The 45,588-nt window shown below is 33.7% G+C and carries 40 protein-coding genes; 1 reads left to right on the top strand and 39 read right to left on the bottom strand.

The window, feature by feature from the left end; all coding sequences use genetic code 11:
• Positions 1-108: 108 nt before the first annotated feature.
• From arcC to K8M07_RS07885, 12 genes are all read right to left on the bottom strand, one after another.
• Positions 109-1,047: a carbamate kinase gene (arcC, locus tag K8M07_RS07940; protein ID WP_223377525.1), complete on the bottom strand. Its 939-nt coding sequence runs from the start codon at positions 1,045-1,047 to the stop codon at positions 109-111.
• Positions 1,048-1,093: 46 nt separating this feature from the next.
• Positions 1,094-2,281, bottom strand: a complete 1,188-nt coding sequence (locus K8M07_RS07935) for a CaiB/BaiF CoA transferase family protein (RefSeq protein WP_223377523.1) — start codon at positions 2,279-2,281, stop codon at positions 1,094-1,096.
• 149 nt (positions 2,282-2,430) lie between these two features.
• Positions 2,431-3,231, bottom strand: coding sequence for a cyclase family protein (locus K8M07_RS07930; RefSeq protein WP_223377521.1), 801 nt, complete (start codon positions 3,229-3,231; stop codon positions 2,431-2,433).
• 320 nt (positions 3,232-3,551) lie between these two features.
• A complete protein-coding gene (locus K8M07_RS07925) occupies positions 3,552-4,814 on the bottom strand; it encodes a DUF1116 domain-containing protein (RefSeq protein ID WP_223377519.1) in 1,263 nt (420 codons plus the stop codon).
• A 26-nt stretch (positions 4,815-4,840) separates the two neighbouring features.
• A complete protein-coding gene (locus K8M07_RS07920) occupies positions 4,841-5,017 on the bottom strand; it encodes a hypothetical protein (RefSeq protein ID WP_223377517.1) in 177 nt (58 codons plus the stop codon).
• Positions 5,018-5,034: 17 nt separating this feature from the next.
• Positions 5,035-6,594, bottom strand: a complete 1,560-nt coding sequence (gene fdrA, locus K8M07_RS07915) for an acyl-CoA synthetase FdrA (RefSeq protein WP_223377515.1) — start codon at positions 6,592-6,594, stop codon at positions 5,035-5,037.
• A gap of 13 nt (positions 6,595-6,607) precedes the next feature.
• On the bottom strand, positions 6,608-7,618 hold the full coding sequence (locus tag K8M07_RS07910; RefSeq protein WP_223377513.1) for a DUF2877 domain-containing protein: 1,011 nt from the start codon (positions 7,616-7,618) through the stop codon (positions 6,608-6,610).
• An 81-nt stretch (positions 7,619-7,699) separates the two neighbouring features.
• Positions 7,700-9,388 (bottom strand): PucR family transcriptional regulator, encoded by a 1,689-nt coding sequence (locus K8M07_RS07905; RefSeq protein ID WP_223377503.1) that lies wholly within the window; start codon positions 9,386-9,388, stop codon positions 7,700-7,702.
• A gap of 590 nt (positions 9,389-9,978) precedes the next feature.
• Positions 9,979-11,181, bottom strand: coding sequence for a uracil-xanthine permease family protein (locus K8M07_RS07900; protein ID WP_223377501.1), 1,203 nt, complete (start codon positions 11,179-11,181; stop codon positions 9,979-9,981).
• 221 nt (positions 11,182-11,402) lie between these two features.
• A complete protein-coding gene (locus K8M07_RS07895; protein WP_223377498.1) occupies positions 11,403-13,766 on the bottom strand; it encodes a xanthine dehydrogenase family protein molybdopterin-binding subunit in 2,364 nt (787 codons plus the stop codon).
• Complete coding sequence (locus K8M07_RS07890) at positions 13,763-14,296, bottom strand: (2Fe-2S)-binding protein (RefSeq protein WP_223377496.1); 534 nt, start codon at positions 14,294-14,296, stop codon at positions 13,763-13,765. The genes K8M07_RS07895 and K8M07_RS07890 overlap by 4 nt, the downstream gene beginning before the upstream one ends.
• Position 14,297: 1 nt before the next feature.
• Complete coding sequence (locus K8M07_RS07885; protein WP_223377495.1) at positions 14,298-15,155, bottom strand: FAD binding domain-containing protein; 858 nt, start codon at positions 15,153-15,155, stop codon at positions 14,298-14,300.
• 639 nt (positions 15,156-15,794) lie between these two features.
• On the opposite strand from K8M07_RS07885, the gene K8M07_RS07880 reads away from it, so the two are divergent.
• Positions 15,795-17,270: an amidase family protein gene (locus K8M07_RS07880; RefSeq protein WP_223377493.1), complete on the top strand. Its 1,476-nt coding sequence runs from the start codon at positions 15,795-15,797 to the stop codon at positions 17,268-17,270.
• 202 nt (positions 17,271-17,472) lie between these two features.
• Here the strand turns inward: K8M07_RS07880 and K8M07_RS07875 are convergent, their stop codons facing one another.
• From K8M07_RS07875 to K8M07_RS07750, 27 genes are all read right to left on the bottom strand, one after another.
• On the bottom strand, positions 17,473-17,817 hold the full coding sequence (locus K8M07_RS07875; RefSeq protein WP_223377492.1) for a winged helix-turn-helix domain-containing protein: 345 nt from the start codon (positions 17,815-17,817) through the stop codon (positions 17,473-17,475).
• Positions 17,818-17,828: 11 nt separating this feature from the next.
• Positions 17,829-18,659 carry an XdhC family protein gene (locus K8M07_RS07870; RefSeq protein ID WP_223377490.1) on the bottom strand — a complete coding sequence of 277 codons (831 nt, stop codon included), beginning with the start codon at positions 18,657-18,659 and terminating at the stop codon, positions 17,829-17,831.
• 379 nt (positions 18,660-19,038) lie between these two features.
• The gene (locus K8M07_RS07865) at positions 19,039-19,596 is read right to left on the bottom strand and encodes an NTP transferase domain-containing protein (RefSeq protein ID WP_223377488.1); all 558 of its coding nucleotides are present in this window, start codon (positions 19,594-19,596) and stop codon (positions 19,039-19,041) included.
• 150 nt (positions 19,597-19,746) lie between these two features.
• On the bottom strand, positions 19,747-21,288 hold the full coding sequence (gene hutH / locus K8M07_RS07860) for a histidine ammonia-lyase (RefSeq protein ID WP_223377487.1): 1,542 nt from the start codon (positions 21,286-21,288) through the stop codon (positions 19,747-19,749).
• Between the two features lie 122 nt (positions 21,289-21,410).
• On the bottom strand, positions 21,411-22,967 hold the full coding sequence (locus tag K8M07_RS07855) for a BCCT family transporter (RefSeq protein WP_223377485.1): 1,557 nt from the start codon (positions 22,965-22,967) through the stop codon (positions 21,411-21,413).
• A 40-nt stretch (positions 22,968-23,007) separates the two neighbouring features.
• Complete coding sequence (gene hutH, locus K8M07_RS07850) at positions 23,008-24,543, bottom strand: histidine ammonia-lyase (protein WP_223377483.1); 1,536 nt, start codon at positions 24,541-24,543, stop codon at positions 23,008-23,010.
• 79 nt (positions 24,544-24,622) lie between these two features.
• Positions 24,623-26,032 (bottom strand): YfcC family protein, encoded by a 1,410-nt coding sequence (locus tag K8M07_RS07845; protein ID WP_223377481.1) that lies wholly within the window; start codon positions 26,030-26,032, stop codon positions 24,623-24,625.
• A gap of 105 nt (positions 26,033-26,137) precedes the next feature.
• Positions 26,138-28,393: a xanthine dehydrogenase family protein molybdopterin-binding subunit gene (locus K8M07_RS07840; RefSeq protein ID WP_223377479.1), complete on the bottom strand. Its 2,256-nt coding sequence runs from the start codon at positions 28,391-28,393 to the stop codon at positions 26,138-26,140.
• A complete protein-coding gene (locus K8M07_RS07835) occupies positions 28,390-29,250 on the bottom strand; it encodes an FAD binding domain-containing protein (RefSeq protein ID WP_223377478.1) in 861 nt (286 codons plus the stop codon). Before K8M07_RS07835 ends, K8M07_RS07840 begins: the two co-directional genes overlap by 4 nt.
• The gene (locus tag K8M07_RS07830) at positions 29,243-29,752 is read right to left on the bottom strand and encodes a (2Fe-2S)-binding protein (RefSeq protein WP_317845484.1); all 510 of its coding nucleotides are present in this window, start codon (positions 29,750-29,752) and stop codon (positions 29,243-29,245) included. The genes K8M07_RS07835 and K8M07_RS07830 overlap by 8 nt, the downstream gene beginning before the upstream one ends.
• Before the next feature lie 497 nt (positions 29,753-30,249).
• On the bottom strand, positions 30,250-31,971 hold the full coding sequence (gene ade / locus K8M07_RS07825; RefSeq protein WP_223377476.1) for an adenine deaminase: 1,722 nt from the start codon (positions 31,969-31,971) through the stop codon (positions 30,250-30,252).
• Entirely contained in the window at positions 31,964-32,971 is a 1,008-nt protein-coding gene (locus K8M07_RS12690) for a xanthine dehydrogenase family protein molybdopterin-binding subunit (protein WP_263282495.1), read from the bottom strand. Before K8M07_RS12690 ends, ade (K8M07_RS07825) begins: the two co-directional genes overlap by 8 nt.
• Positions 32,971-34,236, bottom strand: a complete 1,266-nt coding sequence (locus K8M07_RS12685; protein WP_263282494.1) for a xanthine dehydrogenase family protein molybdopterin-binding subunit — start codon at positions 34,234-34,236, stop codon at positions 32,971-32,973. The genes K8M07_RS12690 and K8M07_RS12685 overlap by 1 nt, the downstream gene beginning before the upstream one ends.
• Entirely contained in the window at positions 34,226-34,696 is a 471-nt protein-coding gene (locus tag K8M07_RS07815; protein WP_223377474.1) for a (2Fe-2S)-binding protein, read from the bottom strand. The genes K8M07_RS12685 and K8M07_RS07815 overlap by 11 nt, the downstream gene beginning before the upstream one ends.
• The gene (locus tag K8M07_RS07810; protein ID WP_223377472.1) at positions 34,693-35,544 is read right to left on the bottom strand and encodes an FAD binding domain-containing protein; all 852 of its coding nucleotides are present in this window, start codon (positions 35,542-35,544) and stop codon (positions 34,693-34,695) included. The genes K8M07_RS07815 and K8M07_RS07810 overlap by 4 nt, the downstream gene beginning before the upstream one ends.
• 66 nt (positions 35,545-35,610) lie before the next feature.
• A complete protein-coding gene (locus K8M07_RS07805; protein WP_223377470.1) occupies positions 35,611-36,939 on the bottom strand; it encodes an NCS2 family permease in 1,329 nt (442 codons plus the stop codon).
• A 125-nt stretch (positions 36,940-37,064) separates the two neighbouring features.
• The gene (gene ade / locus K8M07_RS07800) at positions 37,065-38,876 is read right to left on the bottom strand and encodes an adenine deaminase (RefSeq protein ID WP_223377468.1); all 1,812 of its coding nucleotides are present in this window, start codon (positions 38,874-38,876) and stop codon (positions 37,065-37,067) included.
• Positions 38,877-38,971: 95 nt separating this feature from the next.
• Complete coding sequence (locus tag K8M07_RS07795; protein ID WP_223377466.1) at positions 38,972-39,238, bottom strand: EutN/CcmL family microcompartment protein; 267 nt, start codon at positions 39,236-39,238, stop codon at positions 38,972-38,974.
• A 12-nt stretch (positions 39,239-39,250) separates the two neighbouring features.
• Entirely contained in the window at positions 39,251-40,003 is a 753-nt protein-coding gene (locus K8M07_RS07790; protein ID WP_223377465.1) for a hypothetical protein, read from the bottom strand.
• A gap of 23 nt (positions 40,004-40,026) precedes the next feature.
• A complete protein-coding gene (locus K8M07_RS07785; RefSeq protein ID WP_317845485.1) occupies positions 40,027-40,308 on the bottom strand; it encodes a BMC domain-containing protein in 282 nt (93 codons plus the stop codon).
• Positions 40,309-40,686 carry a BMC domain-containing protein gene (locus K8M07_RS07780; RefSeq protein ID WP_317845483.1) on the bottom strand — a complete coding sequence of 126 codons (378 nt, stop codon included), beginning with the start codon at positions 40,684-40,686 and terminating at the stop codon, positions 40,309-40,311.
• Positions 40,686-40,910 carry a hypothetical protein gene (locus K8M07_RS07775; protein ID WP_223377461.1) on the bottom strand — a complete coding sequence of 75 codons (225 nt, stop codon included), beginning with the start codon at positions 40,908-40,910 and terminating at the stop codon, positions 40,686-40,688. The genes K8M07_RS07780 and K8M07_RS07775 overlap by 1 nt, the downstream gene beginning before the upstream one ends.
• A 17-nt stretch (positions 40,911-40,927) precedes the next feature.
• Positions 40,928-41,191: a BMC domain-containing protein gene (locus K8M07_RS07770; protein WP_223377459.1), complete on the bottom strand. Its 264-nt coding sequence runs from the start codon at positions 41,189-41,191 to the stop codon at positions 40,928-40,930.
• 19 nt (positions 41,192-41,210) lie between these two features.
• Positions 41,211-42,560: a UbiD family decarboxylase gene (locus K8M07_RS07765; protein ID WP_223377457.1), complete on the bottom strand. Its 1,350-nt coding sequence runs from the start codon at positions 42,558-42,560 to the stop codon at positions 41,211-41,213.
• A gap of 15 nt (positions 42,561-42,575) precedes the next feature.
• Positions 42,576-43,133 (bottom strand): UbiX family flavin prenyltransferase, encoded by a 558-nt coding sequence (locus K8M07_RS07760; RefSeq protein WP_223377455.1) that lies wholly within the window; start codon positions 43,131-43,133, stop codon positions 42,576-42,578.
• A 38-nt stretch (positions 43,134-43,171) separates the two neighbouring features.
• Positions 43,172-43,783, bottom strand: coding sequence for a cysteine hydrolase family protein (locus K8M07_RS07755; protein ID WP_223377453.1), 612 nt, complete (start codon positions 43,781-43,783; stop codon positions 43,172-43,174).
• 54 nt (positions 43,784-43,837) lie between these two features.
• Complete coding sequence (locus tag K8M07_RS07750) at positions 43,838-45,436, bottom strand: dihydroorotase (RefSeq protein WP_223377452.1); 1,599 nt, start codon at positions 45,434-45,436, stop codon at positions 43,838-43,840.
• Positions 45,437-45,588: the final 152 nt, after the last annotated feature.

Raw genomic sequence — 45,588 nt, 5'->3', positions numbered from 1 at the left:
TTTCTCCGCCACCAAGTTCTATTCTTTTTTTGGTTTCTAGGAGATTTTCAATTTTCTCATTCAATTTTGGTCCTCCTCATATGATATTCCTGATATAAAATAAGACAATTAATTAACTATAATTGTTCCTCTTAAACCTTCAAGGCCTTCTTTAGCTTTATCTAGTGATGTTATTATAGTTTTCCTTCCAGGTTTTGATTCTGTAAATTTTATTCCCGCTAATACCTTAGGCAACATACTTCCAGGAGCAAAATGTCCCTCTGCAACATATTTTTTCATTTCATCTACCGTTACCTCATCCAATTCGTTTTGATTTGGCTTTCCAAAGTTTATAGCCACCTTCTCTACTGCAGTCAGTATAATTAACGTATCTGCATCTATATCTTCTGCAAGTATTTCTGAAGCTAAATCTTTATCTATAACTGCTTCTACACCTCTTATTTTCCCTTTTTCTTCAATTACAGGTATTCCACCACCACCTACCGTTATAACAATATTATTATTATCTATTAAAGTTTTTATTGTTTCTATTTCTACTATTCGCTTTGGTTGTGGTGATGCTACTACTCTTCTATATCCCCTACCCGAATCTTCTATTATATTGTATCCCTTTTCTTTTTTAAGTACTTTTGCTTCTTCTTTTGTATAAAAAGGACCTATAGGTTTCGCTACTTTTTTAAAAGCTTGATCTTCTTTGTCTACTACTACTTGTGTAATTATTGTTACTACTGGCTTCTTAATTCCCCTAGTTGCCAATTCATACCTCAAAGTTTGTTGCATATGATACCCAATCATTCCCTGACTCATTGCACCACAAACATCAAGGGGCATAGCTGGAGTCACTTTATTTGCTATTTCATTTTGAATAACTATTCTTCCAACCTGAGGTCCATTACCATGGGTTATAATTAGATCATAGCCTTCTTTTATTAAATCTACTAAACATTTCATGGTTCTTTCTATTATTTTTAGCTGGGTCTCCGCTGTAGTATCGCTATCACCATCCTGCAAAGCGTTTCCTCCCAATGCAACTACTACTTTTTCCAATTTATACTCCTCCAAAGTTACAGGCTCTAGAAAGAGCCTATTATATTTAAAATATATTTTCCTTTTCTAATTCTTCAATCTTATTGTCATCATAGCTTAAAATTTCTTTCAATATTTCGTTTCTATGCTCACCTAAAATTGGTGCTGCCCTTCTTATCGCCCCCGGAGTATCACTCAGTTTTATAGGTATCCCTGGCACTTTTAATTGTCCTGATATCGGATGATTTATTTCTTGTATCATATCTCTTGCTATCACTTGTGGATCCTCTAAAACCTTATCTATTGTATTTATAGGTCCATTAGGGACTCCTGCATCATCCAGTATCTCCTGCCATTCCTTAATTGTCTTCTTTTTTATAACTCTAGCTATTAAAGGCCTTAGCTCATCGTAATTTTCATTTCTTAAACGATTAGTTTTAAATCTCACATCTTCTATTAACTTTTGTTTTCCTATTACATTACAAAAGCTTGCCCATAGCGAATTATTTCCTACAGCAATCATGATTTCTCCATCTTTAGTCTCAAAAGTTTCAAAAGGTACTATAGATGGATGTCTGTTCCCACCAGGTTTAGGTATTTCACCAGTTACCACATAACGAGCTATGGCATTTTCAAGAATTGCAACCTGACAATCTAGCATTGCTACATCAACTTTTTGTCCTCTCCCTGTTTCATTTCTAATATTGAGAGCTGCCAAAATTCCTATAACTACATATAATCCAGCTGTTATATCTCCAATAGAAGTCCCCACTCTTGTTGGCCGTCCATTTTTCTCTCCAGTAATACTCATCACTCCGCCCATCGCCTGTACTACTGCATCATACGCTGCCCTTTTACTATAAGGACCTGTATGTCCATATCCCGATACTGCAGCATATACAAGTTTAGGATTTATTTTCTTTAAAGCTTCATACCCTATGCCTAACTTCTCCATAGTTCCTGGTCTATAGTTTTCTACAATAACATCCACATTTCTAATCATCTCTAAAAATAATTCTTTTCCCTTTTCAACCTTTAAATTTAAAGTCATACTTCTCTTATTTCTATTAAGGCTAATAAAATAAGCACTTTCATCGCTTATATAGGGACCAAAGTGCCTTGCATCGTCACCTTTAATTGGCATTTCTATTTTTATTATATCCGCCCCTAAATCTCCCAATACCATAGTTGCAAAAGGGCCCGCTAAAACTCTAGTAAGATCAAGCACTTTTATATTCTCTAACGATGTTTTCATTAAATTCCTCCTCATGTAACATGAACAAATTTATATTGTGCTATTTCTATATTTTTAGCATTGAAATATAATCTTCTGGCTCTTTTTAACATGAGTTAAACAATTACCTACCTTAAGGTAGGTAATTGTTTAATACTTTTTCTCTTTTATTACTCAGTATCAAATGCTACTATACGACAGATTGACGATTCTCCACCAACAAATCTCCATGGGAAGCATCCAATTATCATACGTTTATTAAGAACTTTATCTATATCTCCACCTAAATTTTCTGCATGAATTATTTCATGTGGTTGTGGAAATACTTGCACATGCATTGCTTGATAAACATCTGGCCATGGATATATTTCATTTAAGTCTTTACCATATTTTTCTTTTAAGTATTTATCTGCTAATTTTGCTTCTCCTGGTTCCCAATCACGAATCTTAGTATTCATTGGGTGGTCTGCTGAACCACAATCGACACCAATCCACTTAATTTCCATTTCTTTTACCCAGTCAACAAAATCCATTGACGGACCTGGATGCCTAAGCATATATCTTCTTTCATCTGCTTCTGGCTGATCATATCCATATTTATGGTACCCTGTATTAATTATTAATATATCACCCTTTTTAACTTCGACTCTTTTCATAATATCTTCTGGAGTATAAATACTATAATCTTCAGCTATATCTGATATGTCTACTATAACTCCTGGGCCAACTAATTTTTCAAGTTCTAGTGATGCAATATCTCTTCCAGAAGTATCAAAATGCATGGGACCATCCAAATGAGTTCCAACATGGTTAGAAGTAGTTATCAACTGCCCATTTGCACCATTTGGTGCTAACCTTTTAAAGAATTTAATTTGTAATGGCTCATAGGTTGGCCAAGGTGGTGATAAATGACTAATTGTTTGAGTTAAATCATACATCTTGACATTTTCCCATTGTTCAAAAATATTCATACTTAACTCCCCCTTAAATTTTACGTAGTGTCAATATAAAGATATATTTTGACACCCAAACTTTAATTTTTAAATACCTTATCTTAATTTGGCTGTCTCCTTTTCTTTTTGATATGATTTTAGTGAGCTAAAAAACTTAAATTTATAAAAAGGAGGAACACCCCAAAATGAAAACCTTAATTTAGAAATCTGTTAAACATGATTAAAACTTTATATTTTTTGTTATATATCTTTTAATTTCACATACTAAAGGTCCTATTATTAGAAACGCAAAATATTATGATTATAATGTTCTTCTATAGGAATTAGATAATTTATTATTATAAATTTCCTTCTTTTTCAAGTCTATTTACAAATGCCTCTAATGCATCCTCAAAGCATTTCATCGGTGGACGAACTAATCCTGCTCCAATTTGTCCTATTCCTGGTTCTTTGTGTGCAATACCCGTATTGATTATTGGCAATATACTAGTTTCTACAACTTTTCTTATATCTATACCTGTAGCTGTACCCCTAAAATCAAGTACTGGTATCTTATAGGTATTGTTTTCCGCTTCAGTTATCTCATACATAGTTTTTGAATAATTTATAGCATCTTGTGGAGTACCACCAACAAACTGTACTATTGGTATAGCAGATGCCATAGCGAATCCACCTATTCCAGATGTTTCTGTTATAACACTATCCCCAATATCTGGATTTGCATCTTCTAAGGAATAACCTGGGAAGTATAATCCATCTACTATCTCCGCGGGGGCAGTAAACCATCTATTACCTAGTCCCGCAACTCTAATACCGAATTCAGTACCATTTCTAGCCATTGTATAAACTATTGTGCTATATCTTATATCCTCCAATGGATCCAATGAACATTTGGCAGAAGGCATGGTTATATTTAAGAAAAAGTGATCATTACTATGCATAAATTTTAATACATCAACTTTATCATCAGTTGAGAAATCAGTTTGTACGAGGTATGATGCTAATTCTCTTATAAGTAATGATGTGCCAGCTGTATTTCTATTATGTCCTTCATCACCCATTTGAAGAACTTGAGCTATCATAGGTTTTAAATCGATTTCTCCTGAAAGTTCTAATGTAGCTTTTAATACTGGAGCAAGTACAGTTTCCATCCATTTAAGCTTAATTATTACTTCTTCACTATACGCACCATAACGAAGAACTTTCCCTAACCCCTCATTTAGAGTGCAATAAGCAAAATTACCATAAGTTTTATTTTGAATTATCCATACTGGCATTGAGTAGGTTGTAACTCCAGCCATTGGCCCTACAGCGTTATGATGATGACAGGAGTCAAAAGTTATTTCCCCTGATTCAACTAAAGCTATTGCTTCTTCTTCATTTGATGCTAGACCCTCATAAATAAGTCCACCAATAACTGCTCCTCTTAGTGGTCCACTCATTTTATCCCATGTAATAGGCGGTCCTGCATGTAGTACAGTATTCTTTGTCATTCCTGGTATATCTTTACCTGCTATTCCCATGCCAACTATAGTTGGTTGAGCATTTAACAATCTTCTAACAGCTTCTTTATTAGCCTGTTGAATCTTTTCACCTATCATTTTCTCAACTTCCTTTCATATATTTTTTATTGTAATTTTGACAAAAAAGATTCCATTTTCTTATTGCCACCAGCAGTGGGACGCCAGTCTACATGTATCACAGGATGCTCTTGGTTTTTTAAATCTCTATAAAATGTTTCCAATCCAATGTTTATAATTTTAAGCTCTTTGTCAAAAAGTTCATTTATCTTTGTCTTTGTCATTTTTATACCCTCCACATCTATTTACCTTTACTGAGAATGAGCCCTGCTAATCGTACAGCTTGAGCATTTGAAGGCATGACTATTACTCCTGCTTCCTCTAATCTTTTTTGTGATTCTCTCAAGCCTTGTGGATCATTCTCAGTACCACAGATTGAAGCTATAATAGAAAGATGCCTGTCCTTTTTCTTCATATTTCCCTTAGCTTCAATTATTGCAGGAATCATTTCGCCTACAGGATCTTTATGAACTCCATATCCTAAAATAAAATCCATCAGTATTACTGCCACCTCTTCGTCTTCCCCCTCTTTTACTAACCGCTCAGCTCTAATTGAAGGATCTATCATTGGGTGTGGCCTTCCCACTGTAAACTCGTCTTCTCCAAAATCTATACATGTATGTTCTCGACTAGTCTTTAAATCCTTAAGCCTATATTTAGGGCTAAGAGGAATATTTGAATATATTTCACCTATACTTCCTCTAAGTATTTGCATAGCCTCATCAGCTAAAGTTCCACCTGTATATAATCCTCTTAAATATTTCTGGTTTGCAGTTAATTTTCCAACTTCATCACTTACTATCTTATGTATTTTTTCGATAGACTTATTAAATCCATTAAAATCGTCAATTTTTTCTCCTTTTAAAAGTGCGACTGCCTTTCGTGCAGTATCCTCTAATGAAACGCCAACATATGCACCATATTTTTCTATAATCGCGTTATCTCCACCTACAAAATTTATGACTATCGGCTTAGATGTATCTTTAGTAGATTTTATTACTTTCTCTGCTATTTCATCAGATGGCGGTTTTGAGACTAATACTATAACTTTTGTTTGGGAATCCCCTTTTAGAGCTTCTATCCCCTGTAACATCATAAGCCCACCAATTTCTTTGTGTAAATCCCTGCCACCAGTACCTATTACCTGAGACACACCTTCCCCTAGTTTGTCTATAGCAACTGTTATCTCCTGTATCCCTGTGCCTGATGCTCCAACTATTCCTATATTTCCTTTTTTAATTACATTTGCAAAAGCTAACGGTACATTATTTATAATTGCTGTTCCACAATCTGGCCCCATCATCAGTAAGCCTTTTTCGCATGCCAGCTCTTTAAGCTCTTTTTCATCTTCTAAAGACACATTATCGCTAAAAAGCATAACATGTAAATTATTATTAAGGGCTCTTCTTGCTTCCTCAGTAGCATATTCTCCTGCAACCGATATTAGTACAATATTGGATTCTGGATTATGCCTTAAAGCAGAATTTAACGTTGGTGGCATATAATCAGAGCCAGCATTCTCTTTCTTTTGACTAAGTAATTTGTTTACTTTCTCGACTATTTTTTCAATTTTAACTTCATCATCTGCTAGTACAGCTACAAAAAAATCATTTGGTCCAATATTTTCAATTTCATCACTTATTATCCCAAGATTTCGCGCTAATTCCTTATTCAAATCTGTTCCCATGCCTACCAATGCTTCGTGGACTCCATTTGTTTTTTCTACTTCCTTTGAGATTAGCATTAGTGTAACAGAATCATAATAAGTGTTCTTTTTTATCTCAAATTTTATTTTACCCATTAAATTACACCTCCTAAATCCATTTAAGCAAGATAGAAGACCCTATATAAATCCCTGAAAGTATATCTGTTCCAGACGTTTCTCCAATCTTAACCACATTTTTCACATTCTTAACAAAATAGTAAAACGGATCTTCTCCTAAAAATGAAAGCATTAGCCGTCTAATATCTTCATTTGTTTCTCCTAGCGAAGAATAGTTAAGCATTTCTTCACTAACTATTGTTGTCTTGTTTTTAATCATCTCAACAATAGCTCTATTTACTTTGTAATTTCTTTCCATATCATGATCTAAATAGCTAGATAGGTATATGCGAGAAACCATAATCCCACATAAAAAATCATCCATTGCAGGAGTAAGCCCTCTCCCAAAACCTACTATGTCTTTTGCATATAAGGAAAGATTATCAATATCTTCTCTTATATAATTGTCAAGAAACTTTAAAAATCTTTCTTTAATAAACTTTTCCCTTTTATTTAAATTAGTCTTGCTATTTAAAAATAAATCTAATCCTTTTATTTTTCCCTGTAGAGTACTTAAAAGCGGAAGAATCCCCTCAGTTTTCCCATTTTCTATTAGTAATTTACTCATTATTCTTAGCTTTCTAAAAACGTTTTCTTTAGAATCTTTAGTAAAAGTCAACACTGGATTTTTATCCCAAAAATTAACTTTATCATAAGTAATTTTAATATTTAAACCTTCAATCAAAGCAAAAGATTGAAAAAATTGAAGTTCCAATTTTGGTTCAATTCCTAGACTTAGAAATGATATATCATTATCTATTTTTATAGAATTTGGTGACATTGGTTTTTTAGAATTTAAAAATGAAACAAGTTGATGATTTTGATCTAGAACATTAAAGCTGCTATTAAAAACAGAATGGATATTTCCCTTCAAACCTCCTTTTAGTATCTTTTTATATAGAGTATTGCAAATCATTAAACTGTTCATAAAATCAAATCCTCTAAATAATAAAGATTTACTAGCCTCTACGTTAATGGTACCATTTTTAACTTCTAGTTTCATCATCTACCTTTTACAAATATCAGTCTGCGTTTTTGTGAACAGTCACTAGATAAACTATATTTTTCTTCATGTTTTAAAGTTTTAATTTCTATACATTTCAAGTATTTTTAAAGATATTTGGAGATTAAGTCTATCGTTGTAATTATCCAAATCCATTCCTGTAATCTCCTTTATCCTTTGCAGTCTATAAACAACAGTATTGTAATGAATAAATAATTGCTCTGATACCTTTTTTAAATTTCCTTCGCTTTCAAAGTATTTGATTAATGTTAATACTAAATCCGTGCCTTTTCTTTTATCATAATTTACTAAAGGCTCTAACATTTCTATATAAAATTGATCTAACTCTAATTCTAAGCCCTCAAACGATAAAATTCTATAAATTCCTAGCTCATCATAATAATTTATTTTTTTATTAGAACCTTTTTTTTGATACTCTACAGCCCTATTAGCTTCTTTGTAACTTTTCCAAATCTCTCGTATATCCCTATAATTTCTTCCAATTCCAATATAAATATCCTGGTTAAAACACTCATATTCAGCATATCTTAAAATTTCTTCACAAAAATATTTAATATCCTGTTTGATTTTCCCTTCCTTTTTATCTGGACTAGAACCGAATAAAATTATAATGCTATTACTTTTAATTGCACATATTACATTTTGCTCCCTATTCTTGCTAATTCTTTCTATAATATTAAACAATCTAACTTTCAATTGTTTAATTTGATTCGCATTGTTTAGGTCATACTCTTCATATACATTGTCATCGTGTATAGCTATATTTATAACCGAATAGCTTTGATTAATATCAAACTTAAAATAATCAGCTCTTTCTATAACCCTTTTATGTCCATTTTTACTACCTGAAAATAAATCGTCAAAGAATTCAATTTTATGCTTACTTTCTGCTTCAAACATAGAAACCTTCTTATAAATATCTAATGCTATTATAGATGTGGAGGCCTCTATTACTGTTAGTTCTACAGGTGATAAAGGCTTTTTATCTTCCCATATAAATATACAGCCATATACCATGTTTTCTGAATAAATAGGAATATTGTATCTTTTTACTTTTTCTTTTCCTAATACGTCTATATTATTTACACAAATATTTTCATAGTCATGTTTTTCCTTAACTTTCTTTCTTTTTAAGCTTTCTGCTTCAATAATGGTTTCTACATGTTTTCTTTTATCGTCATCGCACAATATTACATTAGTTTGAAAAAAATATTCTTGTATAGCAATTGAATTTTCACCAACACTACTATGTATCGCTATAGCTATTTCTTTTAAACTTCCCCCATCTAACATTACATTTATAAGCCTGTTTTGAATATTATCTATCCTATGGAGAGTATTAGTGTTGGCATTAACGATCTCTGTTAATGCTTCAGTTAAAATAGTAGAATATGAAATTTTATAAGGTATTTCTACTAAAGGAAACTTAAGTCTCTGAGCCACATCTAAACAACTGTTGGGAATCTCATCTATATATCGCCTTGTCTTTATTCCTAAGCCAGCCAACCCCTTCTCATCTAACTGTAATATCAAATTCATTAACTGCTGCTCTACATTATCCTTCATATTATAAGCCGTAGTTAATAAAAATTCACCTTCTTCTACCCAATTTATAATATCTGGCACTTCCATTATATTTAGTTTAGTTATCTTTCTATCTAATCCTTTTTCTCCAGTTAAAACCTTAGCATTTTTCATTGATCCGATATTTAACAGCTCTTTTACTGTAATACCTGAATATTTATGCAAAATATCACCTCACCAATAATATTATATAGGGGAAAATACAATATTTTTATAATTATAAGATAGGTCATTAATTAAAAGTTTCTTTGAATACTTTCATTAATAATCTTTGTGATTTTAATAATTATGTCGTATATACCCCTCCATACTATAAAAAAACTTTATTGCAAACTATTCTATTTGACAACTTTGCTAACTATTATGTGTTTCTTAAAATCTACTCATTATTGAATATTATTCACCCCCTATTCCAATATCAGGGGGTGAATTTACTCACTCAAATAGAACATTTTTTGGCTGGTGATGCTTTAGCTATTAATCTCCCTTTGCTAAAGTTGCATAATACTCCTTTTTTCCGGTTAAGTTCATTACAAAAATCATCTAAATTTAAAACTATGAAACTGCAAGGTTTCCTTCTTCTATACCCTAACTATCTCTTAAATTAAGGGTCTTAGCCACATTATATATAATTAGCATATAATTGGATTGTATTAATTTAAAATTTCTTCATTTCATATCCTGTTATTCCTATAGAATACTATAATTTAGAAGCAAAACTCTATTTTAATCTACTTTATTAATTTAAGGCTATGTTATTTTTCAGGTAAAACTTTACTTAATACTATACTAACTATTGCCGCTAATGCCATACCACCAGGTACAGCCTCACCACCAAATCCTAATATTAGAATAGTAGCAGCTATTAACAGATTTTTCGACTTTTTAAAATCTACCTGGTTCTCTATGAGGGTTCTTGCACCAACTGCAGCTATCATTCCAAATAAAATTATTGATATGCCACCAATAATTGCTGACGGAATAGTACTAATCATCGCTGCCAGCTTAGGAACTCCACCTAGTATAATTGCAAAACCAGCTGCTATTCTCATAACTACAGGATCCCATACCTTAGTTAGTGCTAATACCCCAGTATTTTCTGAGTATGTTGTATTGGCTGGTCCTCCAAACAAAGCTGAAAGGGAAGTACCTATTCCATCTCCAATCATAGTTCTATGTAAACCTGGATTTTCTAAAAAGTCATCTTCTATAGTAGCACCTACTGCTATAACAGCTCCAATATGTTCAACTGTTGTAGCCAATGCAATTGGGGCGACTATAATAATTGTTTCCCAGCTGAATTTAGCTATCTCAAAATTAGGTAAACCTAACCAAGATGCTTCAATTATAGGTGTATAGTCAACATTTCCAGTTACCATTGCTACTATATATCCTATTACCAAACCAGTTATTACAGGTATAATTTGTAAAAAACCTTTTGCATACATATTTACAATTAAAACCACAATAAATGCAACTATTGCTAAAAACCAATTTTCTGCAGCCATATTAATAGCTGTAGGTGCAAGAGTAATTCCTATTACCATTATTATAGGCCCTGTTACAATAGGTGGGAAAAAGCTAACCACTTTATCTACGCCAAATTTGTAAATAAGAAAAGCTATAATACAATAAAGTAATCCTGCTACTACTATACCTCCTCTTGCATATGCAAGACTATCAGTTCCAGCTACTGCGGCAGCTGCCAATATGGGTCCAACAAAAGCAAAGGATGAACCTAAAAATACTGGAACCTTCATCTTGGTAATAAAATGGAAAAGTAAAGTACATACTCCTGCCATAAACAGTGATACTGAGACGTCTAAACCAGTAAGAATTGGCACTAAAATTGTAGCCCCAAACATCGTAAATGCATGCTGCAACCCTAAAACCAATGCCTTCCCTTTTGAAAGCTTCATAGCATCTCTAATAGGCTCTTGCATCTTAACTTCTGCCATTTTATAACACTCCTTTCATTTATTTTAGTACAGATTATTTAACTGTGCTATAAGTACACCGCTTAGTTACAACCTAGGTTGTAATTAAGTATGTATTTGAAGTTCTTTTTCTCTTTTAGAACTTCAAATACTCTTTCGAGAGCCAATGGTATTTGATAAATTCTTATATCCAGTGCATTGGCTGTAGCGGATACTAATGGAATCATTTCCTATTATGATAGTTAATACTTCTGTGTATTATTTACAATAGTCAGGGCAACATTTTCCGGAGATAATGGTAATTCATAGAAATTAATACCTAAAGCATCATAAAGAGCATTACCTATCACAGAAGGAACAGAAATCATAGGATGTTCTGCTACTCCACGAGCACCAAAAGGTCCATCAAATTCAGGGTTTTCTATGAATATTGATACCATTTCATCTGGGATATCCATAGCTGTAGGAATTTTATAATCTGTAAATGATGGATTCATTACTTGACCATCTTCATTGAATATATATCCTTCAAATATAGCTGAACCTAATCCTTGCACTACTCCTCCTTTTATTTGACCATCGATCAATTTTCTATTAATGACCCGCCCTACATCAAAGGCTGATGCTATTTTAAATATGTGAATGTCACCAGTTTCCACATCTACTTCTAAATCAACTCCATGAGCACCATAGGTCCAAGATAAAGCTGGCAATCCTTGACCAGTTTCTGGATCGAGGTTGGTCAATCCATCAGCAATATAGGAGCCACGGCCAATTACTATTCCACCAATGGCACTACCATCTTCATAGACATAACCTCTAGCTAATTTACTATATGGCAAACTTTTGTCCATGTGATGAACATGATAAATATGACTATCCTTATGTCTTAGTTTATCAACATTACATCTGAATACTTGAGCTGCTACCTCTTTCATTTGACCAAGCATATCATTGGCAGCTCTTATTACAGCATTTCCACCCATTAGGGTGAATTTGGAAGCAACAGTTTGCCAATCATATGGATGCTTATCAGTATCAGCTCCCCATACTACTTCAACATCTTCTATTGGTATATCTAGTACTTCTGCTACAATTTGAGCTACTACCGTATTGGCACCTTGTCCCATATCTATTGCACCTATTAATACCTTAACCTTTCCGTCTCCATCCATTTGCATTATCACGGAAGTAGCAGTGTTAGTTGGCATAGAAGGTGCTTTATGTAAAAGGGCAAATCCCTTCCCTCTAACTTTTCCAGTTTTTAACTGTCTATTACGCTCTTCATCGCTCTGATAGCCAGCCCAATCGATTTCTTCTACAACTGCCTTTAAGCAGTCTGAGGGACTTCCAGTAGATTCTGTAATTATTTCTCCACTTATAGTACGTTTACCAGGTTTTAATACATTTTTCATACGGAAATCATAGGGATCCATTCCTAACTTTTGAGCAATAATATCCATCTGTCTTTCTATTATCCAATGGGTTTCTAGATGGCCGAAGCCTCTATAAGCTGTGCTAAATACTTTATTTGTATATAAGGTACGGGAATGTATTTCAACATTGGGGATTTCATAAGGACCTGCTCCAGAATAAATAGCAGTCCTTCCAACGTTTGCACCATAATCTGCATAAGCGCCACTATCCCAATCATAATACACCTTAAGGGCAGTAATTTTTCCGTCCTTCATCACGCCTGTTTTAATTCTGCTTCGCATGGCTGCTCTCGTTGGTAATTGGTTAAATTCTTCCCTACGAGTAGCTTTCAATTTAACTGGTCGTCCATTACAAGCTTTTGAAAGCAAAGTTATCAATGGTTCAAGATGTACTCCTGCTTTTCCACCAAATCCTCCACCTATACTAGGTACAATTACTTGTATAGCTGCTTCAGATATTCCAAAGGATTTAGCCATTAATTGTCTTACTGCAAAGGGCGATTGAGCTGATGTCCAAATTTTAATTTTATCTGAATAAGGATCGGCTTCTGCGATTGCAACATGAGTTTCTAAAGGAGTATGAGCTGCTGCAGGTAAATACATTTTACTTTCAACAACTAGATCAGCTTCTTCAAAGGCTTTTTCAACATCACCTACTATTGTCTTGTTCCAACTAGCAATATTTGAATCTTTTTGTGGAAAAAATACTCCCCCTCCATCCAATTCATTAATATCTTCATGAACTAATATCTCTCCTTCTAAAGCATCGTCAATGGTTAATACTGCAGGTAGCTCTTCATATTCAACTTTAATTAAAGAGATTGCACGTTCTGCTGTAGCTTCATCAACAGCCGCAACAGCTGCAACTACTTCACCTTGATATCTTGTTATATCCCTTGCTATTATTCGTTTATCTACTAAATATAATCCAATTTTATGAGAAGTGTCTTTTCCTGTTAAAATAGCTTTAACTCCTGAAAGCACTTCTGCAGCAGAAGTGTCAATAGATTTGATTTTTGCTCGAGCATATGGTGAGTGTAGAACCTTTGCATAAAGCATTCCTGGTAGCTCCATATCGTGAACATAAATAGGCTTTCCCGTTACTTTTTCTAAAGCGTCTACCCTATCTAAAGGCTTACCAATATGCCTAAATTCTTTTTTATCCATCATCTTAACTCCTCCCTTTCCCGTTTTGCCGCAGATAGGACTGCATCAATAACAGATTGATAACCAGTACAACGACAGAAATTGCCTGATATTCCTTCTTTGATCTTCTCAACTGTTGGATCTGGATTTCTATCTAATAAAGCTCTGGCAGACATTAACATTCCTGGTGTACAAAATCCACATTGTAAAGCATCATGTTTGATAAACTCTTGTTGTAAAATAGAAAGTTCTCCACCTTTTGATAGGCCTTCAATTGTAAGTATATCTGCCTCTTGTGCTTCAACAGCTAATACTAAACACGAATTTACAGTTTTATTATTCATAATAACAGTACAGGCACCACATTCTCCTTCGCCACATCCTTCTTTTGTGCCAAAAAGTTTTAAGTTGTTGCGCAAAAAGTCTAAAAGTGTCATAGTAGGATCTATTAATTCATAAACCTTTTCACCATTTACTACTAGTTCCAGCGGCACACGAGGCAATTGTGAGTCAACATATTCAAAGCAATCCTTCTTTCTGTTGTGATTACACATATTAATTAGCCTCCTTCTCTAAAAGTTTTTTTAACCCCCTCTTAATTAATACACCAGCTATATGGTATCGATATTCTGCTGAGGAACGTACACTATTAGGCCTAGGATTCATATATTTTTTGATTTCTTCTACTATCCAATCGGCTAATTCTGGGGTTATTTCCTTACCTTCTACTGATTTCTCCAGTTCAGTAAGGCGTAAAGGCGTTGTGGACACTGCTGCTATGGCCATTAACAGTCTTTTCTCCGGAGTTAAACGTAGAGCTAGTCCTACATTACATAGATCATGTCCCTTAATGCGAGATTTTCTTAAATATACACTATTATCTCCTAGTTCTACATCTGGAATAAATACACCCGTTACTATTTCATTTTCTTTAAGAACTGTTTTCTTGACTCCTGCAAAAAATTCATTAATTTCTACAATTCTATTTCCTTCCGTAGAAGCAATATGAACCTTTGCATCATATACAAGCAATGGAGCTGCTAAATCTGCACCAGGTGAAGCATTGCAGATATTTCCTACCACAGTTGCACGATTCCTAATTTGATAAGATGCCAAATTATCAGCTGCCCCACTTAATGAAGGGTATCTTTTACGAATTCCAACATCCTCACATATTTCATTAACTGTAATTGCTGCACCAATGAATAAACCCTCATTTGGCGTATATGACATAGTATTTGCTTCTGGTATTCCCTTAATATTTAATAGATGTTCGCATATCTCCACATTTCTACGAAGTAAGAGCATTATATCCGTGCCTCCAGCTAATATCCTAGTTCTTGGATTTTTTTCTAAATAAGATAACGCCTCTTCTAAACTTTCCGGTTTGTAATAAGCAAACTTACTTAGCAAAACTACCCCCCCTAAATATTTTTTGTTTGGATAATATAATATTCTAAAGTTGAAACATGGGATTAAAGATTGAAATCTATAAATTAATATAAAAATATCCCTTGACATTCTATGAAAACGTTTTTCACCAATACGAATCTATTCTTGTTGACATTATAACAAAAATCTATATGTCAGAATATTATAAATTTTAACTAATTTGTCTCTTAATTTTAGTAATATTTCATAAAGACAATCTAAAATAATTTTAAATTTAATAATGAAAAATATATTTTCTCTTCATTAAATAATTTTTGAAGTTCTTGTAATTTTTTGTTTTCATATCATAAAATTCACTTTCCTAGTTTTATTATATATGTTCTTTACTTAAAACAACTATTATATGAAAAAGTTGATTTATAAATTTATCTTAGTTATCCTGAAAACAATCCAGTATAAATTAATTGAAGCTTACTTTAGATTTCAATACAAATAATATGATTTTTCAAGTAGAGAATGATGTGCAATGCAATCATTGGTAGTTAAGACTAAATTTATAGCTTTAAAAGGTAAAAAATTTGTCAAAAGATTAGTAGTGTAAATATAGTATAATGATTAAGGCGATAAAGACAATAAATGTCTATAAGGTAGGTGATTAATATGAACAAAGAAAATAAAAATTTTCATTTAGAAGAAGCAACTATTGCATCAGTCCACTTTACAATGGAGAAGGGAGAACTAACTTGTCGTCAACTAGTAAAGATGTACATAAAACGAATTAAAGATTATGATAAGGAGGAACCTGGACTTAATTCTGTAATTATGGTCAATCCGAATGCATTAGAAGTAGCAGATAAGTTAGATAAGCAATTTGAAAAATCAGGATTAACAGGAAGCTTGCATGGGATACCTGTATTGTTAAAGGATAACATTAATACAGAGGATATGCCAACTACTGCAGGTTCTCTTAGTTTAGAAGGGGTAATTCCTAAGAAAGATGCTTTTATTACCCGAAAATTAAAGAAAGCAGGAGCTATTATAATTGCAAAGGTAAACTTGCATGAATTTGCAGTATGGGGCGAAACTATAAGTTCTATATTAGGACAAACGTTAAATCCTTATGATTTTACTAGGACGCCAGGAGGTTCAAGTGGGGGAACTGCTGCTGGAATAGCTGCAAATTTTGGAATAATAGGCATAGGGACAGACACTATTAATTCAATACGCTCACCAGCATCAGCTTGCAGTTTAGTAGGATTTAGGCCAACTATTGGTTTGGTAAGTAGAAATGGTATTATACCTTATTCTTTAACTCAGGATACAGCAGGTCCTATTATGCGTACAGTAGAGGACACAGCCAAGGTATTGGATGTCATTGTAGGCTATGATACTGCTGATCCAGCTACAGCATGGTCTATCGGACGTATCCCCGAAACTTATACTAGATTTTTAAATAAAGAAGGTTTAAAAGGAAAGCGAATTGGAATTTTGAAAAGTTTTTTTGGAAATGAAGAAATACATGAGGAAGTAAATGAAGTTATATATAATAGTTTGGAAGATATGAAAAAAAATGGAGCCTTTTTAATAGATATCAAAGAAAATTTAGATACAGATCAATTAGTCAATGAAGTAAGTGTTCATCTTTATGACCTCAAAGCTCATTTGAATCTATATTTAGAAAAGCTAGGATCTATGGCAAAGGTAAATTCTCTTTCCGACATAATCGCATCGGGAAAATACCATAAGGGTATAGAGAATAATATAAAGGTTGCTGAAACCTTAGATATTAATACGCCTGAATATAATGAACGTCTTATCAAAAGAAAGAAACTTAGAGATTTCATAATGCAAATTTTGGCAAAATACGATTTAGATGCTATGGTTTATCCTCATCAAAAACGACCAATAGTTAAGGTAGGAGAGGTTCAAGTGGATAGAAATGGAGTTATAGGTTCTGTAACAGGTTTTCCTTCTTGTGTAGTTCCAGCCGGATTTACAAAACCAACGTCAACAGCACCAATAGGAATTCCAGTAGGATTAGAAATCTTAGGTAGGGAATGGAGTGAACCTACACTATTTGAAATTGCATATGGATTTGAAAATGCAACTAAATATCGTAAAGCTCCATATTTATAAAAGGGTATCAAAACTATTAACAAGAAATAGCAGATTGGAATTTTTCTAATCTGCTATTTTATCCACATTAAAAATATGAATCTATTTTTCTAAAAAGAATAGTGTTAATTGATTTTTAGGGAAAATACCCCAGTCCCTGCAATCTTCACAGTAGTCCCTCTCCTTCGTTATTCTTTCGTTAATATAACGACGTCAAAAAATATTAGATATCATCAAAATACTTTTTATAAAGTTCTTCCATACATTTTTCTGATTCTCTAGAGAATTCTTCATAAACTCTTGTTAAAACTTCTCCCTTGGAGGTTAAATAAGATCCACCTCCATTTGCACCACCCGTTTCTGTTCTTAAAAGTGGATATCCTAGCATTTTTTCCGCCCTTTTTATAATTATCCAAGCTTTGCTATAAGACATATTTAATTCCTTTGCTGCCTTATTTAAACTTCCTAATCTATCTACTGTTTTTAACAATATACACGGGCCTCTCCCAAATACCTTTTTCCCATCATGAGCAATCCAAAATCTGCTTTCTAATTTCAAATCTTTCACTCCTAATAAAATTAGTCAAATCCTATTCTATCATCAGATAAGTGAGGTACTTTTTTATCATATTTTATTGCTTGAATCTCTGCCATAATAGATAGTGCTATTTCTTCTGGAGTTTCTCCACCTAAATCTATTCCTATTGGTGTATAAACCTTTGATAATTCTTCCTCTGAATACCCTTTTCTTAAAAGATTGTTAAAGCAAGTTTTAACCTTGTTCTTACTTCCTATTACACCAATATATTTAGCGTCAGATTTTATTACTGTCTCTAAACAATCTTGATCATATTTGTGACCATGAGTAACTATTATAATTAAGGTATTTACATTAATATCAATATTTTTCAAGTTCTCTACAATATTCCCAAATACAAGATTATCTACATCGGGAAATAGTCGAGTGTTTAATCTTTCCTTTCTATCATCCAAAACTGTAATAGAATAACCAAGTATATTTGCCATTTTAGCTACTTTCTCGGCAACATGTCCTGCTCCTGCAATAATTAACTTTTCCTCAGAATTATAGATTTTTATAAATATACTAACCTTACCACCACATGCCATAGGAAGTACATTTCCATCTTTTGAAGAATGGTTAAGATCATAGTCAATTAATAGACTCTTATTATTCTTTATACATTTAGCTGCATCTTTTTTAGCTTTTTCCTCTAAAACACCACCACCGATAGTCCCTTCTAATAGATTGCCTTTTTCATCGATTAACATGGTACTTCCAATTCCTCTTGGCGTGGATCCATCAGTGTTTACAATAGTCACTGTTGCAACAGGTTTGCTTTTATTCATATATTCATTAAGCTTTGATAAAATCATTCTGTCTCCATGCATTTATTAATGCCTCCTTTCTTTTTCCACAATTATCAACTGTTACCTTTATTATGATTGCAATTTACATGCCACCCAACTCGCAAATATATCCTATTACTAAATGAAATGTTCCCAATTCAATAGCTTATTAACATAAGATAAATTTTATTGAAAATATTATGGAAACCTTCCGATAATTCTTAAACTTAATATTTCTCAATTTATAAACAGTAATATGACACTATTAAATTGTAAAAATATAATTAAATTTATCATTATGAAAAATATATTTACCATTATGATAAACGCCTTATCCTTTGTTTTATAGACTTCCAAAAAAACTGAACAAAAACCATTATCATTTTGATAATTCATGTCTATCCATCATTTTATTATACAACTACTTCAGATCTTCTAATGTATCTATATCAATACCTAATCTTGGGTTATCTATATGAACTCTCTTTACTAGAGAAAAATTATTTCGTATAATATCTCTTCCTCCCTTATCGCCTTTAATAGTTAATAATTTTTCCTTATACTTGGATGAAAAAATTGTAGGTGTGCCATTTTTACCATTAAAATAAGGAACTATTATAGATGCATCGTTATTTCTATATGCAAATATCAATCTATCAATTAGCTCGCTATTTATAAAGGGTTGATCTCCCACCAAAAACATATACGCATCAGCATTTTCTGCCTCTCTTATTCCTACTTTTAAAGCTTCTGATTGACCTAAATGAGCATTAGGATTATAAACTGTTTTAATCCCACATCTTTCTCCAATTCTTCCTACTTCCTCCCTTCTATATACCATAATTAAATCGTCAAGAGATGAAAGTTTACAACTTCTGATAACCTTTTCAATCATTGGAATTCCATCTATACTCATCAGAAGCTTGTCCTTATTCATTCTCCTCGAAAATCCAGAAGCTTGTATTATTCCTATTATCATATTAATTCTCCTAAAATATTTTTTGTTAAATGCGTATTTAATATCAAAATACTATTTCCAAAATACCCTCTCAATATCCGTTATATTTATATATATATTTTATCATACATTTATTATCTATTATTGAAATGTCATCTTATAATCACCTCTTTATAAAATTTCACCTACAACTTTTTCAGCTATATTTAAAATTACTCCATCATGTATTAATGATCTTAATTTTTCTATATGAGGATACAAGTAAATATCATCTTCCATAATAGGAACAGTTTTTGATATCTCATCGATAATGGCCTGAGTAACTACACTTTTTCTAAGATTATTATCCAAATACCTATATGATTGATAAGCTGATAATAACTCAATCGCTAAAATATATTCCAGCTTTTCTGCAATAGCAAGTGCCTTCTTTGAAGCATTATATCCCATAGCTACATAATCCTCTTGGTTGCCACAAGTCGGTATATTATCAATCACAGATGATGTTGATAATATTTTCATATCATTTAATAAACCTGCCTGAGTATATTGAGGTATCATCAACCCCGAATTCAAACCAGGATTATCAACTAAAAACCAGGGATTTTCAGATAAATTTCCATCTATTAATCTATTGTTTCTCCTCTCAGACATTTTTGCTACCATAGTTGCAGCAATACAAACAGAATCCATTTCTATTCCTATATAAGCTGAATCTGGATTTCCACCTGAAATAGCTTCTCCATCTTCACCGTGTCTCCAAATAATTGGATTATCAGTACAGCTATTCATTTCTATTTCTAACGTTCGTAATGCATCATATAGCGTTTTCTTAGAAGCACCATGTAATTGTGGTATGCATCGTATAGACAATGCATCCTGTAGACGATAGTTGTAATATTTCTTTGCTATTTCAGAATCTTCCAATATTTTTCTTATATTTTTTGCTGTATCATACTGTTGTTTATGCGGTCTAACTTTCATCAACCTTTCATCAAAAGCTCTAAGAGTTCCTTTAGATACTTCTAAAGTCATCGCTCCAATTATGTCTGCAATCTTTACAGCTTTAATTATATCAAATAAAGCAATAGCAGCTAATCCAGTAACACTTGTAGTTCCAGAAATTAAAATCAAACCCTCTTTATACGACAATTTATATTTATCTAAGTTATTTTGCTTAAATACCCTCTCACAACTTATAACCTGACCATTCTTGATAACCTTGCCCTTACCAATTACTGATAAAGCAATATGGGCTTCAGGAGATAAATACCCTACTGACCCTTCTTTGGGAACATAGGGGATGATATTCTTATTTAAAAACTCTTTATATCTATCTAAAGTTTCAATTCTTATTCCACTATAGCCCATTCCAGCATTTTGAAGTATCATTAACATTATTGCACGTACTTCTTCTTCGGTCATGAGTTGTCCAACAGAAGTTGCATGGGTTATTAAAATATTCTCCTGTAATTTAATCACATCATTTTGCGATATGGTTTTAGTACTATTTACACCAAAACCAGTAGTTATTCCATACATTACCTTATCTTGTTCAATCCATTTGTCTACCAGACTTCTTGAATTATTAACTCTAGATATGTACTCATTTGAAAGCTCTACTGGTTTCTTTTGTCTTACGATGTCCATAAATGAATCCAATGTTAAGTAATTTCCAAGTATAGATTTTTTATACTTTTTAGAATCATCCATAAATTCTTGCCCCCTTGTATTGTATTACCGATATAATTAGCCCTTAGACTAGACTATTAAAATTCTTCTTATTTAACCAAAACCTAGAAGAATTCTTCTAGGTTTTGGTTTGAAATGTATATTTACTCTTCAATCTTATCTATAAAAAACATCTTGATTACAGAAGCTATCTGTAAAATGAATATGAATAATACTACAAAACCTCCTGCCGTTGCCAATGCTTTAACTCCTTCGACTCCTTGTTCCTGTCCTCCAAAGGCTGCCATGATTATTGCAATTATTCCTATAGTAGCACCCCATAAAACTTTTAAATAAGCTGGTGGTTCAGTTCCTATTGGAACATCTTTTAAACACATAGATGCAATATCAGTAGATGTCGCATCAGCACAGGTTACAAAAGAAACTACAATAATAAACAAATTGACTGGTACAATAATAGTTCCTAATCCAAATGGAAGGCTTTCTATAAATTGCCATAGAGCAGAAATAGCATCGTTAGTAGCTATCGTATTTACTAAATCCGCTTGTCCTGCTACTTGCATTCCTAATGCTGAACCACCCCATACTCCAAACCATAACATACCAAATACAGCTGGTAGGACTAAATTTGCCATTAGAAATTCTCTTATAGTTCTACCACGCGAAATCATAGCTAAAAATATTCCTGTAACTGGTGCATATGCTATCCAACAAGCCCAGTCAAACAGAGTCCATGATTGTGTTAACGGAACACCACCTATGTCAATAGGATCTAACCCCCATAACCAAAAATTATCAAGCCATTCAGCTATTCCAGCTACAGAAGTTCTAATCATAAATAATTTTGGACCTATTATAATTAATAAAAAAAGTAATCCATAATAGAAATAAGCATTAAGGCTGGCTAGCTTTTTCATACCTTTATCTATTCCTATATATGTAGAAAATGTATATAAAAAGATAATAGCTATACCAACTAACAAGAAGAGTGTAAATGTCTTTTCTACTCCATAGGAATAATGTAATCCACTTGTTACAAGTGTTATACACATTGTTAAACCTGAAGTTAAACCAAGTGCTATTGCTAACATTGATAATGTATCAATAAGGCCTCCCCATAACCCTTTAGTGATTCTTTCCCCAAATAAAGGTTTTAATGTTGCAGTTACATTAAGTTTATCCTTTTTATTAAAGTAAACATAAGCAACTGCTAGTCCACATAAGGCATACATTGCATATGGAATAATAGTCCAGTTATAAAAACTTCTTCCCATTGCAAACCTTGCTGCTTCAGCAGTAAAAGGTTCAATCCCTAAAGCATCTAATTCTCCCCAAACATTACCATAATATATTAGAGGCTCATTAACTCCCCATGTTACAATCCCGGTTGCCACTCCTCCAGTTAAGGTCATAGCAAACCAAGTCCAGAATTTGTACTTAGGTTCAGCATCCTTTCCACCTATACGAATTTTGCCTAGTTTCGAAAACATAATAATCAATACAACTAGTAGACCAACAATACTAGCAATCTGGTATAGCCATCCGAAGGATTGTAAAGACCAATCGAAGAAAGCCCAAGCAGAATTTGCTAGTGCTTCATTGCTTACTATTCCTAATATTGCCGCTCCAGCAATAAATATAAATGCTGGAAGAAATACACCCATGCGTATATTTTTTTTAACTTTAATTTTTGATTCCATATTTTCCCTCCCTAGATCAAAATAAAATCTGAGTAATTTACTAATTTGAAATGCTTTCAGACAATCCAAAATTATGTGAAATTATATCCTTTAGCTCGTTGGAACAAATAAATTTATGTGCCTTTTTAATATCCACGCTTAAGTTTCTATCCTTGTCTAAGAATGGTACTGATTTTCTAAATTCTTCATATGCTAATTTTGTAGTGTTGCCAAGCTCAATATCGCCTCTTAGATCAATTGCCTGCGCTGCATGTATTGCTTCCATACCTATTATGTATCTAATATTATCGACTATTTTCGCAACCTTAGCTGCTACTAGTGGAAGATTGCTTGCATGGTCTTCAATTTGACCTGCTAAAGAATAATAATCCATAGATGAAGGATTAGCTAGCATTCTGTTCTCAGCATCAAGGTATGTAAATGCTTTCTGTATAGTGCCATAAGCTATTGTTTTAATTTCCTTTGGAGTTAAAAACCTTGATAAACCAGTAAAACCAGGGTCGCTAAGCTTTATTATTCTATGACACGCTGCACTTGATATATGATTTAATGCTATCCCAAGCATCTCAACCCCTACAGCTAAAGTTGTTGTTTCAAAATTACAGCTTACAGATATTCGATCTTCGTCATATACTATGCAAGGATTATCATCAGTCGCATTTATCTGTACCTGTAGATATTCCTTCACAAAATTTAATGCATCAATTACAGTACCACTAACTGCAAATGCACACCTAAAGCTCAATGGATCCTGCAAAGCCCTATCCTTATGAGGTTTATACAGATAACTCCCTTCCAAAAATTCCCTGCATTGTTTAGCAGATACTGCTTGTCCATTAAGTCCCCTTAAAGTGTTCACCTTTTCATCAAGTGATTGAATTACACCATTTAACCCTTCTAAGCTTAAACAGTAGATCAAATTGGAAATTGATATTAAATCTTCTACTTCCTTTATTAGAATTGCAACCATTGCCTCTCCTTGTGCATTTGAAGATACTATGCTAAGGCCATCCTTTGGACCAAGTACAACGGGTTTAATACCTTCTTCATTTAATGCTTCAATTGTTGGAACAATCTTTCCTTTATAGCTAACTTCCCATTCTCCTATTAAACAAAGTCCAATATGAGAAAGAGTTGTTATATCCCCTTCGCCTATGGAGCCTCTTCTAGGCACATGAGGGTGGATCCGTCTATTTAAAAATTCCTTATATAAATCCAATATTTCAGTAGAGATTCCTGTTGAGCCTGCTAATGCTTTATTAAGTCGAATTAATAGCATGGCTCTTACTTCTTCATCAGTATTGTAAGGTTCTACTCCTAAACAGTGACTGCTCAATAAATTTCTGTTATATTCTTCGAAAAAGTCCTGGTCAAATTCCTTGTCCTTGTTCCATCCAACTCCTCTATTTAATCCATAAACGGGTTCCCCCTTGGCTGCAAGGTCAAATAATATTTGTCGTGCATGTTTTGCAAGTTCTAAAGCCTCTTCATCAATTTCAACTTCTCTATAATTGAAAGCTACATCATATATGTCATTTAAAATAAGACCTTTACCAGTTAAAACTAGCTTCTCCACCGTTTTCACTCCTTTCTTTAATTTTAAATACTTTTAAAATCAAAAATTATAAACTCAATAACTTTAATATAGAACTTAATTAAAACGGTCCAAAATTAATCAAAACGGAAATAATCAATAATGCAGTAGCAACTAACCACGAAATTAATACAAACGGCATAATATACTTTAGCCATTTATTAAAAGGTACTTTTGCATACATTAAACACGCAACTACTGGTCCAACTGTAGGATAAATTAAATTAGATAACCCATCACCAAATTGAAATGCCAATATTGCGATTTGTCTATTAAGACCTATAATATCAGCGACTGGTAATATAATTGGTAAAGTTGCCATTGCTTGTCCACTACCTGAGGGAATAAAAAAATTTATTATTGTTTGTATAATAAACATTCCAATTGCTGTAACCATTGTAGGCAAACCATCTAACAAAGATGAAATACCATAAACTACGGTGTCAATAATATTTCCGTCTGTCATCACAACACTTATGCCTCTAGCAATCCCAACTGCCAGTGCTCCAATTAATATAGATTTTGCACCTTCTATAATCTCATCTGCAATTTTCTCAGAGTTATATCCTGCAAATATTCCACCAATTATTGCACCGATTATATAAGTTGCTGACATCTGAGGAAGTGCCCACCCCCAATTTAAAGAACCAAATACTATAAAGAAAATAGTAGCTCCAAAGGTAATTAATACCAACTTATCCCTTATAATAAACTCATTACTATTATCATGCTCAACTATGAGATTGTCCGTATCAATGCCATACACTAAACTCTTTGTGGGATCCTCTTTTATCTTTTTTCCATACTTTAATACAAACGTGGATAATATTGCAATAAATACTAATAAAATTAATACTCTAAATCCAATTCCAGAAAACATAGGAAGTTCTCCAAGTGTATGCCCAATCCCAACTGTCCACGGATTGGATGGCCCTGCAGTCCATCCAATTACTATCCCACCTAATGAGATTGTTATTCCAATTAAAATATCATATCCCAGAGCCAAAGAAATACCAATACATAATGGAGCAAATGGAATAACAGCCTCTAGCATTCCTGGGAAAGCTCCTAAACAAGTGAAAAAAATCATTATAGCTACAAGAATATAGCTACTTTTATCTTCTCCAACCACTTGACTTAATTTCATAATTGCTGCCCTTATAGCTCCACTGCCGTCAAATACTCTGATAGCTCCACCTATTAATAAAATCATAAAAATTAACGTTGAAGCTTCTTGTAACCCATTAGGTATTGCCATAAAAAATTCAAAAGGTTTTACTGGTGTTTGTTTAATATAATGAAAACTATCAGGATCAACAACACTTCTTCCATCAATTTGTATTCTGTCATATTGTCCAGCAGGTATTATATAAGTTAAAATACCAACCAATATGATCATTGCAAACAACAATACAAAGGCATGAGGAAATTTAAATTTTTTCTTTTTTGGAATATTAGTTTTTTCCGTCATAATTCTCACCTTCTTCTCTATGTTTAACCCCCATCACTACTTAAACGTTATATTCATTCTAATACTTTCTTTTAATTCATCTCCTTCTATAGTTGCAGATAAGTTCTAGATGCCTTTCTTTAAAATTTCATTGACTATTACTTCGGGCGTTGCGGGGAAAGTTGTAATATTAGTATCCAAGGCAAAGTTTATTGCATTTATAATTGCAGGTGCTGGAGCAACTGTAGCCATTTCGCCAACACTCTTTGCGCCATACGGTCCATAAGGTTCATTGTCTTCAATTAGTATTATTTTTACCTTAGGCATGGATGTTGAATTAATAATGTGATATTTTGAAAAACTATTTGACTTTACATCTCCATTTTTGTTAATTTTCATCTGCTCATATAATGCCATACCTAAACCAAACTGAGCGCCACCTTGAATTTGCCCTTCTACCAGCATTGGATTGATAGCTCTTCCTATATCGTGTACTGCCAAACAATCTATTACATCTACCAAGCCAGTATATTTATCTACCTTCACTTCAGCAAAAAATGCTGCAAAAGATGCTGGATTAGCTGGGGATTTATATTCTAAAGATATACTCATTGACTCAGAAAAATGTTTTTCATATTCTGTAACTATATCTCCATAAGTATGTTCTTCAGTTGAGTTTTTATCATATATATAACCATTCGCAGTTTCTACATTTTCTATTGGCACATTTTTAAGCTTACAAAAAGCGTTAATTAACTTCGCCTTTAATTTTTTTCCAGCTTCTTTAATTGCACCTCCACATACATATGTAACCCTACTAGCCTGAGTTCCTGCTGAATCATAAGGAGTGACAAAAGTATCAGCTTCTGTAATTCTGATCTTTTCCATGTTTATATCTAGGGTTTCAGCAGCAATTTGTTTCAAAGTAGTTATGGTACCACAACCTAGATCATGCACCCCTATCTTTACAATTGCACCTTCATCAGCATATATTCTCATGTCCACATTGGTAAAATCCGGATAAGCACCCTTATATCCATTTCCATGAGTTCCACAGGCCATACCTACCCCATAAGCATATCTATCAGCACTTTTATTTTTTATAGTATCTCTCTTTTCCTTCCAGTTGAAAGCTTCCATCCCAACTTTAACACATTCTTTAATCTTCGCATTCCCAATCTCAGGAGCGCCAGTTAGATCTTTCGCTCCCTCATCAACTAAATTTAGTAATCTAAATTCGCATGGATCCATATTCAATTTTTTTGCTATATTGTCTATATTGACTTCAGTAACAGCATGGCCTTGTGGTGAACCATAACCTCTACATGTTCCTCCTGGTAGGGTATTAGTGTAATATGCCTTACCTTCAAAAGTTTGATTAGGTATGTCATAGAGTCTGTATAATTTCTTCCCTAATGCCATGGTTACATTCGATGCATTCGTATTATATGCACCGCCATCTACACGAACTTCAACCTTTCTTCCTAAAATTTTCCCTTCCTTGTTTACAGCAGTTTCAACAGCAATTTCAGTAGCATTTCTTGACACAGTCCCTGTAATCACATCGGTTCTGTCCATATATAGCAATACTGCCCTATTCAACTTCCATGCTGCAAAAGCTACGATTGGTTCTAAGATAGGTTGACTTTTACCTCCAAAAGAACCTCCCATAACGGCCTTTACTGTTCTGACCTTATTTAAAGGAATATTTAACACATTTGCTACATGCATCTGAACTTGAGTTGCTACTTGACAGGGAGTACAAATAACAAGATTCCCTTGATAGTCAAATTCTGCAAGACATACGTGAGGTTCTATTGCCGCATGATGAACTTTAGGTGTAGTACCTATATCTTTGATTACATAATCTGCTTTTTTTAAGGCTTCTTCATAATTTCCAACATTTATGGATTTTGAAAAAGCTAGATTTGTATTCTCTTTTATAATAACTTCATCTTTTCTAGCTTGTTTCAATCCAATTACAGGTTTTAGTTCCTTATAAATGATTTTTAATTTTGATATAGCTTTTTCAACAGTTTCCTTGCTGCTACCAACTACAAGTGCAATTCTATCTCCAACAAACCTTGCCCTGTTATTTAATATTAATTCATCTCTAATTCCTTTAATTCCAGGATACCATTCAGCAGAATTATAAAATACTTTAGGCACATCTTCATGTGTATAAATAGCTTCTATGCCTTCAACTAACATAGCTTCACTTCTATCTATTTCTATGTCGGCGTGAGCTTTTTCACTTAAAACAAGCTTAGCATAGAGCATATCAGTCCTTTTCATATCCCCTACATATATGGTTTTTCCTGTAGCCTTATCGTAAGAATCTTCTCTTACTAAACTTTTGCCCACATATTTTAATTCTTTCATATCCTCAAGTCACCCCTTACCTGAGAAAGCATATCTTCAATTAATCCAATAGTAGCTACCTTTTTATAGTGCTTTGAATTCCTATTTGGAATCGCATTTTCTATCTGTAGCTGTATCACTTTTTTCATGCCATCATTTAAACCTTGTCCTAATTTGAATCCGATTAATTCGTTTTCAATTAGATCTGATCTAACTGGTTTTACTCCTACTGCGCCTAAATATATAATAGCGTTGTTAATTCTATCTTCTTCACCCATATCAAACTTTCCACAACAATTAATTTTTGAAATTGTTACTGTCTTTCTTGAACCAATTTTAGAAAATGCTGAAATGCTATCTGACTTTTTGATTATAATGCTAGTTATTATTTCATCATCTCTTAAAGAAGTTTGTCCAATACCTGATACAAAGTCACTTGCCTTCTCATATCTATACTCATTGGATGAGTTCATTATCCTAACATCTGCATCATATGCAAATAGTACAGGTATTGTATCACCGCTTTGTGATGCATTAACTAGATTCCCGCCAATTGTTGCTTTGTTTCTAATCTGTGTCGAACCTAAGCTATATGCAGCGCTAGTTAAAGCAGGTATATATTTTTTGATTTCTTCATTATTTTCTAGCTCAATCATAGTTACACAAGAACCAATGATAATCCTATCCTCCTGAAAATCTATTGTCTTAAATCTTTGAAACTTACTAATATCTATTATCTTGTAATCAATTATCCCTTTTTTTCTTAAATTTATTATTAAGTCTGTTCCACCTGCAATAATATGAGTTCTATCATCCTTATCTTTGAGAACCATACATAATTCTTCAATATTTTTAGGTGCTATATAATTGCTACTCATTATTACACCTCTCTTCAACAATTTGCTGAACTGCCTCAATAATTTTTGTATAACCTGTACATCTGCATAAGTTACCTTCTATAGATCTTTTAATTTCATCTACAGTAGGTTTTGGATTCTTCATCAATAAAGCTTTACAGGACATTATCATTCCCGGAGTACAGAATCCACATTGAATGGCACCTTTTTCTATAAAGGCTTTTTGAATAATATCAAGTTCTCCATTTTTCTCTAGCCCCTCAATTGTTAGTATATTGTCACCATTGACCTGTCCAACTAGAACACAACAGGAAGCTACTGCTTTATCATTAACAATAACTGTACATGCTCCACATTCTCCCTCTGAACATCCTTCTTTTGTACCGGTTAAATTTAAATCTTCTCTCAGAAAATCCAAAAGCCTTTTTGTTGGGTCTACATCCCTTTCAACCATTTTGTCATTAACCATTAATTTAATAATCATATGTATCCTCCAATTCTTTCTCCCATCTGTCTTTTTCAAATACTTCTCCTATACCTGTTTCCAAAAAATTCGTCTTATTGGTTGTAAGCGCAGACTAAATTCCTAATTCATCAATTTTCCCACAATTTTAACTATTAGTTACATGCTTTTTATGCCAAATTACTAAAATCTATAAACAGCTATTTTTGAAGTTTTCGGTTACTTCATTTTTTTAATTTTAAAAAAAGTGTTTAAAAATTTTCCCTTGTATTGTAACTATAACTGAATATTAATTCTTATAATTATCCTAATATATTTCATGGCATAGTACAAGTACTAAAAAATATTATTTCCATTATAATATCAATTTTTCTTTATGAAAAAGATGGTAGTATTCTACTACCATCTATAGTTCATTTAGCAATAAGTCCAGAGAAAATCCCACTTCATATAACCTTTCATTTTCATCTATAAACAATTATATTAATCCCAATAATATTATGGATAAAACTATTATAGAAAATATTCATGTTATCATATTAATCTTTCCCCCAAATTTATTCATAAGCTAAATCAATAAACTTAAATTCCCCTACATCAAACAACCCCATATCAGTTATCTTTACATCTGGTATGACTGGTAAAGCTATAAAGGATAATGTCATAAATGGTTCCATATTCGTATTTACTTTCAATGTATCATGAGCAATTTTGAGCATTCTATTTAATTTATTATTAACTTCATCCAATGGGCATTCCGACATAAGGCCTGCTATCTCCAGAGGTAAAGTATCGAGTATATTTCCTTCTGATGCTAAAGTAATCCCACCCCCTACTCTTTCTAGCTCATCTATGGCTAACATTATGTCCTCATCATTATCCCCGATGACTATAATATTATGAGAATCATGGGCCACAGTTGATGCTATCGCTCCATTTTTTAAACCAAAGCCCTCTACTAAAGCTAATCCAATATTTCCTGTTTTTCTGTGTCTTTCTATTACAACCACTTTTAATATATTAGTTCCACGTATAAATTCTCCATCTCTAACTATTATATCACTGCCAACTTTTCTTATGACTTTCTTGGTAATCAAACTATGAGAAAAAAGCTTTATTACATTTACATTTTTACCTTCAATGAATATTTTAATATCATCTTTTTCAACCTTTTGGATATTCACAGTATCTTTCATATTAACATTATATCTATGCGGAATATCGAACAATGGCTTATAATTTTCCGCTACAATTTTGCCTTCTTTAAAAACCTTTAATATATTAAAGTTCTCCAAGTTGTCTATTACTAACAAATCTGCCTTATACCTCGGAGCTATAGCTCCTAATCCGTTTAATCCATATATTTCAGCAGTATTCAAAGATGCCATCTTTATACAATCAATAGGATCTACCCCTTCTTTTATAGCTAATCTTATATTGTTATCTATGCTTCCACTTTCTAATAAATCGCTGGGTTCCTTGTCGTCAGTACAGAACATACATCTTCTTAAATTATCCTTGTTTACAGCCTTTATCAGTTCCTTTAGATTCCTTGCAGCCGAACCTTCCCTGATATGGATATACATTCCTAAACGGAGCCTTTCTAACATTTCTTCTACTGTTGAACATTCATGTTCCGTTTTGACTCCTGCAGCCACATAAGCATTTAAATTTTTGTCGGATATCAACGGTCCATGTCCATCTATTATCTTACCCTTTTCATTAGCCAATTGTATTTTTTGTAATATCTTTCTATCTCTGTTGATAACCCCAGTATAGTTCATCATTTCTCCCAATCCTAGTACCCTATCATTTTCCATAAGTTCCCTTAGATCTTCAGCTTCCAATACTGCCCCAGCGTTTTCAAAAGGAGTTGATGGTATACAACTAGGTAACATCATATACACTCCTAATGGTAAACCTTCACTTTCATCAAGCATATACCTTATTCCTTCTAAACCTTTTACATTAGCTATCTCATGGGGGTCAGCTACAATGGAAGTAGTACCTCTGGGAACTACAGCTTTAGCAAATTGACCAGGGATCACCTTAGAAGACTCAATATGAACGTGCCCATCTATAAATCCAGGCGATAAATACTTCCCTTCTAAATCCATCTCATCAATCCCATAATATTCACCAATACCTATAATTTCACCTTTCTCTACTGCCACATCCCCTCTTATAATTTCATTGGTAAATACATTAATTATATTGGCATTTTTTAAAACCAATTCCGCCTTTTCCTTTCCCTTTGCAATCTTAATTATTCTATCCATGCTTCACTACCCTTCCCTCCTTACTATCTTCTATAGCCTCTATTAATTTCTCCGGAGTTGCTGGCAACTCTGTAATTCTTACTCCTACTGCATCATATATAGCATTTAATATGGCTGGAGCTATAGGTATCATAACTGGTTCCCCTACCCCTTTAGCTCCAAAAGGCGCTGTGGATTCAGGATCTTCAACTATTACATTTTCTAAATCAATCATATCCATTGCTGTTGGAATCAGATATTTAGAAAATTTTTGGTTTTTAATTCTGCCTTCATTTATATTTAAATCTTCAAAAAGTACATATCCTAAAGCCATTGCGAATCCTCCATCCATTTGACCTTCAATTAGATGAGGGTTTATTGCCCTTCCTACATCTTGAGCAAATCTTGTTTTTAATATTTCTACCTTTCCTGTGAGGACATCTACCTCTAATTCAACTCCACAAGCATTAAATGTATATGGCCAATAGGGTGCCCCTTGACCAGTTTCTGAATCCATTTCAACAGTCTGTGCGACAAATTCCCCTTCTGCTTCTATTACATTACCTTTCTGTTTCTGAGCTAACTCTTTAAAAGAAATGACTTTTCGAGGGAAAAACTCCAGATATATTTTTCCATTATTCACTTTTAACCCTTGAGTGGAATTCAATTTCAATTCCCTTTTAGCAACTTCTCTTAATCTATCCATAAAATTTTCACAAGCAATTTTAATAGCGTTACCAGTATTATAAGTTTGGCGGCTAGCTGCAGCTGTTCCTGAATCTGGCATTAAGCTAGTGTCTTCAGTAATAAAGGAAATGTTATCAGAGGAAAGTTTCAATGTTTCAGAGCCTATTTGATAAAATATAGTTCTAGCTCCTTGCCCTACTTCAGTACCGCCTACATATATTCCTACATTACCGTCTTTTAATAGTCTAACCTTTGCTCTAGACACATCAGGAAATCCATTACCATACCCGGTTCCATAAAAAGATAAGCCTATTCCCCTTCCTATTCTTTTCATCAATAAGCCCCCTTTCTATCCAGGTTTAAATCCATATCTTCCAATACCTTATTTAAACATTCCTCTAAAGGTACACTTTCTGTCAGTATTTGTCCTGTAGCTGTTTCAGATCCTTTTTTAAACATATTCTTCATTCTTATTGTTATTGGATCTATCCCTAATTCTTCTGCTAAAATATCCATCTGTTGTTCATAAGCGATAGGAGGTTGAGTTGCTCCAAAACCTCTCATAGCTCCAGCAAATGGATTGTTAGTATATACTGCAATACTATCCACCTTTACATTTGGAATATAATATGGTCCTGTAGCATGGACTCCAGCCTTCCTAAGAACATTTGTAGCCCAAGAAGCATAGGCTCCTGTATCTCCTATTATATCTGCCTCCATAGCTAATAATTTCCCGTTTTTATCTGCACCAGTTTTATATTTCATAATTAGAGGATGTCTTTTAGAGTGAGATATGAAAGATTCTTCTCTACTGTATACGACCTTTATAGGCCTTTTAATCTCTTTAGCTGCCAATGCCAGATGTATTTGAAGGCTAATATCTTCTCTTCCTCCAAAAGCACCTCCTATACTTGCATTAATTATTCTAATCTCATCTTCTGATATATTTAATGCACGTGCTATCTCTTCTCTATCATAATGAGGATATTGAGTAGCCACTACCACTGTTACCCTTCCTTCTTCATCTATATAGGACACCCCTGACTCTGGTTGCAAAAATGCATGATCTACCATATGAGTTTTATACGTATTCTCAGCTATAACATAACTACTCTCAAAGCCCTTTTCTGTATCTCCCTTTCTCAATTTATAATGATACATTATATTATTACCTTCGTGTACCTTTGGCGCATCCTCCTTCATGGCGGATATAGGATCAAAAACTCCTTCAATCTCTTCATAATTAACCTTAATCTTTTCCAAAGCTAGATCACAGGTTTTTATATCTGTCGCTACCACAAATGCGATAGGATCTCCAATTCTTCTCACTTTTTTACTACAAAAAACTTCATGATCTTTAAATACAACTCCATGCTCGTTAGTAGGCACATCTTTACATGTGAATATCTTGATTACTCCATCAATATTTTCAGCTTCTTTCGTATTTACAGTTATATATGCATGTGGTACTTTTGAGCGCAATGTCTTACCATAAAGCATATTGTCCATATATACATCTGCAGGGTATATAGCCTTTCCCGTAACCTTACTTAAAGCATCTACTCTAATCATATTCTTGCCTACTATATCAAGACTCATCCTCATACCCCCTAGCCTTCTCTACCGCTTTTACAATTTTACTGTATCCGGTGCACCTACATAAATTACCGGAAATGCCTTCTCTTATCTCCTCTTTAGTAGGATTTGGGTTTTTATCCAATAAAGCCTTAGCTGATAGAATCATTCCAGGAGTACAGTATCCACATTGAACAGCTCCTATATCTATAAACGCTTGTTGGATAGGATGCAGTTGTCCGTCTTTTTCTAATCCTTCAATTGTTACTATATTACTTCCATTAGCCTGAAACCCCATTACCATGCATGAGTTAACTGTTTTTCCATCCATTATAACCGTACAAGCACCACATTCACCTTCACTACAACCTTCTTTGACTCCTGTAAAGCCTAAGTCTTCCCTGAGTACATCTAATAATCTCTTATCTTCCTCTATGTTTACAGTATAATCCTTTCCATTTACAGTTAATTGTATCTCTATCATGATATCACCCTTCTTGAGCTTCTAATCCTTTGGTTTAAAGCTTCCTTTAATAGACTTTTAACTGCTCTTTTCTTGTAAGGAAGAGTAGGTCGCCCCTTTAATCTTTTTTCCATAGCATTTTGTAAGATATTCACAGCTTCATCTACTGTATATTCACCTAAAATTGTGCCTAGAAGAAATTCTTCTACTTCCAGTTCCCTCATAGGATATCTACCTAAGGATCCGCTGGCTACCTTTATATCCTTTACTTTTTCCTCTTCGTCTAATTCAATTAAAGTAGCAATAGACATTCTGGATATGGCTAGTGCCTTTCTAATCGCTAATTTAATAAAATTTAGCAATCCTTCTGGATTCTTAAAGCGAATCTTTGTCAGTAGCTCATGTTCTTTTATTCTATATTTGGATTTAAGATAATCTTCAAGTTTTACCTTCCGTATTCCTTCTAAACTTTCAAATATAAGCGTACTTTCTAAACATAGTAAAGGTGGAATGGAATCAGCAGCAGGTGAACCATTGACAATATTCCCTCCTACAGTTCCTCTATTCCTTATTTGAGGTGAGCCTATTAATTTACAAGCTTTTTTGAGTCCGTGTAGATTTTTTTCAAAGATTTCATCTTCCGCTATCTCAGTAAATGTAGTTCCTGCTCCTATCTCTATAAAATCTCCTTTCAATTCAATCCCTTTCAATTCCTCAATGCTTGAAATATCTATTAATGCTTCAGGGAATATTTTGTTATCCTTAATATCTAAAATTACGTCAGTACCACCAGCTATTATCTTACTGTCTTTATACTTGGCTAACAATTCTATAACTTCCTCTATGGTTTTTCCTCGATGTACTATCATCTAAAACCCCCTCAAATCTTTGTCAAAAAAACCGCCCTCCTTAGAAGAAGGCAGCCTTTGGCTAAATCAACCTTGAATTAATGGCAATATACTCCTAAATATAAATAGTATTGCTAATACCCACATAACAATTGATATATCCTTGCTTTTCCCAGTTATAAGCTTCAATATTACATAAGAGACCATACCAAATACTATTCCCTCTGCAATGCTATAAGCAAAAGGCATCATGACTATTGTCAAAAATGCTGGTATTGCTTCCGTATAATCTTGTAAGTCAATCTCCTTAATTGGACTCATCATAAATAGACCAACTAATATCAATGCAGGTGCAGTTGCTTCTCCTGGTATTATTGAAAAAATTGGAGATACAAACAATGCTAAGAAGAACATCCCAGCTGCAGCTAATGCAGTAAGACCAGTTCTGCCCCCATCAGCTACACCTGATGCAGATTCTACATAAGTAGTAACTGTACTAGTTCCTAAACAAGCTCCTGCAGTAGTACCTATAGCATCAGCCATCAATGCTTGACTTGCTCTTGGAAGTTTGCCCTTCTCATCAAGCATACCTGCCTTGGAAGACACCCCTACTAGAGTTCCTACAGTATCGAATACATCTACAAATAGGAAAGTAAATACTACTACAAACATGTCAAATGTAAAGATCTCTGACCACTCAAATTGAAATGCAACTTTAGCCAATGATGGTGGAACTTGGATTAACCCAGTGGGAAGTGGTGTAACTCCCATCGGTATACCTATTACTGTTGTTACAAGGATACCAATTAATAATGCTCCTTTTACATTCTTAGCTAGCAATACTCCCATGATTATCAATCCTATTAATGTTAGTAAAGGTCCTACATCGGTTATAGTACCCAAAGCAATTACAGTTCCTTCATCAGCTATAACTATACCAGCATTTATAAAACCAATAAGAGCAATAAAAAGCCCAATACCTACTGATACTGCTTTCTTTAAATTTATTGGAATGGCATTAAATATAGCTTCTCTAACCTTGAAAAAAGACAATATGATAAATATAATCCCTTCAATAAATACTGCCGTTAAAGCAAACCGCCACGATTTACTCATTCCAAGCACTACTGAATAGGTAAAGAAAGCATTAAGCCCCATACCTGGTGCTAATACAAATGGATAGTTTGCATAGAAAGCCATCATGAGAGTAGCTATAATAGCTGAAATTGCTGTAGCAGTAAATACTCCACCCCAATCCATTCCCGTTTGCGTCAGCATATTTGGATTAACTATAAGTATATATGCCATAGTCATGAATGTTGTCAAACCTGCTAAAATTTCCGTCTTCACATCGGTGTTGTTTTCTTTAAGCTTGAATCTCCTTTCGAAAAAACTATTATCCTTTACATTATCCACAAAACACCCTCCTCTAAACTTGATTTACTAAAATCTTTATCTCCTTTATGAGTCTCCAGTTTAGTAGTGAAGCAAAAATTATTATCAAGATGATAGTCGTATATTAACTGATGTTTATAAAAATTTTACTCGATTACTGGCGAAAGAACCTTGAAATTATTTACATCTATAAGTCCTCTATCTGTTATCTTCCATTCTGGTGATGTAGATAAGGATAGGAATGATAGATGCATAAATGGTGCATGTACTTTATACCCTAAATCCTCTTTTACTATACTCTCCAACTCTGCAATTTTTTGGCTTACTTCATGTCCATTTAGTTCATCAGTTATAAGTCCACCTACAGGTAATCTCATATCTGATAATATTCTTCCTCTATTGGCTATTGAAATGCCTCCTCCTAACTCAATAATCCTGTTTACCGCCAATGTCATATCTCTAATATTAGTTCCCATAACTATAATATTGTGCGTATCATGGGCAACAGATTCTGCAATAGCCCCTTCTCTCATACCAAAGCCTTTTACAAAAGCCTTGCCAATGTTTCCCGTTCTGCCATATCTTTCTATACAAGCTATCTCCAAAATATCAGCAGATACATTTGGCTCTGCAACACCATTCCTAACCTTAACAATCTCCTCTAATTTTCCTGATAGATTTTGATCTGGAATAAGCTGTATACATCTAACTTTAGTGGTACTCCCTTCAGCTTCAATCTCCAAGTCCTTCTCAGAAATAGGTTCTATCTTAACCGAAGTTTTAACCTCTACAGGGTAGGTATAGGTAGGCAGATCAATTAATAATTCTCCCTTTGAAGCCACCAAATTACCATCTATAAATACTCCTTCTACCATCATTCCTTCTAGATCATCTATTACTGCTATATCAGCTATTTTACCTGGAGCCAAAACCCCTACATCATCAAGTCCAAAGTAGGTGGCCGGGTTAATTGTAACCATTTGTATTGCCTCTACTGGGTTTACTCCTTCTTTTATAGTTCTTTTGATTATCTCATTCATATGTCCTAAAGTCTCTAAATCTGCTGCTACCATATCATCTGTAGCCAATATACATCTTCTAGAATCCATACCTTCCTCTGTAACCGCTCTAATACATTCAGCCATATTCCTTTGGGTTGATCCTTCCCTCATAAATAGATATACTCCCTGTCTTAACTTCTCTAAAGCCTCTTTCTTAGTTGTAGTCTCATGACAGGAACATCTCCCTCCTGTAGCAATTATATGAGCTGCTAATTCATTTCCAAATAACTCTGGTGCATTACCATCAACTACCATGTTATTGGATTTTGCATACATAGTTGATGCTAATAAATCCGTAATTATTTCAGGAGTATTCCTATACACATGTTTAGCGTTACTGAATCCTTGCAATTCACCTATGCCTATAATGTTACGATAAGTAAGTAACCCTTCCATATCCTTTGATGTAGTATCATAACCAGCAGTTTCTAAATCTGGACAATCTGGAGTTAATGCTGGCACTACTAAGTGAACTTTATTTGGCACATTATCTATTTCATCTGCCATAGCCTTCATGCCTATAGGTCCTAGAGCATTTCCTATCTCATGAGGATCAGCCACTAAAGTTGTTGTGCCTGAAGGAATGGACAATCTCGAGAACTCAGTAATAGTTAGCATACTAGATTCAAAATGCATATGGGAGTCTATAAATCCAGGAGATAAATATTTACCACTTACATCTATGACCATAGTATCTGGTCCTATTAAATCATCACAATCTCCTATCATCAGAATATATTTTCCCTTCAAAGCAATACTGGCAGTATATATTTCTCTAGTGATAACATTTACAACTTGTCCATTATAGAGTACAATATCAGCATAATCCTTATCTCCCATAAGCACATCTATCATATTTCTATATTCCATTGCCGTCTTCAAATATTCTGTATCCACTTCTATCCTCCCTTCTCTCAATACACAATTCATAATTCACAGTTTACAATTGCTGGGATCATTCTTTTTAAATATGTTACAACTCGCCATCAAGTCTAACTGATCGTTATCTCATCTACAATTCCTACTATTGCTATATCTATAGGTGCATCCATCTTTCTGGCTGCAATTCTACCTGCTGTTCCCTTTACACAGATAACCAACTCTCCTATACCTGCCCCTACAGTATCCACAGCAATTATTGGCTCTCCTTTAGGCTTTGAATCAATATCGAGAGGCTGAGTAATCATAAGCTTTGTTCCTATTAAATTTTCATCCTTTCTTGTTGCTACAACTGTTCCAATTACCTTTCCTAAATACATCTTTGCGCCTCCCTATTTCTCTATTTCTAACTTGATTCCTAATTGACTAGCTTTATCCTTTGCCAATGGGGTTATAATGGTGCCTTTAGGCAAAATTAAACGTTCTCCTCTTTGAACATCTTTTAAATCATTTTCCGTTACTACCTTTTTGAAGTCATTATTTACTTTACTTGTTTTTCTTACATCAGAAATTTGAGTGACTCTAATTTTTTCCAAGTATTTATCTGGCTCTATTTCAATTACACCCATATCATCTAATGTTTCTATATGATTGTTAATAATTTTATTTATTGCTTTATTACTGGACGGTATACCTAGATAATTCTTAACCGATGTAAAATCTAGATAAACTGGCTTTTCATTATAAAGAAAAGTCCATATCAAGCTAGACACGAAACTATCCACCATCCCTAAGGATACCTTTGAAATAGTGTTAGTAGTAATATTTGGGCCTATTATTGCATAATATTTTTCTACTATTTCTTTCAATTGGAAAATGTTCTCTTCTTTATATATTTCAATAGGATTTAATAAATTACAGATGTAGTTTATATTTAAAATCCTTTCAGCCATAAAGGAAAAAGCCAATGAAAACATCATCCCTTTATCTCTTAATCCTTTTAATTCTTCAATCCTTTTATTCAATTCAATGTTTGAACCTGTAAATACCACTAATACAATATTTTCAGGATCAACAACATTTTTGTCGCTCACTTTTTTGGTGATATTTGCTAAAACATTTAAAGTTATTCTGTTTTTAGCCATCTAACACACTCCACGCAAGGAAATTATTCATATTTTTTCATAATAACTCTTTCAACTTCAGAATGAGGTCTTGGAATTACATGAACTGAATGAAGCTCTCCAACTGCCCTAGCGGCCTCTGCTCCTGCATCTACCGCAGCTTTTACAGCTCCTACATCTCCTCTAACCATTACTGTTACAAGACCAAATCCTATTTTGTCATATCCTACTAAATTTACATTAGCAGCTTTTACCATAGCATCTGCAGCCTCAATTGAACCTACCAACCCTTTTGTTTCAACCATTCCTAATGCTTGACTCATAATCTATTCCTCCTTATCTGATTTTTTATTTTTCATTTTAGCACTATCTTTTTTCTTATTATTCTCTTTGGTCTCTTGATTTTCCTTCATATTATCTGAAAATTTTTTTAACAACTTATCTATTTCATCGTGTGGTCTTGGAATTACATGACTGGAAATTATCTTCCCTACCCTATTACCGGCTTCTACTCCAGCGTCTACAGCCGATTTTACAGCTGCTACTTCTCCAGCCATCTGGATGTTGACTCCTACTCCTTGTGCCACACCAATTACCTTTTCAACACCTACTAAGGTTACATCTGCTGCTTTACTAGCGGCATCCAATGCAGCAACAGCAGTAGAAAGACCCATTGCTTCAATTAGCCCTATCGCTTTTTGCACTATCTATCGCCTCCTTTTACCCTGTTAACTGCCTCGTCTAAAGTTATAATCGTCTTTCTTTTTGTGTGACTTTGAACTTGTCTATCCTTATTGATAATTTCTTTTAACATATCCTCATCTTTACTAGTTAGATTATTTACTTTCCTTTCAGTACCAAAGTTTTTAGTATATCCATTCTTTTTAGATACATTATTCATAACAACTCTCGCTAATGGGTTGACCATAGAATCTCACCACCGTGTTATAATATTTTATCCACTTCTTCATGAGGTCTTGGAACTACATTAGTAGAAATAACTTGTGCTACTCTAGCTGCATGTTCTTCTCCACTTTCTACTGCGGCCTTAACAGCAGCTACATCTCCAGCTACAGTAACAGAAACAAGACCTGATCCTACAAATTGAAAATCTATAATTCTAACATTCGCAGCCTTCATCATAGCATCTGCAGCTTCAATAGCTCCTACTAAGGACCTAACTTCTACCATACCTAAAGCTTCTCTCATATTACCTCACCTTCTCTATCTAAATATTAGGAAAATATCTTTCAATGTCTATGTCTTCATAGCCAGGGATTATTGCTCTTTCAAACCTTTCTGTCTCATCCTCTACAGGCTTAGTTGCATCTATCCCCACCTTGTCTGTTACCCCTCTCAAATCATGAGATGGTTCTAAAGGTGAACCTAAAGCACCTGGTACTATTATAAAATCTCGGCTGGCCTGTGCCCTAGTCGTAACAGCCCATTCAATATCTTGAACATCATATATATCCACATCTTCATCTACTACTACCACCTGCTTTAGTTCTTTATTAAAACCTAATGCCGCTAAAATAGCTGACTTCCCATCCCCTTTATTCTTCTTGTTTATGGACACAAAGGCATTGAATCTATATCCACCACCTTCCGTAACATTTACATCTATTACATCCACTTGATTTCTTAAATTATTAAATAATTCCATTTCTCTAATGAGTCCATTAGATAAGTGCTCTTCTCTACATGGAAATGCTGCTTGGAATATGGGCTCATTTCTATGCATAACGGCATCTATTTCTATTATTGGGTGAGGAGCTACTCCACCATAATAGCCCATTAGTTCTCCAAAAGGACCCTCCATTTCTCTTTTGCCTGGCACTAATCTACCTTCTAGTACTATTTCAGCGTATGCCGGCACAAGTAAGTCCACAGTTTCACATTTTACCAATTCTAAAGGCTCCCCTCTTAATGCGCTATCAATTTCATATTTATCAACTCCATACGTAGCAGAGCTTACTTGACTAGCCATTAAGAAATATGCATCATACCCAAGGATAATTGCCACTTCCAGAGGTTTATTGTTCTTTTCCATCTCTAAAAAATCATTAGTCAACTTAGGTGATGCAATAAGTGCCGATAATTTATTACCTCCATTTACTTGTAGTCTTCTAATAGAAGTAAAGTATCTATTGGTTTCAGGATCTTTAACCACCACAACTCCTGCAGTAATAAAACTGGATGAATCCTTCTCTTGATACCTTGGAATAGGTAGTATTCTAGGTAAATCTATATTTCTTCTTATAATGTTTTCTTTAATAGGACCATTAGCAACTACTCTATAGGGCTTCGGGTTTGCAATAGTTTCCATGAACTTAAACAATCTGTTGTTTTCATTCATATGCAATAAATTATAAATAATATCTCTATCACCATAAAGTCCACCTGCAACTCTTATTGAACTTCTATCCACTTGATCGAATAATATCGGCTTTTTATTCCTAAAATACTTGAGCACTGCACCTAACTCATACTCCGAACTTACTTGTTTTTTACATACCAATAACTCATTCATTTTGGTCAATTCATCTAGAGTATATCTAAGCATTTGCCTTTCCAATTATCTCCCTCCTCTCTAGATGCCTTTCCATCTATCAGTTAATTTGTTATCTACCTCCAACATATCCAACATCCTTCCAGTCATATTTACTACTACATCTTCAATAGTCTCAGGATGATTATAAAATCCAGGAGCAGGTGGAAAAATTGTGACTCCTATCTTGGATAATTTCAACATGTTTTCTAAATGTATTGGGCTAAGAGGAGTTTCCCTAGTTACCAATATCAGCTTTCTTCTCTCCTTTATAGCAACATCACAAGCCCTAGAGAGTAAACTATTCGAAAAACCGTTTGCTACTGCAGCCAAAGTTTTCATAGAGCAAGGTACTACAACCATCCCATCAACTTTAAAGGATCCACTGGCTATAGGAGCAGCAAAATTATTGTTATCATGAAAATGGGTAGCCATATCCTTTAATTCGTCTAAAGATACTCCACATTCATGTTCAGTAACATATTCCCCCATTGTACTTACTACTAAATGAGTTTCTATATTCAATTCTTGTAATGCCTTTAATAAGGATATAGCGTATATAGAGCCACTTCCTCCTGATATTCCTACTACTATTTTCACAGTGTACCTCCCTTATGCAATACACATTTCACATTAAATTATTCTACCTTGTTTTCTGGATCTCCTCCACCTTCCCATGGGTCTAGTCCTTTTTCCCATCCATCTATATATTCATCTATTGTCATTACTTTAGAGAATATGCTCAAATCCTTTATTCCTGCCTGATGCATTTCATCAGTTTTTGATTGGATTGCATCTTCTAAAGCAATTACCTTATATGCATAATAAAGAGCATCTGATGCGGAGCTTCTGACACATACATTTGTCCATGTACCAGTAACAACTACTGTGTCTATGTTTTCCTCTCTTAAATATAAATCCAAATCAGTATGAGCAAATGCACTATGCCTTCTCTTCTGAACAATATATTCTCCTTTTTCAGGGCGAAGCTCATCTATAAAATCGGAACCCCAGGTTCCCTTTACAGCATGAACTGGCCTTACCTTGAAATCAGCGTCATTTTCCCTATGAGCCTCCTGTATAAAGATCAACTGAACATCATCCTTGCCCTGAGCATTTCTTTTTCTAACCCATTTTAAAAGTTTTTGAAGGTTTGGTATTATCTTTCTGTTATTTGGACAATAAAGTGCTCCTTTTGGATCTGCAAAATCATTTAACATATCTATAATTAGAATTCCATGTCTCGCCATTTTATCTCTCTCCTTTTCTATATTTTTATCTGCTAAATATTTAATAAAATTTAATTAATAAGTTATATTTCTAGGTAACACCTGTATATTCTGTCTCGTAACAAATCGTCCAAATCCTGGCTGAATTTTAATTCCTCTAATGCCCCTTATATGTTCATCTATTAATTCTGGATGTTCCTTTCTATAACTCTTTTCATATTCTTTACTGTATAGATTAGGAAATTCTTCAAATATCTTTGCATATTTGTCCTCTACGCCTTCTGGATATTTATGAACTATTTTTTGTAGATCTTTATCAGATAGATCTGCCAATGCACTTTCATCTATATCCTCATATACTAGGTGCCCACGAACTACTGTCTTAGCTACCTTTCCTTTTAACTGCATACCTTCCATTGGTAGATATCCGCACATTGAGGCTTGTTTCTTAGGATCTATAACCCATCTTTTATCAAGATCTATTATAGTAAAGTCTGCATCAGAACCTATATGCATAGCCCCTTTCTTTGGATATAATCCATAATGTTTAGCCGAATTAGTTGATAATATATCCACCAATTTACTTAAGGATATTCTTCCTTTGTTGTAACCTTCACTAACCAGTACAGGCACCATGGTCTCAACACCAGGTATTCCAGGGAATGATGTCCAGATATTCATTCCTTTTTTATGCTTTTCACTTTCTATTTCATAAGGTGCATGGTCTGTAGCTATAAAATCTACACTACCATTATTAATTCCTTCCCATAATTCTTCATTATCTTTTTTAGTCCTAAGTGGTGGAGCAATCTTAGCTAATGGACCATATTTAGTCATTGCTTCTTGATAGTTAAGGGTCAAATAATGAGGACATGTTTCACTAGTTACATTTAATCCCTTCTTCTTTGCCTCTCCTACTAATTTTGAACCTATTCCTGTACTCATATGGACTATATGAAGTCTTGCTCCAGTATCCTCTGCAAAGCTAATTCCTAGCTGAATAGCAACCTTTTCTGCCAATTCCATTCTAGCTTCTGACCACGCTGGCCCATCCATTCTACCTTCTTTTTGAAACTTCTTCACAAAGTAATCACACATTGCAAAGTTCTCTGCGTGAATACCTATTGGAAGACCTGTATCAGCTACAGCACTAAATGCTTCATACATTTCTGGGTCGTTCACTCTTGGATAAGTTGGTACTGAAGGTGTCATATAGGCCTTAAAAGATGTTACACCATAATCAGCCTGTTCTTGTACATTATGAAGCCAACCATTTCTAACATCTTCTCCAGTAACTCCACCCCAGAAAGCAAAGTCTACTAAGGATTGAGGCTGTACTAATTCTAATTTTAATTTTAACTGTTCAACAGACCTTACTGATGGCACCGAACAGCAAGGCATATCTATAACTGTAGTAACTCCACCTGCTGCAGCTGCAGCTGAACCAGTTAAGAAATTTTCCCTGTGTGGAAATCCTTGATACATAAAGTGAGTGTGAGAATCTATGCATCCAGGTAAAGTTAAATGACCATTAGCGTCGATAGTTTCTTTTGTCTTTATCCCATCTATTCGATCAACAAATCCAGCTATCTTTTCATCCTTAACTAATATATTAGTTAGAATTGTCTCATCTCCTTGTGGAATTCTAGCATTCTTTACAATAACATCATACATTTAAATATCCCCCCTATAATTTTCCAAATCATTTGTAACATGATATCATATAATCCATAAATAAACTTTGTAAGTTTTTTATAAAATTTTGTATTAATTCAAAAAAAGAATCCAAATTTTTTGTTGGAATCTAATAATACTTTTGTATATTT

Source organism: Schnuerera sp. xch1 (assembly GCF_019931165.1).
Lineage (GTDB): Bacteria > Bacillota > Clostridia > Tissierellales > Tepidimicrobiaceae > JAIOUP01.
This window is presented reverse-complemented; position numbering and strand designations above follow the sequence as displayed.

Excerpts from the sequence above, each read along its gene's own strand:
- K8M07_RS07935 (WP_223377523.1), bottom strand. The coding sequence starts at position 2,281 with ATGAAAACATCGTTAGAGAATATAAAAGTGCTTGATCTTACTAGAGTT.
- K8M07_RS07930 (WP_223377521.1), bottom strand. The coding sequence starts at position 3,231 with ATGAATATTTTTGAACAATGGGAAAATGTCAAGATGTATGATTTAACT.
- K8M07_RS07925 (WP_223377519.1), bottom strand. The coding sequence starts at position 4,814 with ATGATAGGTGAAAAGATTCAACAGGCTAATAAAGAAGCTGTTAGAAGA.
- K8M07_RS07920 (WP_223377517.1), bottom strand. The coding sequence starts at position 5,017 with ATGACAAAGACAAAGATAAATGAACTTTTTGACAAAGAGCTTAAAATT.
- fdrA (WP_223377515.1), bottom strand. The coding sequence starts at position 6,594 with ATGGGTAAAATAAAATTTGAGATAAAAAAGAACACTTATTATGATTCT.
- K8M07_RS07910 (WP_223377513.1), bottom strand. The coding sequence starts at position 7,618 with ATGAAACTAGAAGTTAAAAATGGTACCATTAACGTAGAGGCTAGTAAA.
- K8M07_RS07900 (WP_223377501.1), bottom strand. The coding sequence starts at position 11,181 with ATGGCAGAAGTTAAGATGCAAGAGCCTATTAGAGATGCTATGAAGCTT.
- K8M07_RS07895 (WP_223377498.1), bottom strand. The coding sequence starts at position 13,766 with ATGATGGATAAAAAAGAATTTAGGCATATTGGTAAGCCTTTAGATAGG.
- K8M07_RS07890 (WP_223377496.1), bottom strand. The coding sequence starts at position 14,296 with ATGTGTAATCACAACAGAAAGAAGGATTGCTTTGAATATGTTGACTCA.
- K8M07_RS07880 (WP_223377493.1), top strand. The coding sequence starts at position 15,795 with ATGAACAAAGAAAATAAAAATTTTCATTTAGAAGAAGCAACTATTGCA.
- K8M07_RS07870 (WP_223377490.1), bottom strand. The coding sequence starts at position 18,659 with ATGCATGGAGACAGAATGATTTTATCAAAGCTTAATGAATATATGAAT.
- K8M07_RS07865 (WP_223377488.1), bottom strand. The coding sequence starts at position 19,596 with ATGATAATAGGAATAATACAAGCTTCTGGATTTTCGAGGAGAATGAAT.
- hutH (WP_223377487.1), bottom strand. The coding sequence starts at position 21,288 with ATGGATGATTCTAAAAAGTATAAAAAATCTATACTTGGAAATTACTTA.
- K8M07_RS07855 (WP_223377485.1), bottom strand. The coding sequence starts at position 22,967 with ATGGAATCAAAAATTAAAGTTAAAAAAAATATACGCATGGGTGTATTT.
- K8M07_RS07845 (WP_223377481.1), bottom strand. The coding sequence starts at position 26,032 with ATGACGGAAAAAACTAATATTCCAAAAAAGAAAAAATTTAAATTTCCT.
- K8M07_RS07840 (WP_223377479.1), bottom strand. The coding sequence starts at position 28,393 with ATGAAAGAATTAAAATATGTGGGCAAAAGTTTAGTAAGAGAAGATTCT.
- K8M07_RS07835 (WP_223377478.1), bottom strand. The coding sequence starts at position 29,250 with ATGAGTAGCAATTATATAGCACCTAAAAATATTGAAGAATTATGTATG.
- ade (WP_223377476.1), bottom strand. The coding sequence starts at position 31,971 with ATGGATAGAATAATTAAGATTGCAAAGGGAAAGGAAAAGGCGGAATTG.
- K8M07_RS12690 (WP_263282495.1), bottom strand. The coding sequence starts at position 32,971 with ATGAAAAGAATAGGAAGGGGAATAGGCTTATCTTTTTATGGAACCGGG.
- K8M07_RS12685 (WP_263282494.1), bottom strand. The coding sequence starts at position 34,236 with ATGAGTCTTGATATAGTAGGCAAGAATATGATTAGAGTAGATGCTTTA.
- K8M07_RS07815 (WP_223377474.1), bottom strand. The coding sequence starts at position 34,696 with ATGATAGAGATACAATTAACTGTAAATGGAAAGGATTATACTGTAAAC.
- K8M07_RS07810 (WP_223377472.1), bottom strand. The coding sequence starts at position 35,544 with ATGATAGTACATCGAGGAAAAACCATAGAGGAAGTTATAGAATTGTTA.
- K8M07_RS07795 (WP_223377466.1), bottom strand. The coding sequence starts at position 39,238 with ATGTATTTAGGAAAGGTAATTGGAACAGTTGTAGCAACAAGAAAGGAT.
- K8M07_RS07790 (WP_223377465.1), bottom strand. The coding sequence starts at position 40,003 with ATGGCTAAAAACAGAATAACTTTAAATGTTTTAGCAAATATCACCAAA.
- K8M07_RS07775 (WP_223377461.1), bottom strand. The coding sequence starts at position 40,910 with ATGGTCAACCCATTAGCGAGAGTTGTTATGAATAATGTATCTAAAAAG.
- K8M07_RS07770 (WP_223377459.1), bottom strand. The coding sequence starts at position 41,191 with ATGAGAGAAGCTTTAGGTATGGTAGAAGTTAGGTCCTTAGTAGGAGCT.
- K8M07_RS07755 (WP_223377453.1), bottom strand. The coding sequence starts at position 43,783 with ATGGCGAGACATGGAATTCTAATTATAGATATGTTAAATGATTTTGCA.
- K8M07_RS07750 (WP_223377452.1), bottom strand. The coding sequence starts at position 45,436 with ATGTATGATGTTATTGTAAAGAATGCTAGAATTCCACAAGGAGATGAG.